The organism is Flavobacterium collinsii, assembly GCF_902804485.1.
Classification (GTDB): domain Bacteria; phylum Bacteroidota; class Bacteroidia; order Flavobacteriales; family Flavobacteriaceae; genus Flavobacterium; species Flavobacterium collinsii.
Genome location: NZ_CADCST010000044.1, coordinates 310 through 57,980, shown reverse-complemented (window position 1 = coordinate 57,980; position 57,671 = coordinate 310). Strand labels below are relative to the sequence as shown.

The following is a 57,671-nucleotide window of genomic DNA, read 5'->3' as shown; positions in this document are numbered from 1 at the left end:
GCTGTTGGTTATTTTGATTCTATGGCTTATGCTGCCCATTTTGGTAGAAAATGTGGTGTACAGACATATCAATAACGGCTTACTCGAAAAGAAGCAGAAGTTTATTGAACATCTAAATCAAAATGAGATTGATGACTTTACGAAGGATTCAGACGATTCGACCGAAACATACTCTCAGTTTTCAACCCTTCACAGTGAGTTTTTGGTGCTTTCTAAGTCTTCTCTGAAACCCGATCAGAAAAAACCGGTTTTTAGTAATGACTACCGGATTATCGAAGGAGAAGAGAATGAGTATCGAATTTTGCAGTATCATTTTACTTATGGAAATCAGGATTACCAGCTCGAAATTGGAAGCAGTCTTGGGGAAGTAAAAGACCTTACTTTTATCATTCGCTTTTTTATCATAATAGTTTTTGTGGTGATATTGCTCATTACTTTTTTGGCTGATACTTTTTATATTGAATATTTACTGAAGCCTTTTTATAAAATTATTGACACTAAAATAAGGCGGGTCAATGAACCTGAGGCTTTTGATCATACCCCTATAAAAGCCAGATCGCGGGATTTCAGGGAACTTGATTTTGTTTTAAATCAAATGATGGACCGTATTGCGGAACTTTTTAAAAAAGAGAAACAGTTTATTTCGAATGTTTCCCACGAACTTCTAACGCCAATTGCGCTGCTTAAAAGTAAGTTTGAGAACTTATTACAAAATGAATCCTTAGATGATAACGCATTCGATAAAATTGCAGGATCGCTGAGAACATTAGACATGCTAAAAAAAATCATCAATAACTTATTGTTGATTTCCAGAATAGAGAACAATCAGTATGAAGCAAACGAGTATATAAATTTTCATGAGATTGTTAATGATCTGCAGGAGGACTTGCAAGATCGAATTGAGGACAGAGAAATTCAGTTTCTGAATACAATGCAGCATCACTATGTCTTTACAGGAAATAAAACGCTATTTCACATTCTTATTTATAACTTGGTTACCAATGCTATAAAATACAATAAATCTCAAGGCAGTATTACCATTACGGATGGTTTTCAGAACCATAATTATTTTATTTCGATAGCAGATTCCGGTGTTGGGATGAGTGATTCTCAAATACAGCATATATTCAACAGGTTTGCCAGAATCAGTTCAGATCAGGAGGGCCAGGGTTTAGGGCTTGCTATTGCAGAAAGTATTGCTTCTTTTCATCATGTCGAAATTAAAGTTACTTCTGAAATAAATAAAGGAACAACCTTTGCATTGTTGTTTCCGGAAACGGTAAAACATAATTAAACGTTAATTTTTTCAGAGGAGCTCAATCTTCATTTAATCTTCATTTTCCGATAATATCTTTGAAGTATAATAAATGAAGATATTAATAATTATAAAAACTAAAATCATGAGAAAATTAGTAATGTTAGCAGTAGCTGTTTTAGGAACAACTGCAATGGTAAGCGCGCAAACAACCCCAGCGAAATCAGCCCCTGTAAAAGAAGCAAAAGCGCCTAAAAAAGACAAAAAAGCGGATAAAAAAGCGAAAAAAGAAGCGGCAGCTAAACCCGAAGCAGCAAAAGCTCAAAAATAAAACAACATAGTTTACTGTGGTAGACCTGTTGTGGATTATAAAAGGTTTTAAAAAATTTGGTAGAAAAAAAGCTGGTAGAGTAATCTGTCAGCTTTTTGTTATTACCAGCGTTAAATTTTTGATAATAAAAAGCTATACAATTTTCATTCTTTGTTACTTTGTTGAAAACTATAAATAATGATCCTTAAGTTTCTAATTCTTTGCGCTCTTCTTCTATTTATTGAGTTCTATTCGTATCAGGCCTTTCGCACTTTGATCAAATTAAGATGGGTGTTGGTGGGGTATCAAATTATAAGTTTACTGCTTTTAATTTTTATCATGTATTCTTTTTCACAGGTTGACCGCTCCGTTGGACAAACGAGACAGTTTATGTTTACGACCGGTTTGATGCTGTTGGTTTATGTGCCAAAAATTGTGCTTACACTAATCATGTTTGGCGAAGATATTTTCAGATTAGGAGCAGGAATAGTAAATTATTTTGTCTACAATTCAAGTGGTTCAGAGGCTATTCCGTCAAGGCGAAAATTTATTAGTCAGATTGGTTTGGGACTGGCAGCAGTTCCTTTTCTTTCTTTAATTTATGGAATTTTTGAAGGGAAATATAATTTTAAAGTAATTAAGCAAACGATCTTTTTTCCGGATCTTCCGGATGCTTTTGATGGGTTTAAAATTACTCAGATATCCGATGTTCATAGTGGAAGTTTTGACAATCCGGATAAGATCAATTATGCAATTGACCTGATTAATGCTCAGGAAGCCGATTTAATTTTATTTACCGGTGATATTGTCAACACACATGCTAAAGAAATGCATCCCTGGCTGGAAACCTTTAAAAGAATAAAGAATTATAAATATGGTAAATTTTCAGTTTTAGGAAACCATGATTATGGTGAATATGTAACCTGGCCTTCTGAAAAAGAAAAAGACGAGAACTTCGAAGAAATTAAGAATCTTTACGGTCAGATCGGATTCGACCTTTTATTAAACGAACACCGATACATTCAAAAAGGCGATGACAAAATTGCATTGATTGGGGTGGAAAACTGGGGGCAGAATTTTAAAAAGGCAGGAGATTTAAACAAAGCCTCTGAGAATGTTACTCAGGACGATTTTAAAGTGGTGATGAGTCATGATCCGACGCATTGGGAGTACGAAATTAAAAATCATCCGAAAAAGTTTCATTTAACACTGTCAGGACATACACATGGCATGCAATTTGGGATAGAAATTCCGGGTTATTTTAAATGGAGCCTGGCACAGTATATCTATAAGCAATGGGCAGGACTGTATGAAAATGCAGGCCGATACGTTTATGTGAATCGTGGATTTGGTTTTCATGCTTATCCGGGGCGTGTAGGTATTATGCCCGAAATAACCGTGATTGAACTAAAAAAAGGGAACAATGTGGCTTAATTCGTTAAAAATGCTACATTTGTATATAATTATCTCTTTTTAAAAGATTAAAAAAGAATTAAATTTTTGGTTTTATGTCAAAATTTGGAGAACTTATAAATGCTCAAGTTCCAGTGTTGATTGATTTTTACACCGATTGGAACGAATCATCTGTATCGATGCATCCTGTAATTAAGGATGTTGCGGCTGCACTTGGCGATAAAGCCAAGGTGATCAAAATTGATGTGGATAAAAATCAGGAATTAGCAGAAGCACTACGTATTAAGGGGCTTCCTACTTTAATGATTTATAAAGAAGGGCAAATGATCTGGAGGCAATCCGGAGAACTTGATGCGAATACGATTATAGGAATTGTCCAGGAACAATTTAATTTATAGAATATTACTTCTTAGCGATATTATTTAGTGAATAATATCAAATGTATACCCATTTTCTTTTAAAAAGTGTAACGTTTTAGGCAGGGCAAATTTTAGATTTGGTGATGCTTTTATACTATCATGGAATACAATTACACTTCCTGACTTTACATTTTTAGTTACGTTTTCAAGACATTTCTCAGGGGTGATACTCTGATCGAAATCGGCGCTTAAAACGTCCCACATGATAATTTTATACCCTAACTTTCGTAAGATTTTAGATTGCGCTTTTTTGATTTTTCCGTAAGGCGGGCGAAAGATAAGATTGCACGTTTTCTCCTTTTCCAGAACGGCAGCACAATGCTGTACATTTTGAATATAATCATCGGTTTGGCTTTTCCAGCCGTTAACGTGGTTCATGGTGTGGTTACCGATGGAATGTCCTTCTGTGATTAATTTTTCGAACAGGGAGAGGTTGGCTTTTATGTTTTTTCCGATGCAGAAAAAAGTGGCTTTTGCGTCGAATTTTTTTAATTCGGATAAAACCCAGTCTGTAATCTCCGGAGTTGGACCATCATCAAAGGTGAGGTATATTTTCTTTTCGTTGTTTGGAATGTCCCAACAATATTTAGAAAACACCTTTTTAATGAATGAATTTGTTTTTACCCAATAAAAGCTCATTTTGTAGTGGTTTACAGATATGTAAAATTAGAAAATGCAGCGCTACTAATCAAGAGGCGCTGCATTTTTTTAATTGCTATATTTTTCGTAACTTATTCTTTTTCTCTTCCAAAGCGTTCGAAAACATTTACATAGGTATTAAATGTTACCTTATGTTTTTCGTAGAAAGCAAGATCGTTGTTTTCTTTCATCACTTGTAATAAGCTTCTGTAGCGTTCGATGTCAGTAATAATGTCAATTGCTAAGTCGGTTTGGTCATTAGGAGTCAGAGTCGCATAATAGTTTAGTTCTTCCTTGTATTTTTGAACCAGTTTGTTAAGCAAATCATGTGCTTTAGCAGTTTCTCCTACTTTGTAATATCCGCCTGCAAAAGGTTCTACTAATGAATAATAGCCAAATTTGTCTACTGGCATTTTTGTCATTGCCAGTTCGATCACTTTTTTAGCTTTATCTATTTTGCCTTCAGTAATAAGCTGATCCATCAAACGGGATAAATTAGTACGGTACGTGATGCTGTTTCTTCTGGTTTCAGGATCGTGATAAATGTTACCATTACTGTTACCCCAGTCCCATTTCATTACAATATTATAAGTTTTGTCAGTATCCATCTGTCCCATATCCATTGGTCCTCCATCTTTTGAAGGTACATTTTTAATAGGAACTAATTTGTAAACCATTCCATCCAGTTGTAAGTAATCTTTTAGCCACAAATAATCTTCATCGTCAAAAGCACCTCCGCTAAAATAAATTGGTCTTTTCCAATTGTTGTTAGCCAAAATGTCTAACATCATTAAACGATTTTTGTATAATGCGCTTCCTTTGATGTCAATATCCATATAAGAAACTATAGAATCGTTGTATTTTGGATTAACGACTTTGTTTTTGATAATGACATTTTTGTCTATAGGAACTCTGATTTTGTTTGTAGGATAAAAATGGATTGTTTGTCCGTTTTGTAAACCTACAGTTGATTTCGGGTTTTTAATAAAATCAATAAAGTCCTTGATATTCCAGCGGGTATCAATTTTTGGGATATGCGCTACATAATCCAATTTGTCACCCACATACTGATCGTGTGTAAAAGAGATTGGCAACGGGTCAGACTCGTATGCTTTTGCTTTCATTTGGTCGATATACCAATCGGTCATGAACAGGCTGGTATTTACGATTTTAACGTCTGTTCTAATGTGCTCGATTTCCTGAGCGTACCACAGTGGGAAGGTGTCATTGTCTCCAATGGTAAATAAAATAGCGTCTTTATCGCAGGAGTATAAATAAGCTTTTGCCATTGCAACAGCAGTATATCTTCCTGATCTATCATGGTCGTCCCAGTTTTGAGAAGCCATTAAAATAGGTGCAGCCAGTAAACTTGTGGCAATAATAACCGGGCCGGCAATTTTGGGTGCAATGTATTTCTGGATGCTTTCATAAAGCGAATAAACGCCAAATCCAATCCAGATGGCAAACACATAAAAAGATCCGACTAATGCATAATCTCTCTCGCGAGGTTCAAAAGGCCTTTCGTTTAAGTATATTTTTAAAGCAATTCCCGTAAATAAAAATAAAGCTAAAAGAACGTAGAAGCTCTTTAAATCTTTATTGGCATGGTACATTAATCCAATAAGTCCCAGGATAAAAGGCAGGAAATAATAAACATTTCTTCCTTTATTGTTTACCACATCCGAGGGTAGATTGTCCTGAGAACCTAAGTGTAAAGAGTCAAGAACTTTGATTCCGCTAATCCAATTCCCGTCAATATTATCGTATTTTCCTTGAACATCACTCTGACGTCCAACGAAATTCCACATCAAATATCTCCAGTACATATATCCGAATTGGTATTCGAACATGAAGCTAAAATTGTCTACAGCAGTTGGTTTCTCGATGATTAGATAATCGCCATAGCTTTTTAAGAATTTTACATAACCTTCGTTGTCAATTTGTTTTTGAGCGTAGGCTTTTCTGAATTCCGAAACTGTTTTTTCAACTTCATTACGTAATTGAGCCGTAGCTTTGTTGTATTCCTCTTCGCTTAACTGGCTGGCATCGATTCCGTATTTTCCTAAATCCTGTTCGTAGTCATAATTTGGGTTAATTCTGAATTGAGGAGGATTTGTAAAATTGATATAGTTTTGAATATGTCCTGTTTCGGTACTCCACATTCTAGGCAGAATCGTTTTTTGATTGTCGTCCGAATTTTGTTGAGCGTTTTTGTAATTATTGGTAATGATGTATTTACCGGTTTTGTAATCTCTTTCGTAGTTAGGTGCTTTGTCTGAATAAGGATTTTTTGCATCAAGACCAGCAAAAACTTCGGTATACTGAGGGCCGTAAAACAGCGGATTTACTCCATACTGTTCACGATTGTAATAAGCTAATACTTCAGCAGCATCAGAAGGTTTATTTTCGTTAATTACAGTGTTGGCGTTAGCGCGAACAGGAAGCATTATCCAGGTAGAGAATCCAATAAATATAAATAGAATACAAAGAATGACAGTATTGTAAAAAATCAATCCTTTTTGTTTGGTGAATTTTAATCCAAAATAGAAGAAAGCGATTAGAATCAGTGTTACAAAAATAGTTCCTGAGTTAAAAGGTAGTCCAAAGCTATTTACCATAAAAACTTCAGTATCTGCAAAGGCTTCCATAGTTAAAGGTAAAAGCAATTTGAAGATAAAAAGTAAAACACCAATTACCACAACATTGGCAATAAGGAAATTTTTGATCGTAACTTTTTCGTAATGTTTGAAGTAATAAAGGAATCCAATGGAAGGAATGGTTAATAAAGCCATAAAGTGAACTCCAAACGAAAGTCCGATAACAAGAGAGATGATTAATAGCCATCTGTTTCCCTTTGGCTGATCCATATCCTGCTCCCAACGTAGACCAAGCCAGAAAAGCAAGGCAATTAATAAGGAGGCCATGGCGTAAACTTCGGCTTCAACGGCATTAAACCAGAAACTGTCAGAAAAAGTATAGGCAAGTGCTCCAACAAATGAACTTCCTAAAATAACAATTGAATTGTTTTGGTCGATTTCGGCAAAACGTCCTACAATTTTTTTCAAAATCATAGAAGAAGACCAAAATAGAAATAGGATTGTAAACGCACTTGAGAAAACCGACATCATATTAACCATTAAGGCGACATGTTGTGCGTCTGTCGCGAACATCGCGAAAAAAGCACCCATCATTTGAAATAAAGGAGCTCCGGGTGGGTGGCCTACTTCCAGTTTAGCTGCGGTGGCGATATACTCTCCGCAATCCCAAAAACTCATAGTAGGTTCAACGGTTAAGGTATAGGTAATTAAAGCGATTGCGAATGCAAACCAACCAACAATAGTATTCCATTTATTGAAATTGAATTGTGCCATATTTAGGTGTTAAAATTTTGTAATTTTTCTATCGTACAAAGAAAATGTTTTTTTGTTTAAAGAAACGAGCATTAACAAAAAAATCTGTAAAAGTATTTGATTGAAGTAAGGTGTTGTTTGTGAAATACTTGTGTAAATGTTATGGATTTTGAAGAAAAAAAAACAACAAAAAATGATTTTTTTTCTTCAAAAAACTTGTGCGAACTAAAAAAAGCTTTAAATTTGCACTCGCTTAACCGCTTTTACTGGTCTATGGTGTAATGGTAACACAACTGTTTTTGGTGCAGTCTTTCTAGGTTCGAGTCCTAGTAGACCAACATAAAGCCTCTCATTTGAGAGGCTTTTTTTATGCCTTGATGTTTCGGTCTGTTTTAAGATGATTCGAAGTTGGGGTTTATAAAAAAATAAGCAGGCTGGATAAGAATAAATCTGGGTTTCTTGTTGTTTTGTATAAAAGATTGATTTCATGAGTTTTGTGTTGGTTTTTGAGGTGAAAAGGAAAGCTGGAGAGCGGAAAAAAGGGGGGTGGTGTGATGCACTAATTTTTAAAGATTGATTTTTTTGTTGAAAAAAGTTTGCGTAAACTAAAAAAAGTTTTAATTTTGCACTCGCTTAATCGCACTGCTGGTCTATGGTGTAATGGTAACACAACTGTTTTTGGTGCAGTCTTTCTAGGTTCGAGTCCTAGTAGACCAACATAAAAAGCCTCTCGTTCGAGAGGCTTTTTTTTATGCTTTAGTTTTTCTGGAAGTGCCAGGTTGAAAATTTGACAGATGGATTCTTTTAGATTTTGAAAGTAAGAACTGGTCTGATCGCGTGATTTACTAATCCTTCGCTAATGCTTCCGTTGAAAAAGTGTGCAAAACCGGTTCTTCCATGTGTGCACATTCCGATGATGTCGGCATTAATGCTGTTGGAAAAGTTAATAATTCCTTTTTCGATATTGGTGTCATTATAGATTTGAGCGGTATAATTGGTTAGGTTGAATTCGGTTACAAAAGTATCTATTGTTTGCTGAACTTCGTGAGTTGGTTTAAAGCTGTTGGGGGTGCAAATGGTTACCAAGTGTATTTTTGAGTCAAAAACTTTAGTGAATTTTAGGAATTTTTCAAAAGGTATTTTGGTTTCTGATGAGAAATCTGAAGCAAAAACAATGTCGGAAGCTCTAAAATTAGTATCGTTTTTTTTGATTACAAGGACTGGGATTTCGGAGTTTCGAACTACTTTTTCAGTATTTGAGCCAATTAAGAGTTCTTCGATGCCGGATGATCCGTGTGATCCCATTATAATCAAATCGATTTCGTATTCTTTGCCTATTTGGGTAATGCCGTGGATGGGTTTGTCTATTTTTACGATTTCTGTAATCTGAATCCCCTCCAGATAAGGTCTTGAAGAGATCTGATCAAGCATTTCGTTGGCTTTTTTCATAAAAAGCATGGTTTCGGGAATACTTGTGCCGCCTAAAATTGCATCGTTCATTTGGCTTGGTAATTCGAGCATGTGTAAGATGATTATTTCGGAATTGTTTTTCTTTGCAATCTGAGAAGCGACTTTTAAAGCGTCTTCTGCATGTTCGGAGAAATCGGTCGGAACCAGGATTCGTTTCATAGTGTTGGGGCTTGAATAGTTAAAATTGGTTGTTTTAATGCATTTATAAAGATAAGAAATATTTTTAGGGCAATCTATTTATTTTGATTTATAAAAAAAACACTATATTTGCACCGTTATTTATTAAAATCTAAATAATGAGGGGACTAAGTGTCCCCTCTTTTTATAAAATTATGACATTTAAAGAAAAAGTAAACGGATTAATTACAGAAGCTCTTCTGGAGAAGCCATCGATCTTTTTGATTGATCTGGTTGTGTCAGACTCTTTTAAGATTAGTGTTGGTTTAGATGGTGATAATGGAGTGGCGCTACAAGATTGTATCGACGTAAGTCGTGCGGTCGAGAATAATCTGGATCGTGAAGAGCAGGATTTTTCGCTTGAAGTAGCCTCTGTTGGAGTAGGGTCACCTTTGAAAATGACAAGACAATACATCAAAAATATTGGTAGAACGTTGATTGTTACTACAAATACTGAAAAAATTGAGGCAGAATTGGTGGAAGCTAACGATGTTTTTATAATTTTGTCTTGGAAAGCAAGAGAACCGAAAAAAGTAGGAAAAGGAAAAGAAACAGTTCAAAAAGAGCAGCAAATACCTTATACAGAAATTAAAGAGGCAATTGTTACAGTAACATTTTAATTAAAGAATTCGCATGGAAAATTTAGCATTAATCGATTCATTCTCAGAGTTTAAAGATAATAAACTTATTGATCGTGTAACGCTTATGGCAATTTTAGAGGACGTGTTTAGAAATGCATTGAAGAAAAAATACGGTTCTGATGATAACTTCGACATCATTATAAATCCTGATAAAGGAGATATGGAGATCTGGAGAAGGAGAGTAATTGTTGCTGATGAAGATCTGGATTTTGAAAACGAAGAGATTACTTTAACTGAAGCAAGAATGATTGAAGCTGATTTTGAAATCGGTGAAGAGGTTTCTGAAGAGGTAAAATTGATTGATTTAGGAAGAAGAGCTATTTTGGCTTTGCGTCAAAACTTAATATCTAAAATTCACGAACACGATAATACGAATCTTTACAAGCAATTTAAAGATATTATCGGTGATATTTATACTGCCGAAGTGCACCACGTACGTCCAAGAGTTGTAATTTTGGTCGATGATGAAGGAAATGAAATTGTGCTTCCAAAAGAAAAACAAATTCCATCTGACTTTTTTCGTAAAGGAGATAATGTTCGTGGAATCATTGAAAGTGTTGAATTAAAAGGTAACAAACCTCAAATTATCATGTCTAGAACTTCTGAGAAGTTTTTGGAGAAATTGTTTGAGCAGGAAATTCCTGAAGTATTCGACGGTTTGATTACAGTGAAAAATGTAGTCCGTATTCCGGGTGAAAAAGCAAAAGTAGCGGTAGATTCTTATGATGACAGAATTGATCCGGTTGGAGCTTGTGTGGGTATGAAAGGATCTCGTATTCACGGAATCGTTCGTGAGTTAGGAAACGAAAACATTGATGTAATTAACTATACAAACAATATTCAATTGTTTATTACAAGAGCCTTGAGTCCTGCTAAAGTTTCGTCTATCAAAATTGATGAAGAAAATAAAAGAGCTGAAGTTTTCTTGAAGTTAGAAGAGGTTTCTAAAGCAATTGGTAGAGGAGGTCACAATATAAAATTAGCAGGTCAGTTAACGGGTTACGAGTTAGATGTTATCAGAGAAGGTGATGTTGCTAGTGGCGAAGACGATGACGTTGAATTAACTGAGTTTTCAGATGAAATTGAAGGCTGGGTTATCGAAGAATTTGCAAAAATTGGTTTAGATACAGCTAGAAGTATCTTAAAGCAAGAAGTAGAAGATTTAGTAAGAAGAACAGATTTAGAAGAGGAAACAATTCTTGATGTTATGAAAATACTAAAAGAAGAGTTTGATAGCTAGTTATCTGCTCTAACAACACAACGAAAAAGGTAATAATAAAAAGGTTATATGTCTGAAGAGAGAGTAATAAGAATAAACAAGGTTTTAAGGGAATTAAATATTTCGTTAGAAAGAGCTGTTGATTATCTAAAAGATAAGGGAATTGCTATTGATGCAAATCCAAATGCAAAAATTTCTGACAGCGAATTTAATATCCTACAAAGCCAATTTGCGGGCGATAAGGGGAATAAGGAAGCTTCTAAAGAGGTAGGAGAAGAGAAGAGAAAAGAGAAAGAAGCATTACGTGTTGAACGTGAGAAAGAAATTGAGGACAAACGCAGACAAGACGAGGAGCGCCAAAAACAACAGGAAGTTATAAAAGCGAGAGCAGTTGTAACAGGACCTGTTCAAGTAGGTAAAATTGATTTAAACCCTAAGAAACCTGCAGTTGTTTCTACTCCTGTTGAGGAACCAGTGAAAGCTGAAGAACCAAAAGTAGTTGTTACTCCAACTCAGCCAGAAAAACCTGTTCAAAAAGAAATCGTACAGCCAGAGCCTGTAGTTGCTCCGGTAGTTTCTGAAGAGAAAAAGGTAGAAAAACCTATTATTACAGAGAAAAAAGAAGTAAAAGTAGAGGCTCCAAAAGTAGCGCAGGAACCTGTTGTTTCAACTGATCCTACGACTGCCGAGGAAACCATTACAACACAATATCAAAAATTATCTGGAACTACTCTTACCGGGCAAACAATTGACTTGTCTCAATTTAACAAGCCTAAAAAGAAGAAAGAAGATCCTAAGATTACTCCTAATAAACCAGGAGCTCCGGGAGCCGGAAATAACGCTAATAAAAATAAGCGTAAAAGAATCGCTCCTAAACCGGGAACTCCGGGTGCACCAAAACCTGCAACAGGTAATGCGCCAGGAACTCCAAATCCTAATAAAATTACACCAAATACTGGTGGTGGAGGTTTTAATGCTAACAGAAGTGCAAGACCTGGTTTTGTAAAAGGAAACCGTCCTGCGATTGTAGCAAAAGTTGAGCCTACTGAAGAGGAAGTAAAAAACCAAATTAGAGAAACTCTTGAAAAACTTCAGGGTAAAGGAGGAAAATCTAAAGCGGCTAAATACAGAAGAGATAAGAGAGAAACGCACCGTCAGAAATCTGATGATGAGCAAAGAGCACTTGACGAAGGAAGTAAAACGATTAAAGTTACCGAGTTTGTTACTGTAGGTGAAATTGCAATCATGATGGATGTGCCGATTACTAAAGTAATTGGAACTTGTATGTCTCTTGGTATTATGGTTACCATGAACCAACGTTTAGATGCTGAAACTTTAACAATTGTAGCTGATGAGTTTGGTTATGAAGTAGAGTTTATCACGGTTGATATCGAAGAAGCTATTGAGGTAGTTGAAGATAAAGAAGAAGACTTGGTAGTTAGAGCGCCAATCGTTACTGTAATGGGTCACGTCGATCACGGTAAAACATCTTTGCTGGATTATATCCGTAAAGAAAATGTTATTGCCGGAGAGTCTGGAGGTATTACACAGCACATTGGAGCATACGGAGTAACTTTAGATAATGGTCAAAAAATTGCATTTTTAGATACACCGGGTCACGAGGCGTTTACTGCGATGCGTGCACGTGGAGCTCAAGTTACCGATATTGCTATTATAGTAGTTGCGGCAGATGATGATATCATGCCACAAACAAAAGAAGCGATTTCTCACGCACAAGCTGCGGGAGTGCCAATTATATTTGCAATCAATAAAATTGATAAACCAAATGCGAACGTTGAGAAAATCAAAGAGCGTTTGGCTAGCATGAATTTACTTGTTGAAGACTGGGGTGGAAAAATTCAATCTCATGATATTTCTGCAAAAGTAGGAACAGGGGTAAAGGAGTTATTGGAAAAAGTATTATTAGAGGCTGAGATTTTAGATTTAAAATCAAACCCTAATAAAGCGGCTCAAGGAACTGTTGTTGAGGCGTTCTTAGATAAAGGAAAAGGGTATGTTTCTACAATTTTAGTTCAACACGGAACTTTAAAAGTTGGAGATTATATGTTGGCTGGTAAGCATCATGGTAAGATTAAAGCTATGCATGACGAACGCGGACATATTGTTAAAGAAGCGGGACCTTCGACTCCGGTATCTGTTTTAGGTCTTGATGGAGCTGCAACTGCCGGTGATAAGTTTAATGTTTTTGAAGACGAAAAAGAAGCGAAACAAATTGCTTCTAAGCGTTCTCAATTAATGCGTGAACAATCAGTACGTACACAACGTCATATTACACTTGATGAAATTGGACGTCGTATTGCTCTTGGGCAATTTAAAGAATTGAACGTGATTCTTAAAGGAGACGTTGATGGATCTGTTGAAGCATTATCAGATTCATTCTCTAAATTGTCTACAGAAGAAATTCAAATTAATATCATTCATAAAGGTGTTGGAGCAATTACTGAAACCGACGTTATGTTGGCTTCTGCTTCAGATGCGATTATTATCGGATTTAACGTTCGTCCTGCAGGAAATGCGAGACAGCTTGCTGATAAAGAAGAAATCGATATCCGTTACTACTCTATTATCTACGCTGCAATCGATGACTTGAAAGATGCAATGGAAGGAATGTTAGCTCCTGAGATGAAAGAAGAAATTTTAGGAACTGCTGAAATTCGTGAGATTTTCAAAATTTCTAAAGTAGGTTCAATCGCTGGTTGTATGGTGATGGATGGTAAAATTATGAGAACTTCTAAAATTAGAGTTATCAGAGAAGGAGTGGTCGTGCATACAGGAGAACTTGTGGCATTGAAACGTTTCAAAGATGATGTTAAAGAAGTTTCTAAAGGATATGATTGTGGTATTCAAATTAAAGGTTACAATGACATTGAAGAAAGAGATGTTATTGAAGCTTACCATGAAGTAGCAATCAAAAAGAAATTGAAATAATATTTGATACTTATATTCTAAAGTCCCAACGAGAGTTGGGGCTTTTTTTATATAGATATTCTTAAGAAAGCATGAAATTTCTGAATTAAATAATATTTCGTTTATTTCAATTTTAATGCTATTTTTGGTTAAAAATATTTGATTATGAGACAATTTATATATGCGGTCGCTCTTTCTTTGAGTTTTTCTACAATCTCTTTTTCGCAGGAAGCAGTTGAAAAGAGTGCGCCACCTGCGGGGAATGCCGTAGTAGGAGATTATTATGGTGCCGATGTTTCTATGGCTTCGGAAACTAAAGCGATCACGGTCGAGAAGTTAAAAAGTGAATTAGAAAAGACTCGTAAAGCTGAAAAAATCTCGGTAAAAGGAGTGGTAATCGATGTGTGTCCAAAAAAAGGCTGCTGGGTTACTGTGAAAACAGAGGATGGTTCTCCGTTTTTTGTAAAAATGAAAGACTATGCTTTTTTTGTGCCAACAGCATTAAAAGGAAAGAGGATTGTACTGGAAGGTACTGCCGAGAAGAAAATTACTTCTGTCGAAGAGTTGAAGCATTATGCTAAAGATGCCAAAAAAACAAAAGCGGAAATAGATGCGATCACCAAGCCAAAAGAAGAAATACGATTTATGGCGGATGGAATTAAAGTGGTCAATTAATATGGCTTTTTGATTTATAATTCGATATTTAGATTTTAAAGTCCCAACGAAAGTTGGGACTTTTTTATTGGGTAAATCTCAAACGGAAATTACAGATTAGGGTGAAGGTGGTCAGGATGAAATTCTAGAGATTGGTTGTTATTGTGTTTGTATTCATAAAATGAAACAGAAAGACAGAATATATATGAGGGTTTTGTTTGGTGGAATTGATTTATTTGTAGGATTGTTTTTTTTTTTTTTTATAATATTGGATGTATCTGTATTGATTGTATGTTTTGTATGAGACTGAAACTATTTCATATTATGACCGGTTTTTGGGGTAGATGATTCAAGTTCGGGAGAGATGTGTGTAAGTTTACAAATGTGGAGGAGATGAGAATGGTGATGCTGGATTTGCTGCACGGCTATCTTTCTGATGAAGTAATACCAAATAGTTTGTTGCTGTTGACTCCGTCTCCTGAACAAGTTTATGATACTTTCAAATTTGATTTGGAGTGCGCCAGAAGAGTATCAAAATCTAAAGATCAGATTCGTTTTTTGCAGGTGGTTAGTGATGCCGCTTTGTCTTTTCCGCATGCGGTCAGATTGTTTGAGATTGTTTTAGGAATTGATATCGATGAGCTGCTTACGCCAAAGTTGTATGTGCTTATGCGTCGGGTGATGACAGATGAGGGGTAGTTGACGTATACGACAAAGAATTTTTACAATCACGAACGGCCTTTTATGGTGAACAAACAAAAAAAACTGCACTCCTTAAAAGGAAGAAGTTTTGTGAATAGTTGTTTTTTTTCCGTCAGGACACGCTGCGGTAGGCTGGGCATTGGCTTTGGTGTTCAGTGAAATCTTTCCATGATAGAGAAGGGGAGATTGTTGAACGTGGACATGATTTTGGCGAAAGCCGGGTGGTTTGTGACGCATATTGGTATAGAGATGTTGTGAAAGGCAAGGAAATGGGAAAGACAACTTTGGATTGTCTTCGTGCCAATGCATCTTTCAATACCGATTTAGAGTTGGCTAGGGAAGAAGTATTCCGGCTTTAGAAACAAGGAAAGCTTAGGGGTAATACTTCTTTCAAAGAGGCTTAATTAACTTGTAGAACGGATGTTTTTGAAGTTGGATAAGGGGTGTAAAAAAAGGCAATTTCGATTGTGAAATTGCCTTTTTTTTGTGCTATTTTGTTTTGAATCGGAGATTACTTCCCGGGCTTTAGAAGAAACACGCTTTTGTATCTCTTTTTGATGTCTGCCAGGTTCTTTTCAGCTTCTATTCGGGTCTTGAAATTGCCTACAATTACTTTATAGTTGGGAGTATTGAAGATTATGGTCCCGTCTATAGTGTTGTATTCTCTTTTGAAATCCGATAACGTTTTCTTTGCTTCTTCGCTTTTACCGCTGAAGATTTGGATTTTGTAAGTATCGTTTGTACTTATTGCTGTGTTAATTTTGCGTTTGTCGTTCAATAATTGCTCGAATTTAGGATCCTGATTTAGTGTTAAATTTTGATCCTGAGCATGAATATTATAAGCTAAAGTGAACATTGTTAGGGTGAAGAAAACTCTTTTTGAAGGGGTTAAAATTCTCATAATGTGATGGTTTTTGAGCAAAAATACTATTTAAAATTAGTATGTGAAAATTTGATATTATTTAGAATTGATATAAATTGATATTTAAGACTATTTTAAGGTTTTGAGAATAACACATAAGTCGTATTTTTGTGCAAGTTTTAAAAGAAGGTATTAGTTTTTCGTTGATTTACTACAGAAAAAATCATACCAAAAATTAGTAGATAATTATTATACTATATGAAAAAGGTGGGTAACCATAATTCGATCTCAAGAAAATTGCTGCTTAGCTTATCGCTAACGCTGCTTTTCTCCCTAACTTCATTTGCTCAAGATCCTGCTGCTCCTGCGGCGCCTGAAGCTGCTGCTCCGGCTGCAACTGCTGGTGGTGATCCGGTAAAAGGGAAAGAACTTTTTAATGCAAATTGCGCTGCATGTCACAAATTAGATGCCAAATCAACAGGTCCTGCTTTACGAGGAGTTGCTGCAAAGCATGACGTAGCCTGGATCTACAAATGGGTTCACAACAGTTCTGACATGATTAAGTCAGGTGATCCTGTAGCAGTAAAACTTTTTGAAGAAAACAACAAGTCAGTAATGACTTCTTTTCCTCAATTATCAACAGGGGATATTGACAATATTCTTGCGTATACTTCTGAAGTAAAAGCTGAACCGGCGGTTGCTGCTGGTGGGGCTGCAACTCCTCCTGGAACAAATGTAGACGGTGGAGGTATTTCTAATAATATTATTTTAGGTGCGCTTGCACTTGTAATGGCTATCTTGGTAGTGATGTTGTTCATGGTGAACAAAGTGTTGACTAAAGTAGCACGTAATAATGGTATTGAAGTTGCTCCTAAAGAAGCTTCAACTCCAATCTGGAAAGCATTTGCCAGAAACCAATTCTTGGTATTGGTGACTGCAATATTCTTGCTATTGGCAAGTGGATATTTCGTTTACGGATATCTAATGCAGGTTGGTGTGGATCAAAACTACGAGCCAATTCAGCCAATTCACTATTCTCATAAGATTCACGCTGGTGATAACGAAATCAATTGTAAATATTGCCACTCTGCTGCTCGTGTGAGTAAAACTGCTGGTATTCCATCTTTGAATGTTTGTATGAACTGTCATAAAAACATCTCTGAAGTTGCTGAAACTACTGCTACTCCTGAGTATAGCAAAGCGTTTTACGATGCTCAAATCCAAAAGTTATATGATGCTGTTGGTTGGGATAAAGCGAAACAAGCTTATACCGGAAAAACACAGCCAGTAAAATGGGTTCGTATTCATAACTTGCCTGATTTTGTTTACTTCAATCACTCTCAACACGTTACTGTTGGAGGTATTGAATGTCAAACTTGTCACGGTCCTGTGGAGGAATTTGAAATCATGAAGCAATACTCTAAGTTAACAATGGGATGGTGTGTTGATTGCCATAGAAAAACTGATGTTAAGATGGAAGGAAATGCTTACTATGATAAAATTCATGCTGAACTTTCTAAAAAATACGGTGTAGAGAAATTGACTGCAGCGCAAATGGGAGGTTTAGAATGCGGTAAATGCCACTATTAATCGAATTATTAAGATTTTAATATTTATATACAATGTCATCAAACAAAAAATACTGGAAAAGTGTTGAAGAACTAGAAAATAGTTCTATTGTTGAGGCGCTTAGAAATAACGAGTTTGTTGAAGAGATTCCTACAGATGAATTCTTAGGGAATGCAGATGCTTTAGCTTCATCTGGAACTTCACGTCGTGACTTTTTAAAGTACGTAGGATTTAGTACTGCGGCAGTTACACTTGCTGCGTGTGAAGGTCCTGTGCACAAGTCTATCCCTTATGTTTTACAACCAGAGCAAATCATTCCTGGTGTTGCAGATTATTATGCAACTACTGTATTTGATGGTTTTGATTTTGCTAATCTTTTGGTAAAAACTCGTGAGGGTCGTCCAATTAAAATTGAAAACAATACAATCGCTGGTGCTAAATTTGCAGCTAATGCGAGAATTCACGCATCTATCTTAGGATTGTATGATAGCGCTCGTTTAAAAGAGCCAAAAGTAGATGGTAAACAAGCTACTTGGTCAGCTGTTGATTTAAAAATTAAATCAAGTTTAGCTGAAGCAAAAGCTAAAAACCAACAAGTTGTATTATTAACGAATACACTTGCAAGTCCATCTACTGAAAAATTAATCGCTGAATTTATTGCTAAAAATCCAAATGCTAAGCATGTTGTTTATGATGCAGTTTCTTCATCTGAGGCTTTAGATGCTTTCCAAGCTGTATATGGTCAAAGAGCTTTAGTTGATTATGATTTTTCAAAATCTAATTTAATTGTATCTGTTGGAGCTGATTTCTTAGGAGACTGGCAAGGTGGTGGGTACGATAGTGGATATGCAAAAGGACGTATTCCACAAAACGGAAAAATGTCACGTCATTTCCAATTCGAATCAAATATGACATTATCCGGAGCAGCTGCTGATAAGCGTGTTCCAATGACTACTGCTGTTCAAAAACAGGCTTTAGTTCAAATATATAACATTATTGCGGGTGCTTCTGTTCCTGTTACTTTAGATGCTGCTTCTAAAGCTGAAGTAGTGAAAGCTGCTCAACAATTAAAAGCTGCCGGATCTAAAGGGGTTCTGGTATCCGGAATCGAAGATAAAAACGCTCAGTTATTAGTTTTAGCTATCAATCAAATTTTGGCGAGTGAAGCTTATACTACTGCAGGAGCAAGACAAATTAGAAAGGGATCGAATGCTGTTGTTTCTCAATTAATTAAAGATCTGAATGCTGGAAGTGTTCATACTTTAATTATGAGTGGAGTTAATCCTGTTTACACTTTAGCTGATTCATCTGCTTTTGCTTCAGGATTGAAAAAAGTGAAAACATCTGTTGCTTTTTCATTAAAAGAAGATGAAACTGCTTCAATTGTTACTGTTGCTGCTCCGGCTCCTCATTATTTAGAGTCTTGGGGTGATGTAGAAATAACAAGCGGAACTTATAGCTTAACGCAACCAACGATTCGCCCTATATTCAATACCAAACAATTTCAGGATGTTTTATTGTCATTAAATGGTGCCGGAGGTACTTTTTATGATTATTTAAAAGCTAATTCTTCAGCATTTACTGCAGGATCTTCTTGGAACAAAGTATTACACGATGGTGTTGCAGTAGTTGGATCTGCTGCATTGTCTGGAGGTGCTGTTGATGCTGCTACCGCTGCAAATGCACTTGCAAAATCTAAAGCAGCTGGTGATTTCGAGTTAGTATTATATACTAAAACGGGATTAGGAGATGGGCAACATGCTAATAACCCTTGGTTACAAGAATTCCCGGATCCAATTACCAGAGTTTCATGGGATAACTATGTTACTGTTTCTAATGCTGATGCTAAGAAATTAGGTTTGTCTAATGAAATCGTTGCTAACGGTGGTTTGAACGGAAGTTATGCTACTATTACTACTGCTGACGGGTTTAAATTAGAAAACGTACCGGTTATTGTTCAGCCAGGACAAGCTGTTGGTACAGTTGGTTTAGCAGTTGGTTACGGTCGTAAAGCAGCTTTAAAAGAAGAAATGCAGGTAGGTTTAAATGCTTACGCTTTATATAAAAATTTCAATAGTGTTCAGTCTGTTTCTATTGCTAAAGCAAATGGAGAGCATGAGTTTGCTTGTGTTCAGGGACAAAAAACATTAATGGGTAGAGGGGATATCATTAAAGAAACTACCCTTGATGTATTTAACAAAGAAAATGCGGAACATTGGAATCCACAGCCAATGGTATCTTTAGATCACCAGGAAGTTAAAGCTACAACAGTAGATTTATGGGAATCATTTGATCGTTCAACAGGACATCACTTTAACCTTTCTATCGACTTAAATGCTTGTACAGGTTGTGGGGCATGTGTTATCGCTTGTCACGCAGAGAACAACGTTCCTGTTGTTGGTAAAGCAGAGGTAAGAAGAAGCCGTGATATGCACTGGTTGCGTATTGACAGGTACTATTCTTCTGAAAGCACTTTTGAAGGTGATAACGAAAGAAAAGAAAATATTGCAGGTTTGTCAAGTTCATTATCTACATTTAATGAAATGGAAAAACCTGGAGACAATCCACAGGTTGCATTCCAACCAGTAATGTGTCAGCACTGTAACCACGCACCGTGTGAAACAGTTTGTCCGGTTGCTGCAACATCTCACGGTCGTCAAGGTCAAAACCACATGGCATACAACAGATGTGTTGGTACTCGTTATTGTGCAAACAACTGTCCATATAAAGTACGTCGTTTCAACTGGTTCTTGTACAACAAAAACAGTGAATTCGATTATCACATGAATGATGATTTAGGTCGTATGGTATTAAACCCAGACGTAAACGTTCGTTCTCGTGGAGTTATGGAAAAATGTTCATTCTGTATTCAAAGTACACAAGCTGTTATTCTTCAGGCAAAACGTGAAGGTAGAGTTGTGGCAAAAGATGAGTTTAACAATGCCTGCGCTTGTTCTGCAGCTTGTTCATCAGGAGCTATGGTGTTTGGAGATGTAAATGATAAAGAAAGCGAAGTTGCTAAGTTAGCAGAAAGCGAAAGAATGTATCATTTATTAGAGCATGTTGGTACAAAACCGAACGTTTTCTATCATGTAAAAGTTAGAAATACTTAGTAAAATTATTAATTAGAAACAATATAAAGGATTATGTCGTCTCACTACGAAGCACCCATTAGAAAACCTTTAGTTATAGGTGATAAATCTTATCACGATGTAACAGTAGATGTAGCTGCACCTGTTGAGGGGCCTGCAAACAAACAATGGTGGATTGTATTTTCAATCGCATTAATAGCCTTCCTTTGGGGGTTAGGTTGTATAATTTACACTGTATCTACAGGTATCGGAACATGGGGATTAAATAAAACAGTTGGTTGGGCCTGGGATATCACGAACTTCGTTTGGTGGGTTGGTATTGGTCACGCCGGAACATTAATTTCTGCGGTATTATTACTTTTCCGTCAGCGTTGGAGAATGGCTATTAACCGTTCTGCTGAAGCGATGACTATCTTCTCAGTAGTTCAGGCAGGTTTATTTCCAATTATTCACATGGGGCGTCCATGGTTGGCATACTGGGTTTTACCTATTCCAAATCAGTTTGGATCTTTATGGGTAAACTTTAACTCGCCATTACTTTGGGACGTATTTGCAATTTCAACGTATCTTTCGGTATCATTGGTTTTCTGGTGGACTGGTTTATTACCTGATTTTGCAATGCTACGTGACAGAGCAATAACACCTTTCAATAAAAGAGTTTATTCTATCCTAAGTTTTGGATGGAGCGGTAGAGCAAAAGACTGGCAACGTTTTGAAGAAGTATCTTTAGTACTTGCAGGTTTAGCTACTCCACTTGTACTTTCTGTACACACTATTGTATCGATGGACTTTGCTACTTCGGTAATTCCGGGATGGCATACTACGATTTTCCCTCCGTACTTCGTTGCAGGAGCGGTATTCTCAGGATTTGCAATGGTAAATACCTTGTTGATCGTAATGAGAAAAGTGTCTAACTTAGAAGCTTATATTACACTACAACATATTGAGTTAATGAATATTGTAATCATGATTACAGGTTCTATCGTAGGGGTAGCGTATATCACTGAGTTATTCGTAGCTTGGTACTCAGGTGTAGAGTATGAGCAATATGCGTTCTTAAACAGAGCTACCGGACCTTACTGGTGGGCATATTGGTCGATGATGACTTGTAACGTTTTCTCTCCACAGTTCATGTGGTTCAAAAAACTAAGAACAAGTATCATGTTCTCCTTTATTATTTCGATTGTAGTAAACATCGGAATGTGGTTTGAAAGATTCGTAATTATTGTTACTTCTTTACATAGAGATTACCTTCCATCTTCTTGGACAATGTTCTCACCAACATTTGTTGATATTGGAATTTTCATCGGAACGATTGGTTTCTTCTTCGTATTGTTTTTATTGTACTCAAGAACATTCCCTGTAATTGCTCAGGCAGAGGTGAAAACAATTTTGAAAGGAACAGGAGATAATTATATTAGAGAAAGAGCAGCAAATAAAGATTCACACCATGAGTAATAAAGTAATATACGCCATTTATAATGACGATGATATTTTGATGGATGCAGTAAAGAAAACCAGAGCTGCTCATCATCATATTGAGGAGGTTTTTACTCCATTCCCAGTTCACGGATTGGATAAAGCGATGGGCTTAGCACCAACAAGATTAGCAATTTGTGCATTTTTATACGGATGTGTTGGTATTTCTGTTGCAACATTCATGATGAGTTATATCATGATTCATGACTGGCCTCAGGATATTGGTGGAAAGCCAAGTTTCAGTTTCATTCAAAATATGCCATCTTTTGTGCCAATTATGTTTGAGATGACTGTATTTTTTGCTGCCCACTTAATGGTTATCACTTTTTATATGAGAAGTAGATTATGGCCATTCAAACAAGCTGAAAATCCTGATGTAAGAACAACAGACGACCATTTCTTAATGGAAGTTGCTGTAAATGATAACGAAGCAGAACTAGTTTCTTTTTTCGAAGGTACAGGAGCTGTTGAAGTTAAAGTAATTGAAAAGAATTAATTGTAGCTATGAAAAGGATATATAAAATAACACTTTTAGTTGGTATAACTATTTTAGTTTCATCTTGCCACAATAATTCGGCACCAAACTATCAGTATTTCCCAAATATGTATGAATCTGTTGCTTACGAGCCATACACAGAAGCAAAAATATTTAAAGGAGGAAAAGAAGGACAACTTCCTGTAGAAGGAACTATCAATAGAGGTTTTGAACCTTACGAATATGAAAATTCAACTGCGGGTTATGAATTAGCGAAAGCCAATTTAAAATCACCTTTGAGTGAAGCAGATAGAAATTCTGGAAAAGGTAAAGAACTTTTCGAAATTTACTGTATCAGCTGCCATGGTGCAACTGGAAACGGTAAAGGTAAATTGGTTGAAAGAGAAAAATTTCTTGGAGTACCTAGCTACAAAGACAGAGTTATCACTGAAGGAAGTATCTTTCACGTTGAAACTTATGGTTTAAACGCAATGGGTTCACATGCAAATCAATTAAGTGCCCACGAACGTTGGTTAGTTGCTGACTATGTTCTAAAACTAAAAAGCCAATTATAATTGTTGAACAAACTGATCGTAATAGATATGTATACATTTTCAAGTAAATTAAAAACTTTTTCTATCATCCTAATGGTTCTTGGCCTATTAGGAATTGGGTATGGTTTTTTAAGTGCGCCTAAAGATATTCAAGAAGTTGAAAAAATACTAGCTGCAGATGCTCATGGTTCTCATGGTGCTGCGCATGGTGAAGCTGCCGAAGCTTCTCATGAAACTGCAGGTCATGAAGCTAAAGAAGCTTCACATGAAGGTGCTGCGCATGCAGAAGCTCCAGCAGTTTCTCATGATACAGCAGTAGCTTCACATGATTCACTTAAAGGTGCTGCGCACGCAGAAACTCCAGCAGTTTCTCATGAAGCTGCAAAAGCTTCACATGATTCACACGAAGGTGGAGAGCATGCGAAAGTTGATGCCGCAGGTGAACATGAAAAACATTTGGAGCATGTATTGCACCAATTGCAAAACAAACCATGGTCGGCACTATATGTTGCTTGTATTTTCTTTTTACTACTTTCTATGGGAGTTTTAGCATTCTATGCTATTCAACAAGTTGCTCAGGCAGGTTGGTCTCCGGTATTGTTTAGAGTAATGCAGGGAATCACAGCTTACTTACCTGCTGGTTCTGTTATATTCTTTATCATTTTAGTACTTTGCGGATTGCATTTTAACCACATCTTTGTATGGTTAGGAGAAGGAGTTACAGATCCAAAACACGCTAACTATGACGCTATCATTGCTGGAAAAGCAGGTTACCTGAACTTTCCATTCTGGATCATCAGAGCAGCAATCTTCTTAATAGGATGGAACTTATACCGTCACTATTCAGCAAAAAACTGTTTGGCTCAGGATGAAGCTAATGATGACCTATACTACAAAAAGAACTTTAAGTTATCTGCAGGATTCTTAGTTTTCTTCATCGTATCTGAGTCTATTATGTCTTGGGACTGGATTATGTCATTTGATCCACACTGGTTCAGTACATTGTTCGGATGGTATGTTTTTGCTTCTTTCTTTGTAAGTGGTATCACTTCAATCGCATTAGTAACAATCTACTTGAAATCTAAAGGATATTTAGAGTATGTAAATACAAGCCACATTCACGATTTAGCTAAATTCATGTTTGGTATCAGTGTTTTCTGGACATACTTATGGTTCTCACAGTTTATGTTGATCTGGTATGCTAATATTCCTGAAGAGGTTACTTACTTTGTAACCAGAATTCAATTATACAACTTACCATTTTTTGGAGCTGTAGTTATGAACTTTGTGTTCCCATTATTAATATTGATCAATACAGACTTCAAACGTCTTAGCTGGGTTATTGTAATGGCCGGTGTAGTGATCTTATTAGGACACTATGTTGATTTCTTTAATATGATTATGCCAGGTACAGTTGGAGATAAATGGTTTATTGGAGTTCCTGAAATTGCCTCTATTCTTTTCTTCTTAGGATTGTTTATTTTTGTAGTGTTTACTGCATTAGCTAAAGCTCCTTTGTTAGCAAAAAGAAATCCTTTCATTGAAGAAAGTAAACATTTTCATTATTAATATTTAAAGAAGTAAACAGATGACAAGTTTGTTGGTAATTATAGTTTTAGTTTTATTAGCAGTTGCTTTGTGGCAATTGACCAAGATATTTGATCTTACTCAGGTAGGATCTTCTTCGGACGATTCTCAGGTTGCATCGGATAATGATAATAATGTTCAGGGATATATCATGTTTGGCTTTTTGGCATTCATTTATATCTTTACGATTTACGGTTTACTAAAATGGGGTGGTTTAGCACTTCATACTCCTGCTTCAGAGCACGGACTTTTAGTAGATAATTTAATGAATATTACTTGGGTTTTAATTTTTGTAGTTCAATTTATTACACAAGGATTATTATACTGGTTCTCTTTTAAAAACAGAGGAAATAAAGATAAAAAAGCTTTATTCTTTGCTGATAGTAATAAATTAGAAGCAATCTGGAGTATTATTCCATCTGTAGTGTTGGCTTGTTTGATCCTTTACGGATTGTACGCTTGGAACAACATTATGTTTGTGGATAAAGACGAAGATGTAATCGAAATCGAATTATACGCACAACAATTTAAATGGACAGCAAGATATGCTGGTCAGGATAATGTTTTAGGAAAAGCAAACGTTCGTTTAATCGAAGGTATCAACACATTAGGAGTTGATATGTCTGACCCTAACGCTCAGGACGATATTATTGTTTCTGAATTGCATATTCCAAAAGGTAAAAAAGTACATTTCAAAATGCGTTCTCAGGACGTATTACACTCAGCTTACATGCCTCACTTTAGAGCGCAAATGAACTGTGTTCCTGGAATGGTTACTGAATTTGCTTTTATTCCAACGTATACAACTTCTGAATACAGAGAATTACCATTTATGGTAGAAAAAGTTGCGCACATCAACAAACTTAGAGCTGAAAAAAGCGTTGAGTTAGTTGCTAAAGGAGGAACAGCTTTAGATCCTTATACATTTGACTATTTATTATTATGTAATAAAATTTGTGGAGCTTCTCACTACAACATGCAAATGAAAGTAGTTGTGGATACTCCGGAAGAGTATAAAAAATGGTTAAGCGAAAAAACTACATTAGCTCAGGATATTAAAGCCGCTGCTGCTGCAGATGCTGAAAAAAAGGCTGGTGAAGAAGCAAAAGCGAGCACTGATAGTACAGCTAAAGATACTGTGAAAGCAGTTATCGATACGGTTAAGGCAGTTGTAGCTAAAGTGGCTATGAAATAATATTATTAAGAAAATTTAAAGTACACATATATGTCAGCAGAAGCGCACGGTCACGATCACGGACACGATCACGAGCACGAACATCATCATAAAGACACGTTCATTACTAAATATATTTTTAGTATTGATCACAAAATGATTGCTAAGCAATATTTAATTACCGGTATCATTATGGGTATTATTGGTATTGCAATGTCTTTGCTTTTCAGAATGCAATTGGCTTGGCCAGAAGAGTCTTTCAAAATCTTTAATGTTTTATTAGGAGATAAATTTGCACCTGATGGTGTAATGGCAAATGATATTTATTTGGCCTTAGTTACAATTCACGGTACCATCATGGTATTCTTTGTACTGACGGCCGGTTTGAGCGGAACCTTTAGTAATTTATTGATTCCACTTCAAATTGGAGCGCGAGATATGGCTTCCGGATTTATGAATATGATTTCATACTGGTTGTTTTTCGTATCTGCTGTAATAATGTTATGTTCATTATTTGTTGAAGCTGGACCAGCATCTGCGGGTTGGACAATTTACCCTCCATTAAGTGCTTTACCTCAAGCAATTCCAGGTTCTGGAACAGGTATGACTTTATGGTTAGTTTCGATGGCTATCTTTATTGCATCTTCTTTAATGGGATCTTTAAACTACATTGTAACAGTAATCAACCTTAGAACTAAAGGAATGTCTATGACAAGACTTCCATTAACAATCTGGACATTTTTCGTAACAGCTATCATTGGTGTTATTTCATTCCCTGTATTGTTGTCTGCTGCTTTATTATTGATCTTTGACAGAAGTTTTGGTACTTCATTCTTCTTATCTGATATCTATATTGCCGGAGAAGTTTTACACTACCAAGGAGGTTCTCCTGTATTGTTCGAACACTTATTCTGGTTTTTAGGACACCCTGAGGTTTATATTGTAATCTTACCTGCAATGGGACTTGTTTCTGAAATTATGGCTACGAATTCTCGTAAACCAATTTTTGGATACAGAGCGATGATCATGTCGGTTCTTGCAATTGCATTTTTATCTACGATTGTTTGGGGTCATCACATGTTTATTTCAGGTATGAATCCTTTCTTAGGATCTGTATTTACCTTCACTACTTTATTGATTGCAATTCCATCTGCTGTAAAAGCGTTCAACTGGATTACAACTTTATGGAAAGGTAACTTACAATTCAACCCTGCAATGTTATTCTCTATCGGAATGGTTTCTACTTTCATTACGGGAGGTTTAACTGGAATTATTTTAGGAGACAGTACTTTAGATATTAACGTTCACGATACTTACTTCGTAATTGCTCACTTTCACTTAGTAATGGGTATCTCTGCACTTTACGGAATGTTTGCTGGTATTTATCACTGGTTCCCAAAAATGTACGGTAGAATGTTGAATAAAAACTTAGGTTACATTCACTTTTGGATAACAGCTGTTTGTGCTTACGGAGTTTTCTTCCCAATGCACTTTATTGGATTAGCTGGTTTACCAAGACGTTACTATACAAACACGAACTTCCCATTATTTGATGATTTACAAAATGTGAATGTTTTGATTACAACATTTGCTCTTGTAGGAGGTGCGTTCCAATTGGTATTCTTATACAACTTCTTTAGTAGTATTTTCTATGGTAAGAAAGCTGTTCAGAATCCATGGAAATCAACAACATTAGAGTGGACTACTCCGGTAGAACATATCCACGGTAACTGGCCAGGTGAAATTCCTCATGTATATCGTTGGCCTTATGACTACAGTAACCCAAATCACGATGTAGATTTTGTACCGCAAAATGTACCAATGAAAGAAGGTGAAGAAGTTTTACACCACTAAAAATATTTTAAAAGACTGTCTGAAAAGACAGTCTTTTTTGTTTATACAAGTTTCTGATAATGAAATTTTCGACCATTTAGTTGATCGATTATAATGCTGCGTTCAACTTTTCAATTGGATAGCTACAGTTTTGAAAGTCTTGTTTTATATGTTCTATGATAGTATGTTCGCATAGTTTCTGATGTGGATGTACCGGTTCTGGATTTTTCATTGGTTAACAGTTTAATCGATCTGGATATATAAAGTGAGAAAAATAGTATTGTAAGGATTTGAGCGATAGATAATTGTCGTATATTTATAGAGAAGTTGGTTTGATTTTTCATAAGTAAATTATCCCCCAATAACATGAAGGTACTACTGATTCCTAATACATTTTTGAGTTTTTTTAAAGACCGAAAAGGAGTTTCTTTTTTACGTGAAAACGATAAGATTATTAGACAGTTTATACTGACCATTTTTTTTATTGGAATTGGAATCTGGTTTATCAAGCATGAGCGATCAGAGTTGCGAGAAGTTAAAGACGCAATTGCAAATGCCAGTTTTTTTTGGGTTTTGTCCGGAGTTGCTCTCGCTTTTATTTATGTATCACTTCAGGGGTTAATGTATTTTGCCTCCTTTAAAGCGGTTCAGAGTGAAATATCTTTTAAGCAGGCCGTGATTTTATTTTTGAAACGAAATTTTGTCAGCGTTTTTTTACCGGCAGGTGGAATTTCTTCTTTGGCCTTTTTTACAAAATCAATTGAAAAGAGTGGAGTAAAACCAACTAAAATTCATTTTGCTTCCATCGTATATGGTTTTGTGGGGATACTTTCGGTTATCATTGTTGCCATTCCGGCTTTGATGTACTCTTTGTTTCAGGGAACTGCCGGATCTGGAGAATGGTATGCGTTGGGAGCTGTCATTGTCTTAAGTTTAAGCATCTTTTTTATTTACGATTCGATTCTGAAAAAGGGGAGCTTATACCGTTTGATCATAAAGTTTCTCCCCTCTGCGGTGGTTTTTCTGGATGATTTACAACAGAACGAAATCATAAAGAAGAATTTTTTGGAGGTTGTCTTTTATTCTGTTCTCATTGAGTTTGTCGGAATAGCTCATTTGTATATTGCAATGATTGCTTTGGGCTTTACACCTTCACTTCCTGCCGCTTTAATGGGCTATATTATTTCGGTTATATTTTTGATCGTTTCCCCCTTTCTCCGTGGGCTTGGTGCTATCGAAATTTCGATGAGTTTTATATTGTTACAATTTGGCTTTGATAGCGTAAGTGCGATAGCTATTACTTTTTTATATCGTTTCTTTGAATTTTGGATTCCATTGTTGGCCGGGGCATTCATTTTTGCATTCAATGCCAATAAATTATTGATGCGTGTTGTGCCTTCTTTTTTGCTTTTTGTTTTGGGATTAGTAAACATAGTATCCGTTTTAACTCCGGCTATCTCAGAACGTTTACACATTTTGAAAAATATTATCCCTGTTTCGGCTATTAAAGCCTCGAATTATTTTGTGATAACGGCTGGCTTATTTATGCTGGTGAATGCTGCTTTTATGCTAAAGGGGCTCCGTAATGCCTGGTGGTCTGCTGTTTTTTTAACCACTATTTCAATCATCGGGCACCTTACCAAAGCGATCGATTATGAAGAAGCTGTAATTGCCCTGATTGTACTCGTTAGTTTAATTATTACCCGAAAAGAATATTATATAAAAAGTAGCTCCCATTTGCAAAGCATTGGACTAAAAACGGTTTTAATTAGCATTGCAGCAGTTTTATTGTATGGGATCCTGGGATTCTATTTTCTGGATAAAAAACATTTTGATATTGACTTTCATTGGCAGGAATCCATAAAATATGCACTGCAAAACTTTTTTTTGATCGGGAGCTCAGATTTGGTACCGCTTGACAGATTTGCAAGACACTTTTTACTATCGATCAACATCTGTGGCTTTTTATCAATTGCATTTCTAGTTTTTGCTTTAATACGGCCTTACACCATAAAAAAAGAAGCGGTTGAAGATGATTTTTTGTTGGCATCCGAGCTTTTGAAACAGTATGGTACTTCTTCTTTGGATTATTTTAAAACCTATGATGATAAAAACATCTTTATCGCTGAAAGTAAAAAATCTTTTCTGGCGTATCGCGTGGCCGATAATTTTGCTGTAGTCTTGGAAAACCCCGTAGCGACATCAGTAGATGAAATCAAACAATGTATAATCGAATTTGATGTTTATTGTTACGAGAACGGCTTAAGAAGCATTTATTATCGGGTACCGGAAGACAACCTAGAATTGTTTGCTTCACTGCACAAAAAAAACTTATTTATCGGACAGGAAGCTGTTGTCGATCTGTCTGTATTTACAATGGAAGGAGGAGCCAAAAAATCATTGCGTAATGCGATCAGTAAAGTCAAAGAGAAAGGCTTTCAAACAACAATTCATACCGCACCCGTAAAAGACGGATTGCTGCAAAAAATAAAAGCAGTAAGTGATGAGTGGCTCTTGAGCACCGGGAGAAGTGAAATTGTTTTTTCGCAAGGCAGATTTGAGTGGGAAGAGCTCAAACAGCAAACCATTATTACAGTAGAGAATGCCGAAGAGAAAATAGTAGCCTTTTTAAATGTCATTCCTGATTTTGCCAAAGGTGAAGGGACTTATGATTTGATTCGCAAAACAAATGATGCCCCAAACGGTATCATAGATTTTATACTTTTGGAACTTTTCGCTTATTTAAAATCTCAGGGCTGCACTTCTGTTAATTTAGGATTGGCGGCAATGAGTGGAATTGAAGATGCAGATACCTTTCCTAAAAAATCTATGAAGTTTGCTTATGAAAGAATAAAATATTTTGCGCACTACAAAGGGTTGCGAGATTTTAAAGAAAAATTCTCTCCCGTATGGTACAACAAATACTTAGTTTATACACATGATTATGATTTATTACAGGCTCCATTAGTTTTAAACAAAGTAGTAAAACCATAAAAGAGAATATGAAATCGAGGAGAATAGGACGGGTAAATTGGATTAGGATCATGGCAATAGTCTGTATTATTACCTGTATTTCTGATTTTATGGTGTTATTTTTATTAGGAAGATATTATCGGGGATATAGTCAGTTACAGAATACTATTAGTACTTTGGGAGCAACAGTGAGTCCGGTTTCAGGAGCAATTTCGATATGGTGGATAGTAATTGGGATCGTATTTATTTTTTTTGGAGTCATTTTTAAAAGGGCGTTTGATGAAGACCGTATAGAAGTAATGATTGCTTCTTTACTAATTATAGTCTACGGGTTAGGAGAGGGGATTGGCTCGGGGTTATTTAAAGCAGACCTAATAGACGGCAAAAAGTCACTTTCATATCTTTTACACAATATTGTTGGTGGTATAGGAATTGTTGCTGCTTTGTTATTGCCTTTAATGATGTGTAAAGTAATTTCAAAAGAGAATAATCCTCGTTTTTATTATTTTTCGTGGATCGTTTTTATCATTGGAAGTATTACCATGTTATTATTTGATATTCATTTCTCTTCGGATACAGGGGCTTTAATAGCTTCGTACAAAGGGTTGTGGCAAAGGCTTTTTTTGCTGAATCTTTATGTTTATTTTATTTCAGTTTCGATCATAATGTATAATAAGAGTACTATAGTTTAAGATTTCGTAATGTTAAAAAATAATTCAAATGAACAAAATCATAACACTTCTTCTATCGTTTTTTATTTTTAGTACTAATGCTTTTGCTTTAACAGCAGACACGATAAGGGTTGGAGCATTTGGTAAAGTCATGATATATAAACCTAAAACAGAACCGATTGCGGTTGTATTGTTTGTGTCAGGGGATGGGGGATGGAATAGTGGTGTTGTTGAAATGGCTAAAAACATTGCCGATCAGGGTGCTGTGGTAGCGGGTATTGATATTCAGCATTATTTTAAGGAAATAAAAAAAGAAAAATCAAAATGCTATTACCCGGCTGGAGATTTTGAAGAGCTTAGTCTGCTACTGCAAAAAAAGATAAAGATGAAACAATATCTAAAGCCAATATTGGCCGGATATTCTTCGGGAGCAACTTTAATTTATGGAATGCTGGCTCAAGCGCCTGCCAATACTTTTAGCGGAGCCATTGCCTTGGGTTTCTGTCCTGATATAGAAACGGACAGGACTTTATGTGATGGTGCGGGACTGACTTCACATGTTTTAAAAGAAGGGAAAGCTTATTTTCTTGAAAAAACAGAAAAATTATCGGCTCCTTTTATCGTGCTTCAGGGAACTACAGATCAGGTTTGTAATTATGCCGACACAAAAAAATATATGGAAGGCATGAAGCAGGGAAAATTAATTACATTGCTCAAAGTGGGACATGGATTTTCTGTTACTAAAAATTGGTTACCACAGTTTATTGATGCGTTCAGGGAAATTTTAAATGCACCAACCTATAGCGAACAGAAATCGCAACAAAATTCTTTACTTAAAGAACAACATTTGACACCTTTGCCTTTTGAAATGCCGTTAACATTGATTCCGACAAAAAATAAAGACGAAGCTTTGCCCATTGCCTTTTTAATTTCAGGGGATGGAGGATGGACAAGTTTTGACCAATCTGTTGGTGAAGCTTTGGCAGAGAAGGGAATCGCAGTAATAGGATTGGATGCCCAGAAGTACTTTTGGAATGCAAAAACTCCTGGCGAGACTTCGAATGCAATAGCTAAAGCTGTTGAACATTATTTACAACAATGGGATAGAAAAACATTTATACTTGCGGGGTATTCCTTTGGAGCTTCTGTAATTCCATTTGCTGCGGGTAATTTTTCAGAAGCATTAAAAGAAAAATTAAAAGGGCTGTATTTATTGTCCCCTGATGTGAAAGCAGATTTTGAAATTCATATTGCAGACATGCTGAGTATGGAAAGTTCAAGTGATACTTATGATGTGATTTCTGAAACAAAAAAAGTTAAATCCTATAATCCGATTTGCTTTTTTGGAGATGAAGAAGATGCTGCAACCCGCAACAAGTTTTCAGAATCGGGGATTAAAACAATTGAGTTGCCAGGCTCACACCATTACAATAATGACTATAATAAAGTTGCAGAAAGTATTCTGAAAGAAATCAAATAAAGTAGGGATTTTAAAAACAAAACAAAACGAGTCCTTTTGTTAAGCAAAAGGATCGCTAAATATTGTTTTTTAAGTTGTTGTTTTTTAAGTGCTTGAAAATAATTTTAAAAAAAAGTATTTTTTGAGGTAACAAATAGTATAGCAGTGCATCAAAAGAGAAACTTTAAAAAATTAAACATTATGAAAACTAAATCAATTTTACTTGTCGTGTTAATGCTTCTTATTTCAAAATCTGTTTTTTCTCAAACTGCCTTTAAGGTCGATGTAAAAGGTAAAGGAGCACCTGTGTTATTATTTCCTGGTTTTGGCTGTACAGGAGAAGTGTGGAATGAAACCGTAGCCGAACTATCTAAAAATTACGAATGCCACATTTTTACTTTTGCAGGATTTGGTAATGTTCCTCCAATTGAAAGCCCATGGTTTTCTACAATAAAGGATCAAATTATTTCCTATGTAAAGACCAAAAAGCTAAAGAAAGCGACATTAATTGGTCACAGTCTGGGAGGGACTTTAAGTTTGTGGCTGGCCTCTGAAGAAACCAATTTGTTCAAAAAAGTGATTATCGTTGATGCCTTACCTGCAAGTGCAGCTTTAATGATTCCCAATTACAAAGGAGAAGTTATTCCGCATGACAATCCGCAAAGCAAAATGATGCTGGCTATGGATCAAAAGACATTCAATGCCATGAATTCTCAGACAACTTCATACATGTGCCTGAACAAAGAAAAGCAAAAAACAATCAACGAGTGGATGAATGTTGCGGACAGAAAAACTTATGTATACGGTTATATTGATATGCTTAATTTAGATTTACGCAAAGAAATAGCCAAAATTAAAATTCCGGTAGTAATTTTAGCAGCAACAAATCCGGATCTTGCTACAGTACAAAAAACGTATACCGCTCAATATGAAAATCTGCCGTCTGTTAAAATTTATTACGCAGCAAACTCAGCTCATTTTGTAATGTATGATCAACCGGAGTGGTTTATGGAAAAAGTAAAATCAGAAATAAAGTAGGGTGATTAAAAGAGAACAATTTAACGAGATATACAACAAACATTACAATAAAGTGTTTCGTTTGTGCAAGGGTTATTTTTGTGGAGATGTTGCATTAGCATCAGATGCAGCTCAGGAAATTTTCATAAAAGTATGGGAAAATTTAGATACATTCCGAAATGAATCGAGTATTAGTACCTGGATTTATAGGATTACAGTAAATACATGTCTTCTCTATTTACGCAAATCTTCTTCCAGGAAAGAAATCAGGGCAGATGTTCTTCCTCAGGTTGCTTCAGAAACCTATTCAAACGAAAAAGAAGAACAACTTCAGCAAATGTATCAATGTATACAAAAGCTTGAAGAGACCAACAAAATGATCATTCTGATGACCTTAGACGGTATAGAATATCCGGAAATATCAGAAGTAATCGGGATAACCGAAGAAACACTTCGGGTTAGAATCCATCGAATTAAAAAAAGTTTAACGCAATGTGTACAAAATGAAAACATTTGAAGAATTACAAAATATTTGGGATCAGCAAGCAGAATCCAATACAAAACCAGCTGCCACTGATATTATTAACAAAGCGGAGGCGCATACAAAAAAAATTAAACGCAACCATTTTTGGACCAGAGCAATTTTGAGTTTAACTTCGATCATACTAATCTCTTATTATATTTGGGTAGGGGCTTATAAGCAAACATTATTTAGTTTTGGATTGGGGATTATGATTACAATGCTCGTATTTCGTATCGTTTTAGAGTGGATTAGTGCAGAAAAATTAGAGCATTTAAAAACAGATGTTCCCTTAATTGAATATAGTAAACAGACACAGCAGTTTTATCAATGGAGAAAAAAAATCCACTATATTTTTACCCCCATAATTTACCTGACCTATATTGCCGGTTTTACATTCCTTTTACCCATTTTTAAAGAAAATTTCTCCAGCGGCTTTTACCTTTATATCGTATGTAGTGGTTTTGGTTTCTTACTGTTGTTCGGGCTATTGATGATAAGAATCATTAAGAAGGAAGTAAAGCTCTTAGACTTCTTAAAAAACATTTCTTAAAAAGAGTATTGGAAATCAAATGGCGGATAACATCGGGTTGTTCGCCATTAATCCGACAAAGGAATGTTATAGAGTATAGAGTATAGAGTATAGAGTATAGAGTATAGAGTATAGAGTATAGAGTATAGAGTATAGAGTATAGAGTATAGAATTTGGAATTTTTTATTTGAAATTTAACTGTTTTACAAACTGATTTCTTTGTCTATCTTTGTAAAATGAATGAAAACTTAGATCCCACCACAAAAGGATACAATCCGGAAGAATTAGATCTTGAAAAAAGATTGCGTCCGCTGTCATTTGATGATTTTGCAGGACAAGATCAGGTTTTAGAGAACCTAAAGATTTTTGTTGCTGCGGCTAATCAGCGTGGTGAAGCACTCGATCATGCCCTTTTTCACGGGCCTCCGGGATTAGGTAAAACTACTTTGGCTAATATCCTGGCCAATGAGCTTGAAGTGGGAATTAAAATTACTTCGGGACCCGTTCTGGATAAACCGGGAGATCTGGCAGGATTGCTTACCAATCTTGACGAAAGAGATGTTCTGTTTATTGATGAGATCCATCGTTTGAGTCCTATTGTCGAAGAATATTTATACTCGGCTATGGAGGATTTCAAAATAGATATTATGATTGAATCCGGTCCGAATGCCAGAACAGTGCAAATCAATCTGAATCCTTTTACTCTGATAGGAGCTACAACGCGTTCGGGATTATTGACGGCTCCAATGCGAGCCCGTTTTGGAATTTCATCTCGTTTACAATATTATACTACTGAACTTTTGACGACAATTGTCGAAAGAAGTTCTTCTATACTTAAAATGCCCATTTCATTAGATGCCGCTATCGAAATAGCCGGCAGAAGCCGTGGGACGCCTCGTATTGCGAATGCATTATTGCGAAGAGTTCGTGATTTTGCACAAATAAAGGGGAATGGAACTATAGACATCGAAATTGCACGTTATGCCCTAAAAGCTCTAAATGTCGATGCGCACGGATTGGATGAAATGGATAATAAAATTCTGTTGACCATCATTAATAAATTTAAAGGAGGACCGGTAGGGCTTTCTACTTTGGCGACCGCTGTCTCTGAGAGCAGTGAAACCATTGAAGAAGTCTACGAACCCTTTTTAATTCAGGAAGGATTCATTATGCGTACGCCACGCGGACGTGAGGTCACAGATAAAGCGTATAAACATTTAGGAAAAATAAACACCAACATTCAGGGCGGATTGTTTTAATCCTGTTAGACATGTCTGAAAATAAAAAATACAAGTACCCGAACAAGCTATCGATCGTTAGGTTCTTTTTGGATGCCGAAGGAGTGCGTAAAAACCCTATTCCTTACCATAAAAGATATTTTGATCAGTTTGGGGATTCCTTTTCACTAAAAATAGGACGGTCTAAGCATTTAATTTTATCACGTGATAATGAGATTGCCCAACATATTTTACAGAAAAATCAGAAGAACTATCACAAATCTAAATTTCAGTCTGTTTACCTTTCAAAATACTTAGGAAAAGGACTTTTGACTGTTGATGGTGAATTCTGGCTGAAACAAAGACGGCTGATTCAGCCTGCATTTCACAAGCAAAAGATGAATCAGTTGGTCATGAACATGAACAAAACGATTGTTTCAGAGCTAAAGGAAATAGTAGAGGAAAAACCCATTGATCTTTTTCCTGTTATGAGCCAGCTGGCATTTAATGTAGTGGCCAAGTCGCTGTTTCATCTCTCGGTTTCTGAAGAAAAATTAAATCGTATAAAATTTATTATTGAAGAAGTTCAGAACTTTTTAATCAAAGAAATTCGGCTTCCGCACAAAGCGTGGTGGTTTTCGATAAGCGGTCAGGTTACAAAACATCTTGAACTGGCTGAAGAGAACAATCGAATTATTCAGGAAATTATCGAGGATCGAAACACTTCAGGAGAAGAAGTAAACGATTTGCTTCAGTTGCTTTTGGAAACCCGTTATGAAGATACTGGTGAAGGAATGTCGGTAAAGCAATTGATAGATGAAATTAAAGTTCTTTTTATTGCCGGACACGAAACCACTGCAAATGCATTAACTTTTACACTGTACCTTTTAGGAAGAAATTTGGAAGTGCAGCAGAAAGTGCTGAATGAAATCCTGGAAATAGAATCGCAAACAGAGAACGTGGTAGAACAATTGCAGCAGATGACTTATCTGAATGCTGTTATAAATGAATCAATGCGTTTGTATCCACCTGCCTGGATTACAGACAGACAAAATGTTGAAGACGATACCATTGGATCGTATCATTTAAAAAAAGGAACTTTAATTGGAGTTTCTTTTTATGAGTTGCATCGAAACCCTAAATATTGGGAAAACCCGGAGGAATTTATTCCGGAACGCTTTCTGGGAGAACAGAAGAAACACTCCATGCAATATTTTTATCCTTTTGGAGCCGGACCAAGAATGTGTATTGGAGCCGGATTTGCGATCTATGAAATGTGCCTTACTGTGGCTCATATTGTAAAAAAATATGTAATTAAATCGGAGACTGATACGGTTCAATTCAATCCGTTAATTACTTTAAAACCTGTTGGAATAGAAGTTTTATTCTCTAAAAGATGACAATCAATTCTAAAGAGACCTATTCAAAATTTATAAAAGCTGAAGCCAAGAGGCTTGGTTTTCTTTCTTGTGGAATATCCAAAGCAGGATTTCTGGAAGAGGAGGCACCGCGTCTTGAAAAATGGTTAAATAACAACCATCATGGGCAAATGGGGTATATGGAAAACTATTTTGACAAACGTTTGGATCCTACTTTGTTAGTAGATGATGCCAAGAGCGTAGTGTCGCTTTTACTAAATTATTATCCAACAGAAACTCAGACCGAAGAAAGCTTTAAAATTTCAAAATATGCTTACGGTCAGGATTATCATTTTGTTATTAAAGAGAAATTAAAGGAATTTTTACACTCGATTCAGGAAAATATTGGCGAAGTATCAGGCCGGGCTTTTGTTGATTCAGCACCCGTTTTAGATCGGGCCTGGGCAGCAAAAAGCGGACTGGGCTGGATTGGTAAAAGCGGAAACCTGCTGACTCAGAAAGTAGGATCTTTTTATTTTATTGCAGAACTTATTCTTGATTTAGAATTGGAATATGATCATGCCACAACAGATCATTGCGGATCTTGTACCGCTTGTATTGATGCTTGTCCAACACAGGCAATAGTTGCTCCTCACGTAGTAGACGGAAGCAAATGTATCTCGTATTACACCATAGAACTCAAAGAAAATATTCCTTTTGAAATGAAAGGCAAATTTGATGAATGGATGTTTGGTTGTGATACCTGTCAGGACGTTTGTCCTTGGAATCGATTCTCAAAACCGCATTCCGAACCTTTATTTAATCCCAATCCTGAACTACTTTCTTTTTCAAAAAAGGATTGGATCGAAATTACCGAAGAAACTTTTCGATTAGTTTTTAAGAATTCCCCTATCAAAAGAACCAAATTTGATGGTTTAAAACGGAATATCATTTTTCTGGAGTAAAACAAAAAAAGGAAATATTTTTTAGCATTTTGACGATTTAAGATGCTTATTGTTAGTTTTTTTGGACAAAAAGCCCATTTTTACGAGATATAGTCATCTGATAATCAGTTAATTAGGTGATATTGTTTTTTTGTTAACTATAACTGTTTCACAATCAAGATGTTTGTGTCCGTGATAAGCTTTTTTTTATTAAATTTGTGTTAACCCCCAAGAGTTTTACTGTCAATACATTGTTTTTAATTCAAAATTTTTAATTTATGAAATTAAATTACTCTGATAGATTACATAAAGGACTAAATAAAGCGCTTTTCTTTTTTTTATTTATACTTCCCGTTTATACTTTTTCGCAAAATTGTACTGTAAATGCAAATGCCGACAGAACAATTTGCCCCGGTGGAGCTACAGCTTTACCTCCGGACCAGTTTTATTTACTGGGAACAGCAAATACAGCACCGGGTACTAATTTTTTGGTAGATCCGGTATGGAGCCAGATCGCAGGACCGGCGGTACAGATAGTCGATCCGAATTTACAGCAAACTTTAGTAACAGGAGCAGTTCCGGGAAATTCTTATACTTTTAGGTTAACCGCCCAATGTGCTGACGGTTCAACAGTATTTGATGATATTGTTATGGTGATTTCACCACTGACCCTTGCAAATGCAGGAACAGATCAAACGTATTGTCAAGGAACTTATGCCTTAAATGCAAATGCAGTTGGAGGAACAGAAACCGGAACCTGGTCAGTTGAAGGAAATAATAATGCCGGAGTTACGGTTAATAGTCCAAATTCTTCAAGCAGTACTATTACAGTCTCAGGAAATAGTTCGGGTTCAACTACTTTAAGATGGACCATAACAAATGGTTCCTGTACCTCAACGGATGATGTCGTTATTTCAAGTCTGGGGGGAAGGATGCCAGTCACTGCGGGAGCTGATATTACACTTTCAAAGTGTTATTCGTCTACCCAAACGGCAACCCTTAATGGAAGTTTTGGAGGGAATACTCCGGGGCAACAACAAGGAACCTGGACAGTTGTTTCCGGACCTAGTATACCTTCTTTTACCAATGCAAATAGGAATAATACATCGGTAACCGGTTTATTAGAAGGAACCTATGTTTTTAGATGGACAGTTGCGGGAATCTGTGCCAATGGGGTAGACGAGATGACAGTGATAGTTCCACCACCAACGGCTGATGTTACTAATGTCAGCGGCTCTACAGCTTATTTTTGCGATGGACGAACTTCAACAATTCTTCAGGGAACTATACCATTATATGTAAATGAAAGTGTACAATGGACGCAAACGGGAGGTCCAACGGCGGTAATTCAAAATCCGACTTCTCCTTCCACGGTGGTCTCAGGAATGACCGCATTAGGGACTTATACTTTTTTATATACATTGACTAATAGTGTAACAAATTGTGTAACAACTGCTAATTACGTTGTTGTTTTAGAAGATATAATTTCGATTTCAGGAGGTCCGAATCAAACCTTGGGATGTGATGAATCTGAGGCTATAATTCCCGTAACTTTTACAGGTAATGGACAAATGAGTTGGCAATTAATAGATGGGCCAGCTGTAAACCCAATTTTGAATCCGCCTTACCCTTCTTTTCCAACATCTCCAGTAAATTTTTCCGGCAATAGCTTTACGATTAGTCAATTGACATTTTCGGGTACGTATGTTGTTCGATTAATTAAAGCTCCAAATCCGGGATCTCAATGTGAAACGATTTACAATACGGTGGTAATAGTAGTTTCAGCGCAACCGACTAATTCAAGTGCAGGAACAATTCAAATTGTTCCCTGTAACTCTACTTCTGCAACATTGGCCGGAAATTTGGTAATTTATGGAAAAGGAACCTGGTCGCAGATTTCCGGTCCAAGTGTCGTGACCTTTTCAGATATTAATAGCTCAACGACTAAAGTGTCTCCTTTAATAAATGGAGGATATAAGTTTAGATGGACCATTTCGGGCGGACCAGATTGTGATGTAACCCAAAGTACTTCTGAAGTATTGGTGTCTAGTGTTGCTCCAACCACTGCTAATGCCGGAAACGATCAGGCGGTTTGTTTTGGAAGTACAATTCAATTGCAGGGAAATGCCATACAAAACAGTGAAAACGGAACTTGGACCGTTTCTCCTAATGCAGGTGTTGTTTTTAGTGATCAGGGAGATCCTAACAGTACAGTAAGCGGATTGGCAGCAAATACAACCTACACCTTTACATGGACAATTGCAAACGGATGTGGTACATCCGCAGATACAGTAGATGTTGTGACCAATAATACGCAAGGCGCAGATGCCGATGCCGGAGCAGATCAATGTTTACCAGCGGGTACTAACACAATCACATTAAACGGTAATAATCCCGTTCCGGGAACTGGTTTATGGACACAAACAGCTGGTAATGCAGCAACAATAACAAATCCAACATTATACAATACAACAGTAACGGGACTAAGTGATGGAGATTATACTTTTAAGTGGACCGTTAGCAATGTGGGTTGCACGGATGGAGAAGATACTGTAGGTATAACTATAGCTCCGACTATTACGGCAGCTCAGGCGGGAATGGATCAAAGCTTGTGTAGTAATAGTACAACAGTAATTGGAAATACACCAGCTTCCGGAGAAAGTGGTTTATGGGAATTGGTTAGCGGAGGAGATGGACCTGTTATTACAAATCCAACTAATCCAACGACTACAATCACAGGACTGACTCCCGGTTCATGGGTTTATAAATGGACGATTTCCAGAGGATTTTGCGCGAGTACTTCAGATACCGTAAAACTCAATATTGATGAAGCGCCTTCACCGGCAATAGCAGGACCGGATCAGACGGTTTGTAATCAAAGTTCGGTTATCCTCGGGGCAACTCCTCCTGTAATCGGTAGAGGGATATGGTCGCTAATTAGTGGCCCAAATTCACCTGTTTTTTCAGATGCAAGATCAGCAACTTCAACTTTATCAGGGCTTATAACGGGAGAATATATTTTAGAATGGGCTACCTATACAGGAATAAACTGTCCAACAAACAGAGATCAGGTGACGATAAAAGTAACAGAAGTTGCAGCAGCCGGTTCTGATTTTGCGACCTGTCTGGAAGGGCCTTTGTTTTTGGTTGGTAATGCTGCCAGTACCGGAACCTGGACTTATGTTTCAGGGGGAGTCGGAGCACCAACAATTACAACAACCAGTAACAATAGTGCTGCAGTAACAAACTTAGTACCGGGTGTATATGTTTTTAGATATACCATCGCAGTACAAGGTCTTTGTCCTGAAAGTTCAGATGATATTCAGGTAACGGTGAACGGTCAGATCGTGACACCTCCTAATGCGGGCCCGGATCAGGAATATTGCGATGCGGGTGCAAATGAAATTCAGCTTGCAGCTTCGGCACTTGATCCAGGAACAACAGGAAAATGGACTAAATTATTTGGTCCAGCAGGAGGATCTTTTGTAAATGATACAGATCCCAACACAATATTTACAAATCCCGGTTATGGATTTTATGTATTTAACTGGACGGTTAGTTCTGGGACCTGTAGTGAATCAGATCAGATCAGAATTGAGAACTCTGAACCACCTTCAACAGCAATGGCAGGTGGAGATAATGTTATTTGCGGATCAGTAACCAATCTTACGGCAATTCCTCCTTTATCAGGTGTGGGAAAATGGACTCAGGTACCCGGCCCCACAATCGCTGTATTTAGTTCTGAAATTTCACCCAACACCACAGTTAGTAATTTAACCCAAACAGGAGGTGTATATGTTTTCAGGTGGACGGTTACCAACGGAGCGTTATGTCCCTCAACTACAGATACTGTTCAAATTACGGTTACGGCAGATTTAACTGTTCCAAAAGCAGGACCCGATCAGACCATTTGTGTATCTGACAGTGCAACTTTAGCAGCTAATGCAATTACTGCAGGAACAGGGCAATGGTCCAAAGTTAGTGGCCCTGCAGGATCTTTTTCTGATGTTACAAGCCCAACTTCTTTATTCACGCCAAGTGCTGGGGGAAGCTATGTATTGCGATGGACAGCGACGAATCTCAGTTGTGTGTTTTTTGATGAGATGACCTTAATTGTTAGTCCGTTACCTTCAACTTCAAATGCAGGAACACCAATTAGCATATGTGAATTCCAAACGCTGACTTTGGCAGCAAACACGCCAATAATCGGAACTGGGTTATGGACACAGGTTTCCGGACCAACAACAGCAGTTTTTACGGCAGCATCCTCGCCAACAACTACTGTTTTAGGGACACAACCAGGGGTATATATCTTTACCTGGACGATCTCAAACGGATTGTGCGCACCAAGTTCCAGTAATGTAACAGTGACTATAAATGCGCTACCACCTTTGGCAGATGCCGGGCCTGATCAGATTATTTGTAATACCGGAACTGTGACCTTGAATGGAAATAATCCTGTAACCGGTATCGGTACCTGGACCTTTGTGACGAATCCGGGAGGGACGGCATTAATTACTAATCCTAATGCTTTCAATACTACTGTAACCAATATATCAGTTGGAATAACGCGATTAAAATGGACAATTAGTAATGGTTCCTGTAACTCTTATGCTGATGAAGTGAATATTGTACGACCATCAGATTTAATCCTTTCGACATTAACAAGTGACACCACAATTTGCCAGGGAGGAACCACAACTTTAACGATAACTCCGACAGGGAGTATAGCTCCTTACACTTATCAATGGCAAACATCTGCAGACGGGGTAACGGGCTGGACGAACATTTCAGGACAAACGAATGCTGCCTTTACAACTAATAGTGCCTTAACAAATGGAGAATATTATTATAGAGTAAATGTTTCAAGTACCTGTACACAGGTTTCAAGTAACGTGGCGAAATTAACGATTATCCCGGATCCTGTTGTGACTCTTCAGCCAACAGGAAGTACAATTTGTTCAGGCGGAACACACACAATGACCGTTGCAGCAACAACTACAAACATAGCAGCGGGGACGATCGTTTATCAATGGCAAAGTTCTGTGAATGGGACTTCGGGTTGGACAAATGTTTCCGATGGAAGCGGAGCCAATACAGCAACTTACACCACAGCAGCACTAACATCCAATTTATATTTTAGAGTACAAATTACACAATCCGGAAGCGGCTGTGAAACTTTTTCAAATTCCGCATTGGTAAATGTTGCAAGAATTACAACACAACCGACAACTCCTGCGGCTGTTTGTGTAGGCGGGATTGTTAGTATCAATATTGCTGCCACATTAGACGGAGGGGCAGGAACGTTAAGTTATCAATGGCAAAGTAACTCAGGTGCCGGTTTTGTAAATGAAACGAATCCAACAGCAACAACTGCCAATTTTACTTCGGATATTTTGAATGCGACCACGCAGTTCAGATGTCTCATAACTTCATCAACAACGAATTGTGTACTAACTTCAAATACAGTTACAGCAACTGTAGTCCCTGATCCTGCAATATCAGTTCAGCCAACCGGAGGAATTGTCTGTTCAGGCGGAGCATTTACGCTGTCAGTTTCAGCAACGGGCGGAACACCCTCTTTAAATTATCAATGGTACAGTAGTTTAGATAACCTAAGTTTTACGTTACTTTCCGGGGCAACTTCAAGTGCTTACACGACTCCGGCGCTCACACAAGATACCTATTACCGAGTAGACGTTTCTGCTGCAGGAAGTGGCTGTGGTCTGGTGTCTTCAAATAGTGTATTGGTGGATGTAATTCCGAATCTTGTGGTGAACCAACAGCCAGTTGGAAATACCATCTGTTCCGGAGCAACGCATACTATGACAGTACTAGCTTCAGGAGATCCTTCAGGTGGAGCTTTGGTGTATCAATGGCAAAGATCTGCAAATGGAACGACAGGTTGGGCAAATACAACAGGTGGAAGCGGTGCAACAACAGCATCTTATACTACCGGAGCATTAGCATCTACTTTTTATTACAGAGTAAGAGTGACACAGGCAGCCAATGGTTGTGAAGTATATTCGGATGCAGTTCCGGTATTTGTAGCAACAATTACAACTCAGCCTGCAACTCCGGCAAATATTTGTGTTGGAGGTATTGTAAGTATCAATATTGCGGCTTCTTTAAACGGAGGTACGGGAACACTTAGTTATCAATGGCAGAGTAATCCGGGTTCAGGTTTTGTGAATGAAACAAATGCAACTGCAACAACCGCTAATTTTACTTCAGATATATTAAATGCTACCACACAATTCAGATGTTTGGTAACATCATCTACTACTAATTGTACCATAACCTCTAATATTGTTACGGCAACAGTGGTTCCCGATCCATCGATTACAGTTCAGCCAGCAGGAACAACAATTTGTTCAGGAGGAAATCATACCTTGTCAGTAACAGGTGCAAATGGAACGCCCTCTTTAACCTATCAGTGGTTTAGCAGTACAAATAATGCTACTTTTACAGCCATTAGCGGTGCAACCTCAGCAACTTATACTACTCCGGCTTTAACCCAGACCACCTATTACAAAGTAGATGTTTCGGCTAGCGGAAGCGGCTGTAATACTATTACTTCCAATGTGGCCACTGTAACCGTTTTATCAGCGATTACAATAATAACACAGCCGGTAGCTAAAACAAATATTTGCAGTGGCTCAAATGCGACTTTAAATGTAGTAGTAGGGGGAGGCTCAGGAAATTATAGTTATCAATGGAAAAACGCTACTCTTTTAGCGGGGCCCTATACTAACATTACAGGAGCAAATTCGGCAAGCTATAGCACTCCAAATTTAACGCAAACTACCTTTTATCAAGTGACAATTTCTGATTCTACTCAGGGTTGTACCCCAGTTGTATCTGGTATTGCTGCAGTTATTATTCCGAGTATTGAAACTCAGCCTGTAAATCCAACTATAGTTTGTGTGGGAGGTACGGTGTCGATTTCAACAGCTGCTTCAGCAAACAACGGTTCTGCTTCCTTTAGTTATCAGTGGCAGCGTTCTGCAGATGGGGTGAGTGGCTGGGCCAATATAACCGGAGAGATCAGAGCGACGAATCCTAATTACATATCAGGACCACTTGCGACCACAACTTATTACCGCTGTGTGATAACGTCATCAAATCCAACTTGTACTCTCATTACAAATGCCGTAGTAGCAACTGTTATTCCGGATCCAACGATATCTACTCAGCCGATTGGTGGAAATATTTGCGAGGGTGGTGTATTCACAATGACATCCGGTGCTCAAAATGGTTCTGGAAACTTCACTTATCAATGGCAAAAATCATTAGATGGTGCAACAGGATGGGCAAATGTAACAGATGGTTCCGGAGCCAATACAACAACTTATACCACAGGTTTTGTAAATGCAGATGCTTTTTACAGATTGCATGTAACTGATTCAGGAATTGGATGTGGGGTTATAAACTCCAATCCTGCAAAAGTTGATGTTTTTGAAATTCCGATAATTAGCACACAGCCGAAAGATGGAGAAGCTTGTATCAACGAAACTCATAATTTTACTGTTGTCGCTACAGGAAATATTCCTGCAAGTCCTTTATTGTATCAATGGCAGACTGCTACTGTTTTGGCCGGGCCTTATACAGATGTTATAGACGGAACGGGGGGGACAACAGCCTCTTACACAACACCCACTTATGCAACAGCAGGAAACAGATATTTTAGAGTTATCATTTCTCAGGCAGAGTCAGGTTGTCGTACAATATCCAATCATGTGATGTTAAAAGTTTTTGATCTACCTGCTGCGCCAGTTGGTTCAGTCACACAACAGCCTTCATGTGCAAATGCTACAGGAACAGTAAGTATTGTAAATCCTGATTTAGGAACTGGTTATGAGTATAGTAGTGACGGAATCACCTTTCAGGCCAGTAACGTTTTTGCAGGTTTAACTTCCGGTGCCGTAACCATTTATGTGAGACGAGTGGGATTAAATACCTGTATTTCATCGGGTACAACCTTTACCATTTTTAACAGAATCTGTGCGGTTCCTGAAAACTTTACAGCGATTTCAGGAGATACAGGAGGAAGTACCGCACCACATTCAATATTAGATAGCGATACTATAAACGGAGTTATTTTAAACCCGTCAGCAGTTAATGTTACTATAAACTCTATTTCAAGTTACTTAACTTATGATTTTAATCCGCTATCCAGGACTATTTCTGTGGCACCCGGTACTCCGCCAGGAGATTATACCTTAACCTATACAATATGTGAGATCGTAAATCCCGGAAATCCGTCAGATCCTGCTAATTTTGTAAATTGTTCTACAACTACCGAAACAATTAGTGTCACTACTGCCGGAATCGATGCCCGAATCGATATCGTTAAATATATTGTAAACGGTTATACCGGTGCGAACAATGTGATCAATGCCTTAACAAATGATACCCTGGGAGGTGCACAGGCTACATTATCTAATGTAACACTCTCTGTAGTCAATCCCGCATTACCGATTAACCCTTTAATAACAGCAGTCCCATTTCTGGATATTACAACCGGAAACGTAAGTGTACCTCCGGGAACGGTAAAAGGCCTGTATGAAATTGAGTATAAGATCTGTGAAATTGGAGCACCTTTAAATTGTGATACGGCACTTATAATAGTTCCGGTTGGAAATGCATTAATTGTTGCGAACGATGATAGAGTCGAAAACATAAATGGTTATTTAGGGCTAATGAATGCTGCGAATGCCCTAACCAATGACACTTTAAACGGAGCACCAATTACAGGTGCAAACTTTAATGAAATAACTATTTCACAAAATCTGGCTGCTACGCCTTTGTATCCTGGTGCCAATGTGCCGGTCTTTAGTACAGCCACAGGAAGCATAAGCATCCCAGCGGGAACTCCTGCCAATACTTACTTTATAACCTACACCATCTGTGAAAAATTAAATCCAACTAATTGTGCGGACGGTAGTATTGCAGTTGTGGTAAAAGCTGCTCCGCTAATTGTAAATGACGATCGCGTAGACAACATAAACGGTTATAATGGAGGTGTAGACGCAATTAATGTTTATACCAATGTTGCCGGTGCTGATACTTTTGACGGACAGGTTATCAATATTAATTTGGCTAATGTACTTACGCCTTCAATTGTAACCCCTGCACAGCCTAAAGCTCCGGGAGCTCCGGTTCCTGTTTTAGATGTTTCAACAGGTTTTGTTACTATTCCTCCAGGAACTCCTGCAGGTCAGTATCAAATTAAATATCAAATATGTGAGGACCTCAATCCTGGTAATTGTGATGATGCTACGGTGATCATTAATGTAGTTGTGCCAATTATAGAAGCTAATGACGACACCGTTTTAAATGTAAACGGGTATGAAGGAGCAGATGATGTTATTAATATTTATGATAATGATTTCCTAAATGGCGGAATGTTGGATCTTCCTGATATTACAACAACTGTTATATCAACCCCGGCTCCTATAAACGGAGGCCCCGTTCCTACACTTGACAGCATTACAGGTTTAGTAGACGTCCCGGCAGGAACACCGGCAGGTGAATATAAATTTGTTTATAAGATCTGTGAGAATTTAAATCCGATGAATTGTGATCAGGCGGTTGTTACTATTGTCGTGGTTCCTGCCCTAATTAATGCCGAAAATGATGCTAATTTTGCTCCAATTAATGGTTTTGTAGGCAGTCCAAATGCTTTGAATGCTTTAGACAACGACACCCTTAATGGCATGGCGGTAAATCCTTCTGAAGTTATCATTACTAATATCATTCCGGCTACACCTATCAATGGAGGTCTGGTTCCAGTATTAAATGGAACTACAGGAAATGTAAGCGTACCTCCGGGAACTGCGGCTGGATTATATTTTATTGGCTATCAGCTGAACGAAAAACTGAATTTGTCCAATAACGATTTTGCCATCATAACCGTTGAGGTTTCGGCTCCGCCAATTGTAGCGAATGATGATACAATTGCGAATGTTAACGGCTATGTAAACACTACGAACGCAATTGATGTTTTATTGAATGATACCCTTAACGGGGTTACAGCTAACGTTTCGAAAGTTACCATTACAGTTGATGTTGCAGCAACACCAATAAACGGGGGACCAATTCCGGTACTGGAACCTTTAACAGGATTTGTAAGTATTCCGGCAGGCACCCCGGCAGGAGATTATGAAATTCAATATCATATTTGCGAAAAGATTAACCCGCTGAATTGTGACAATGCTACTGTTTTCATTACTGTAACAGGACCTCAAATAGATGCGGTGAATGATGCCGTGGCCAACATCAATGGTTTTACAGGAGCAACTAACGCAGTGAATGCCCTCACGAATGATACTTTAAACGGAATGACCGTTATTTCTTCTCAGGTTACCATTAGTAACATAGTTCCGGCGCTACCTATAAATGGAGGAGCTGTTCCGGTTCTAAACCCTTCAAACGGAAATGTAGATGTGCCTCCGGGAACTGCAGCAGGGACTTACATCATTGGATACCGTTTGAGCGAAAACTTAAATCCGGCCAATTTTGATACGGCTACTATAACAATTGATGTTATTGCACCAAGTATTATTGCTAATGCAGACAGCACAGGTAATATTAACGGATATACCGGATCAAATAACGCTGTTAATGCCATTACGAATGACAGATTAAACGGTTCCGATATTCAATTGATTAAAATTGATATTACATCTGTAAGCACTACAACTCCGACGGGATACGTTTTAGGAAACCCAGTTCCGGTATTGAATATCGTTACAGGAAATGTAAATGTACCGCCAGGGACTTCTGCAGGAACTTATGTGATTCATTACCGTATTTGTGAAAAACTAAATCCGTTAAATTGCAGCGAGGCTGATATAACCATAAATGTCATTGCTCCAATTATTGATGCTAATAATGATTTCGCAAGTAATATTAACGGATATAGTGGTGCTAACAATGTTGTAAATGCTTTGAATAATGATACTCTTAACGGAGTTACCGCACAGGCAGCTCAGGTTAACATTACTGTTTTGAGTACAACTCCTCCGGTAACATCAACAAATGGAATTGTTCCGGTATTGAACACCGTTACAGGAAATGTCGATGTACCGGCAGGAACCTCTGCGGGGACTTATTTTATTCAATACGAAATTTGCGAAAAAATAAACCCAAACAATTGTAGTCAGGCAACAATTATAATAATCGTAAATGCACCTTCAATCATCGCTGAAGATGATACCATTACGAATATAAATGGTTTATCGGGAACAAATAATATCCTGAATGCATTTACAAGTAATGATAAATATAATGGTGTTGGGTTAACAGATATCAGTTTAATCATCCCAACAATATTAAGTACGGCAACTTCTATAAACGGAGGTATGGTTCCTGTCTTAGATATAACCACTGGTCTTGTTAGCATTCCGGCAGGAACACCAGCAGGAGCTTATCAGATTAGATATAGAATCTGTGATAAATTAAATCCGTCTAATTGCGATGATGCTGTTATAAATATAGTAGTATCCGTTCCGGTAATTATTGCGAATGATGATACAGCAGTGAATATTAATGGGTACACCGGAGCAAGTAATGTATTGAATGCATACACCAATGACACTTTAAACGGAACAGCGATTCTGCAGACCAATAGCAACAGCACCCTGGTAACTGCAGCAAACTCGATAAATGGAGCAGTAGTTCCTGTTTTAAATGTTTTTACCGGTAATGTTGATGTTCCGGCTGGTACCACTCCGGGAGAATACTCGATTGTATATAAAATCTGTGATAAATTAAATCCGTCCAATTGTGATGAAGCAGTTATAAGAATCACAGTTATCGCAAGTCCGATTGACGCAGTCGATGATAATGTTGCAGGAATCAACGGAGTTATAGGAACGGCGAATGCAATAAACGCTTTGGATAATGATACTTTAAACGGAGTTAAGGTAATTCCTGCTGAGGTAATAATAACCAATATTATTCCTGCAACGGTTATAACCTCAGGTTTAGTGCCTGTTCTGGATCCTGCAACAGGTATCGTTAGTGTTCCGGCAGGAACTTCTGCAGGAACGTATACGATTACCTATACCTTAAGGGAAAAAGCGGTTTTGACCAATTCAGATACTGCTGTAATAACCATAATAGTTGGAGCTTCAACAATTGAAGCAAACGACGATACATTGTCTAATATCAATGGCTATGTCGCAACGAATAATGCAATAGATGTAGTAGCCAATGACAGACTTAACGGAGCGGCTACAAGTATAAGCAAAGTTGAAGTTACAGTAGATGTGGTCGCAGTGCCAATCAATGGCGGTCCGGTACCGTTATTAGAACCTTTAACTGGAATGGTAAGTATTCCGGCACGTACTCCGGCAGGGAATTATCAAATTAAATACCATATTTGCGAAAGATTAAATCCGGCAAATTGTAATGATGCAACCGTATTTGTTAATGTAATTGCAGCACCAATTCTTGCAGTTAATGATACAGCAAATAACGTTAACGGATTAACGGGAGCAACTAATGTAGTCAACTCGGTATCAAATGACTTATTAAACGGAGTTGCTGTGGTATTATCTGAGATTAAAATTAAAGTAATCACAGCTGCGGCTTCCATAAACAGTGGCCCTGTCCCGGCTTTAGATATTCTGACCGGAAATGTGAATGTTCCGGCTGGGACATCAAGTGGGACTTACACAATTCGTTATGAAATTTGTGAGGTTTTAAATCAGACAAATTGCAGTCAGGCCGATATTGTTGTAAATGTAACCTCAGGGCCTATCATTGCCAACGATGATACAGCAACAGGAATAAATGGTTTAGACGGGGTGGCGAATGCAGTTAATGTTTTAACAAATGATTTATTAGATAGTGTTGCGCCGACTTTGGCACAGGTGAAAATAAATGTTGTTTCACCGGCTGATAGTATTAATTCAGCTCCTGTTCCGGTTTTAAATACCGCCACAGGGTTGGTAAGTGTTCCACCGGGCACTTCGGCAGGAATTTATACCATTGTATACGAAATCTGTCAAAGTACAAATACCCTGAATTGCGATCGGGCAGTGATTAAAATTACAGTAGCGCAGCCATCTATTCGATTGGTTAAACAAGGGGTTTTCTCTGATGGTAATGGTGATGGTTATGCACAGCCGGGAGAGCAAATCCGTTATTCTTTCGTAATTACAAATACAGGCACTTTAGATTTGAACAACGTGATTGTAACAGATCCAAAGGCAACAGTTACTGGTACTCCAATTGCAGTATTGGCAGTTGGTCAATCTAATACAACAAGTTTTAAAGGAACTTATGTTTTAACTCAGGCTGATATTAATCGAGGTTATGTTGAAAATCAGGCTTTAGTTAGAGCACAGCCTGTCAGTGGATCGTCAATTCAGGACTTATCAGACAGTAATGACCTTACTTTAATTGGACCTAATGACCCTACAATTACTCCGGTACCACAGCATAAAGAACTGACTTTGATAAAAGGAGGAGAATTAACAGGCAACGGAGGAGTAGGCTCGGTTATCAAATATACCTTTAAAGTTAAGAATACCGGAAATGTGGTAGTTACCAATTTGGCAATAACCGATCCGATGTTAACAGCCACTGCCATAGCTGTTACTCCAAATGTATTGGTTCCGGGTGCAACAGGAACTGCTACGGCATCATATACCGTAACCTTAACAGATGTTGCCAATGGAGAAGTAATCAATTCTGCACTTGTGATTGGAGATGATCCACAAGGAAATCCGGTTATCGATATTTCCGATAGTGATGACCCTGCTTTAACCGGTGATGATGACCCAACGGTTGTAGATTTAGATCTTAAACCTTCTATTGCTCTTATCAAAACAGCCACTTTTAATGATGAGAATAAAAATGGATATGCCGAGATAGGAGAAACGATTACATATCATTTTAGCGTTACCAATACAGGAAATATTTTATTGGTAAATGTTGTGGTCAAAGATCCGAAACCGGGAATAACTATTACTGGTGGTCCGGTGATTTTAAAACACGGAGAAACAAATTCTGATAGTTTTGTCGGAACCTATGTTTTAACAGCTGCTGATATTGAAGCTGGATCTGTAGAAAATCAGGCTGAGGTTACTGCCGTTAGTCCCGACGGAAAAACTGCAAGTGATTTGTCTGATGGTAATTCTATTCTGGGTGATAATCCGACTGTACTACCAATTAATTCTTGTAAAGTCACAATTTACAATGCGGTTTCTCCTAATGGCGATGGTATAAATGATATCTTCAAAATTAAAGGAATTGAATGTTATACTGATGCGTACGTAGAAATTTATGATCGCTGGGGTGTTTTAGTTTATGATGCTTACGGTTATGATAATGCGTCAATTGCCTTTAGAGGAATTTCAGAAGGAAGAGCAACAGTCAATAAACAAAAGGGTCTACCGGTCGGAACTTATTTTTACGTTATTACGTATAAAACATATTTAAATGAACCTGTAAGTTTAACCGGTTATTTATATCTCTCAAGATGATGTAATGTGTTTATTTTTAATAAATTATAATAAAAAAGGGTGCAACGTTGTTGCGCCTTTTTTATTGCGGTTTTGTCATTATATTCTTTAAAAGTGTAATATATACATAATCTGCCTCCTCATTTTTATCAGTTCGTTATCAAATAGTGATTTTTTTTGTAGTCAAAAGAGTATTACGGTCGATAAAAAGTGTTATTCAACGTTAATATGGGTAGTTTGTCGAAAAATGTAGCTGATAGCCAGTTGTTTGCATATTTTCGCGCCTCCAAAACTACTAATTTAACCAATAAGACAATTTGTGTCTTGAACCTAAATACTTATGGTCCAAACGCTACCTTTTTTTGATAAAGCCTTTAAGAAGTATTTTTTAAGACTTCAAAAATCCATTCATATTATTTTATCGTATCTATTCTGTATGCTGAATACTCCAGTTGGTTTTTCAGCATCTGGTATTTCTATTTCTAAAACCCCAGTTGTTTATGTGTAACTTTACTTTTAACAAGTTTAATTTTTTTAAGCAAATCTTTTTTGTTTTGTTTTTTGGGTTAACATCATTACCAGCGTTTTCACAAATTTGTGGAACACCTGGAGGTGACGGACCTGTTACCGTATCAAGTTCTGTAAATACTTATTTCCCTATTTCGGGCAATATAACATTGAATGCAGGAGCTCAATCGATAGTATTAGCTGCAGTACCGGCAACAGATCAGTATTCTAATAATTTTGGGGCAGCCCCAATTTCGGTAGGAGATCTTATTTTGATTATTCAAATGCAGGATGCTACAATAGATTATACCAATACAACCAGCTATGGTTCAGGAACCTCAAACAGTGGTCCTGATAATTTAGGAGGTACAGGATTTACATCTCTTGGAAATACGGGAGTTTTTGAATATGTTATAGCAACTAATAATGTCCCGCTAACTGGCGGGAATTTAACGTTTAAAGGTACTGGTACCAATGGCGGTGTTTTAAACAGTTTTTATAATGCAGATGCTACAACAACAGCAACAACAACAACAAGAGGGAAAAGAACATTTCAAATTGTCAGAGTACCACAATATTCTAATCTAACACTAACTTCTTCTATCACTACGCCGCCTTTTAATGGTGTTGCAGGTGGTGTTATTGCTTTTAATGTTTCCGGAACATTCAATTTTGGGGGTTTTTCTATTGATGGAAATGCTCGTGGTTTTAGAGGAGGTTATAGCCCAAAAGCGGATTCCAACCTTAATGATTCTAAAATTTATGTTGGATTATCCGGTAATAATGCAATTTCAGGAAAGGGAGAAGGAATAGCGGGAACACCTCGTTATATGTGGGACGGATTCAATCAGGTTGATAATTTAGTGGAAGGAATGCCGGGAGGGTCTGCAGGAAGAGGAGCTCCAGCTAATGCCGGAGGTGGAGGTAATGACCACAATTCCGGAGGTGGAGGTGGAGGTAATGGCGGATTTGGAGGCTTAGGTGGTGCAGGCTGGCAAGGTGGAGGAGGTAATGTTCTTCCCCTGACAGGAGGAGGAAGACCGGGTTTCAGATCTTATATTACAGCAACTCCATTTCCAAGACTTGTCATGGGAGGCGGTGGAGGTGCCGGAGATGCCAATAATGCCTCAACTGGAGTAAAAGGTGGAGTAGGTGGTGCCATAATTCTTATTAATGCAGGTACAGTTCAGGGGAACGGTAATATTTATGCCAATGGAGGAAAAGGAGCGCCAGGTACTTTTTCAGGAGCACCGGATGGAGCCGGAGGTGGTGGAGCCGGAGGAACGGTATTATTAAACATCTCAAATAATAGCAATACGACCATCAGAATAGAAGCTGATGGAGGTGCAGGAGGGAATACTGAAAATGATAATAATAATTCACACGGACCTGGTGGTGGTGGTGGTGGTGGAATGATTAGGCATAATCTTACCGGTGCATTTACGTTAACAACCAGTGTATTAGGAGGGGTTTCAGGAAAATCTAATGCAGGTGCCGGAATTACCAATGGTGCCATAGGTGGAACAGCAGGAAGTGTGGCAACTTTTACAGCGCAGGACGTACCACCAAATTTGCAGGTGAACTCAAATTGTTTTCCTATTTTGGATACAAAGGTAAAAGCATTATCGACAGCTTCAGCCTGTAATTCTATTGGAGAGAAGGTTTCTTATGAAATTCAGATCAAAAATACAGGAGTAGGGAATGCTGCGGGAGTTCTTTTAGACTTTCTTTTTCCAACAGGTATTGAATTTGATTCTGCTACAGCAACGTATTCCGCTGAAGCCACAGGGCCTTCGGGAGCATTAACAAATACTGCTACAGCTAATAATCCGCAATTTGGAGGTTTTAATATTGCGCAAAATGGAGTTGTTACAATAACCTTAACAGGAAAAGTAGCGGCGTCTATTGCTGCGGGAACCTATAGTGCCAATGCACAGGCTTTGTATCTTGATCCAACACGTACTACTACTAATTCAAGCAGAAGAATAACACCATTTGTAAATGCCTATGGTTCTGCAAATAAGAACTATGAAGGAGCAAGCCAGGCAAATGTACCCGGAACAAACTTTAAGGGGAGTGGAGAAACGGTAGATGATATCACAATTTTGGCTTTGCCAGCCACTCCAACAGCTACAGTGACGCAATCAAGTTGTCTTACACCAACAGGAACAATAACAGTAAACACTCCTGCCCCAGGGCCGGGAATCAGTTACACCTTAAGAGGAACAAATCCGGTAACGGCACCAGTAAACAATACAAATGGTGTCTTTTCGGGATTAGTGGCAAACAGCTATGTACTGACTACAACAAATGCTCAGGGATGTACTTCGGCACCTACTGCAAGTATGACTATCAATTCAGTTGCGGGAGCACCGACAACTACAGGGGTTTCGATTTGTCAGGGAGGTAGCGGATCATTAACAGCTACTTCTACATGCTCTAATTCGGGTACTATACAGTGGTATACATCGGCTATAAGTTTAACACCAATATTTACAGGTGCATCTTTTAATCCGGTAGGCGTTGCGGGATCAGGTTTAACAAATACAAATACAGCGGGGACCACAACGTATTATGCGGCTTGCTCAGGTATTGGAAGCTGTAGAACAGCAACAAATTTTGTTATCAATGCAATACCAACAATTACCGCAACAACACCAGCTGCAAGATGTGATGCAGGATCGGTAACATTAGGCGCGACAGCTTCGTCAGGAACAATTAACTGGTATGCTGCAGCTACTGGTGGTACATCATTGGCAACCGGAACTAGTTTTGCTACACCAAATTTATCAACAACTACTACTTATTATGTAGATGCAACCGGAAATGGATGTACTACAGGAACGAGAACAGCAGTTGTAGCTACAATAAATACAAGACCAACAATAGATTCAACTACACAAGACTCCAGATGTGGTGCAGGAACATTAACATTAAATGCAACAGCATCAGCAGGAGCGACTATTAACTGGTATGCTGCTTCGACAGGTGGTACATCATTAAAAACAGGAGCGAGTTATACCACACCAAGTTTATCAACTACAACTACTTATTATGTAGAAGCTACTTCACCGGAAGGATGTACTTCGTCATCAAGAATTGCAGTTGCGGCAGTTGTAAATACAGCTTCTACAATTGTATTTACCAGTGGTAGCCAAAACCCGGCAATTTGTAATGGAACAGCTATTCCAAGTACTGTTTATACTTTTGGAGGAAGTGCAACCAATGCTACAGCATCAAACTTACCGGCTGGTTTATCAGTTTCAGTGGATTCCAGTGCAAAAACAATAACCGTTTCAGGAACACCAACAGCAAGTGGTACTTACACTATAACAACCGTTGGACATACAGCACCGTGTACGGCCGCTACAATAAGTGGTACTGTTACGGTAACTACCGCATCAAATGCAGGTACTTTATCGGGTGCTCAAAACATTTGTGTTGGAGGGACTACTACATTCACTACAAACGGAAATTCAAATGGAAGCTGGTCAAGCGGTACTATAGGAGTTGCAACAGTAAATGCTTCAACAGGAGTAATCATTGGGGTTGCAGCAGGAACAGCCACAATATCATATACAGTAACCGGAACAGGAGGTTGTGGAAATGCCACAGCTACCAGAACGGTAACGGTAACAGCAGCACCAAATGCGGGTACTTTATCAGGTACACAAAACATTTGTGTTGCTCAAAAAACAACATTCACTTCCAATGGAGCAAGTGGCGGAAGCTGGTCAAGTAATAATACAACAGTTGCTACAGTAGATGCTTTAACAGGAGAAATTACAGGAGCTGCAGCAGGTACTGCAACAATATCATATACAGTAACCGGAACAGGAGGTTGTGGAAATGCCACAGCTACCAGAACAGTAACGGTAACAGCAGCACCAAATGCAGGTACTTTATCGGGTACACAAAACATTTGTGTTGCTCAAAAAACAACATTCACTTCCAATGGAGCAAGTGGCGGAAGCTGGTCAAGCAATAATACAACAGTTGCTACAGTAGATGCTTTAACAGGAGAAATTACAGGAGCTGCAGCAGGTACTGCAACAATATCATATACAGTAACCGGAACAGGCGGTTGTGGAAATACCACAGCTACCAGAACAGTAACGGTAACAGCAGCACCAAATGCGGGTACTTTATCAGGTACACAAAACATTTGTGTTGCTCAAAAAACAACATTCACTT

32 protein-coding genes and 2 tRNA genes (1 of these 34 running past the window's edge) are annotated in these 57,671 nt (G+C 37.6%); 30 read left to right on the top strand and 4 right to left on the bottom strand.

All coding sequences use genetic code 11. From position 1 onward, the window contains the following. The 4 genes from FLA105534_RS00695 to FLA105534_RS00680 form a co-directional block, all read left to right on the top strand. Nucleotides 1-1,294, top strand: partial view of a sensor histidine kinase gene (locus tag FLA105534_RS00695; RefSeq protein ID WP_246253132.1) — the 3' portion only. Its footprint begins 44 nt before the window's first position; the window shows 1,294 of its 1,338 coding nt (coding positions 45-1,338); its start codon lies beyond the left edge, outside the window; it ends in the stop codon at nt 1,292-1,294. 106 nt (nt 1,295-1,400) lie between these two features. Continuing rightward, nucleotides 1,401-1,586: a hypothetical protein gene (locus FLA105534_RS00690; RefSeq protein WP_173964126.1), complete on the top strand. Its 186-nt coding sequence runs from the start codon at nt 1,401-1,403 to the stop codon at nt 1,584-1,586. Between the two features lie 177 nt (nt 1,587-1,763). Then, nucleotides 1,764-2,999: a metallophosphoesterase gene (locus tag FLA105534_RS00685; protein WP_173964125.1), complete on the top strand. Its 1,236-nt coding sequence runs from the start codon at nt 1,764-1,766 to the stop codon at nt 2,997-2,999. A 74-nt stretch (nt 3,000-3,073) separates the two neighbouring features. Continuing rightward, entirely contained in the window at nt 3,074-3,376 is a 303-nt protein-coding gene (locus FLA105534_RS00680; protein ID WP_068844990.1) for a thioredoxin family protein, read from the top strand. 24 nt (nt 3,377-3,400) lie between these two features. Here FLA105534_RS00680 and FLA105534_RS00675 read toward each other — a convergent pair whose 3' ends face one another. Further along, complete coding sequence (locus tag FLA105534_RS00675) at nt 3,401-4,036, bottom strand: polysaccharide deacetylase family protein (protein ID WP_173964124.1); 636 nt, start codon at nt 4,034-4,036, stop codon at nt 3,401-3,403. Between the two features lie 92 nt (nt 4,037-4,128). Beyond that, nucleotides 4,129-7,407, bottom strand: a complete 3,279-nt coding sequence (locus FLA105534_RS00670) for a glycosyltransferase family 117 protein (protein ID WP_173964123.1) — start codon at nt 7,405-7,407, stop codon at nt 4,129-4,131. Nucleotides 7,408-7,653: 246 nt separating this feature from the next. Here FLA105534_RS00670 and FLA105534_RS00665 point away from each other — a divergent pair. Both FLA105534_RS00665 and FLA105534_RS00660 read left to right on the top strand, forming a co-directional pair. After that, nucleotides 7,654-7,724, top strand: a tRNA-Gln gene (locus tag FLA105534_RS00665). Nucleotides 7,725-8,032: 308 nt separating this feature from the next. Next, nucleotides 8,033-8,103 (top strand) — tRNA-Gln (locus FLA105534_RS00660). Between the two features lie 87 nt (nt 8,104-8,190). Here FLA105534_RS00660 and FLA105534_RS00655 read toward each other — a convergent pair. Continuing rightward, the gene (locus FLA105534_RS00655; RefSeq protein WP_173964122.1) at nt 8,191-9,015 is read right to left on the bottom strand and encodes a universal stress protein; all 825 of its coding nucleotides are present in this window, start codon (nt 9,013-9,015) and stop codon (nt 8,191-8,193) included. A 173-nt stretch (nt 9,016-9,188) separates the two neighbouring features. On the opposite strand from FLA105534_RS00655, the gene rimP reads away from it, so the two are divergent. The 5 genes from rimP (at nt 9,189) to FLA105534_RS00630 (ending at nt 15,174) form a co-directional block, all read left to right on the top strand. Then, nucleotides 9,189-9,653 carry a ribosome assembly cofactor RimP gene (rimP, locus tag FLA105534_RS00650; RefSeq protein ID WP_173964121.1) on the top strand — a complete coding sequence of 155 codons (465 nt, stop codon included), beginning with the start codon at nt 9,189-9,191 and terminating at the stop codon, nt 9,651-9,653. 13 nt (nt 9,654-9,666) lie between these two features. Beyond that, complete coding sequence (gene nusA / locus FLA105534_RS00645; RefSeq protein ID WP_099710734.1) at nt 9,667-10,914, top strand: transcription termination factor NusA; 1,248 nt, start codon at nt 9,667-9,669, stop codon at nt 10,912-10,914. A gap of 48 nt (nt 10,915-10,962) precedes the next feature. After that, nucleotides 10,963-13,842, top strand: coding sequence for a translation initiation factor IF-2 (gene infB, locus FLA105534_RS00640; RefSeq protein WP_173964120.1), 2,880 nt, complete (start codon nt 10,963-10,965; stop codon nt 13,840-13,842). Between the two features lie 144 nt (nt 13,843-13,986). After that, the gene (locus FLA105534_RS00635) at nt 13,987-14,496 is read left to right on the top strand and encodes a DUF4920 domain-containing protein (RefSeq protein ID WP_173964119.1); all 510 of its coding nucleotides are present in this window, start codon (nt 13,987-13,989) and stop codon (nt 14,494-14,496) included. Nucleotides 14,497-14,868: 372 nt separating this feature from the next. Then, a complete protein-coding gene (locus FLA105534_RS00630) occupies nt 14,869-15,174 on the top strand; it encodes a hypothetical protein (protein WP_173964118.1) in 306 nt (101 codons plus the stop codon). A gap of 514 nt (nt 15,175-15,688) precedes the next feature. Here FLA105534_RS00630 and FLA105534_RS00625 read toward each other — a convergent pair. Continuing rightward, nucleotides 15,689-16,078 (bottom strand): SPOR domain-containing protein, encoded by a 390-nt coding sequence (locus FLA105534_RS00625; RefSeq protein ID WP_173964117.1) that lies wholly within the window; start codon nt 16,076-16,078, stop codon nt 15,689-15,691. 219 nt (nt 16,079-16,297) lie between these two features. Here FLA105534_RS00625 and FLA105534_RS00620 point away from each other — a divergent pair, with 219 nt between their 5' ends. From FLA105534_RS00620 to FLA105534_RS00530, 19 genes are all read left to right on the top strand, one after another. Continuing rightward, nucleotides 16,298-17,629, top strand: coding sequence for a c-type cytochrome (locus tag FLA105534_RS00620; protein ID WP_173964116.1), 1,332 nt, complete (start codon nt 16,298-16,300; stop codon nt 17,627-17,629). A 32-nt stretch (nt 17,630-17,661) separates the two neighbouring features. Next, nucleotides 17,662-20,721: a TAT-variant-translocated molybdopterin oxidoreductase gene (locus FLA105534_RS00615; protein ID WP_173964115.1), complete on the top strand. Its 3,060-nt coding sequence runs from the start codon at nt 17,662-17,664 to the stop codon at nt 20,719-20,721. A 33-nt stretch (nt 20,722-20,754) separates the two neighbouring features. Beyond that, nucleotides 20,755-22,158 carry an NrfD/PsrC family molybdoenzyme membrane anchor subunit gene (gene nrfD, locus FLA105534_RS00610; protein WP_173964114.1) on the top strand — a complete coding sequence of 468 codons (1,404 nt, stop codon included), beginning with the start codon at nt 20,755-20,757 and terminating at the stop codon, nt 22,156-22,158. After that, nucleotides 22,151-22,675 carry a DUF3341 domain-containing protein gene (locus FLA105534_RS00605; RefSeq protein WP_017498155.1) on the top strand — a complete coding sequence of 175 codons (525 nt, stop codon included), beginning with the start codon at nt 22,151-22,153 and terminating at the stop codon, nt 22,673-22,675. The genes nrfD and FLA105534_RS00605 overlap by 8 nt, the downstream gene beginning before the upstream one ends. 8 nt (nt 22,676-22,683) lie before the next feature. After that, a complete protein-coding gene (locus FLA105534_RS00600; protein ID WP_173964113.1) occupies nt 22,684-23,229 on the top strand; it encodes a c-type cytochrome in 546 nt (181 codons plus the stop codon). Nucleotides 23,230-23,256: 27 nt separating this feature from the next. Continuing rightward, nucleotides 23,257-24,777: a cation-translocating P-type ATPase gene (locus FLA105534_RS00595; protein ID WP_173964112.1), complete on the top strand. Its 1,521-nt coding sequence runs from the start codon at nt 23,257-23,259 to the stop codon at nt 24,775-24,777. Between the two features lie 19 nt (nt 24,778-24,796). Then, on the top strand, nt 24,797-25,990 hold the full coding sequence (locus FLA105534_RS00590) for a cytochrome c oxidase subunit II (protein WP_173964111.1): 1,194 nt from the start codon (nt 24,797-24,799) through the stop codon (nt 25,988-25,990). 30 nt (nt 25,991-26,020) lie between these two features. Beyond that, entirely contained in the window at nt 26,021-27,823 is a 1,803-nt protein-coding gene (locus FLA105534_RS00585; protein WP_173964110.1) for a cytochrome c oxidase subunit I, read from the top strand. Nucleotides 27,824-28,168: 345 nt separating this feature from the next. Further along, the gene (gene mprF / locus FLA105534_RS00580; protein WP_173964109.1) at nt 28,169-30,796 is read left to right on the top strand and encodes a bifunctional lysylphosphatidylglycerol flippase/synthetase MprF; all 2,628 of its coding nucleotides are present in this window, start codon (nt 28,169-28,171) and stop codon (nt 30,794-30,796) included. Between the two features lie 50 nt (nt 30,797-30,846). Then, complete coding sequence (locus tag FLA105534_RS00575; RefSeq protein ID WP_173964108.1) at nt 30,847-31,467, top strand: DUF998 domain-containing protein; 621 nt, start codon at nt 30,847-30,849, stop codon at nt 31,465-31,467. Between the two features lie 28 nt (nt 31,468-31,495). Beyond that, nucleotides 31,496-32,926: an AcvB/VirJ family lysyl-phosphatidylglycerol hydrolase gene (locus FLA105534_RS00570; RefSeq protein WP_173964107.1), complete on the top strand. Its 1,431-nt coding sequence runs from the start codon at nt 31,496-31,498 to the stop codon at nt 32,924-32,926. Between the two features lie 180 nt (nt 32,927-33,106). Continuing rightward, nucleotides 33,107-33,943, top strand: a complete 837-nt coding sequence (locus tag FLA105534_RS00565) for an alpha/beta fold hydrolase (protein ID WP_173964106.1) — start codon at nt 33,107-33,109, stop codon at nt 33,941-33,943. A 1-nt stretch (nt 33,944) separates the two neighbouring features. Next, nucleotides 33,945-34,439: an RNA polymerase sigma factor gene (locus FLA105534_RS00560; RefSeq protein ID WP_173964105.1), complete on the top strand. Its 495-nt coding sequence runs from the start codon at nt 33,945-33,947 to the stop codon at nt 34,437-34,439. Beyond that, entirely contained in the window at nt 34,426-34,995 is a 570-nt protein-coding gene (locus FLA105534_RS00555) for a hypothetical protein (RefSeq protein ID WP_173964104.1), read from the top strand. Before FLA105534_RS00560 ends, FLA105534_RS00555 begins: the two co-directional genes overlap by 14 nt. A gap of 215 nt (nt 34,996-35,210) precedes the next feature. Further along, nucleotides 35,211-36,233, top strand: a complete 1,023-nt coding sequence (gene ruvB, locus FLA105534_RS00550; protein ID WP_017498167.1) for a Holliday junction branch migration DNA helicase RuvB — start codon at nt 35,211-35,213, stop codon at nt 36,231-36,233. Nucleotides 36,234-36,244: 11 nt separating this feature from the next. Next, the gene (locus FLA105534_RS00545; protein WP_173964103.1) at nt 36,245-37,591 is read left to right on the top strand and encodes a cytochrome P450; all 1,347 of its coding nucleotides are present in this window, start codon (nt 36,245-36,247) and stop codon (nt 37,589-37,591) included. Next, nucleotides 37,588-38,514, top strand: a complete 927-nt coding sequence (queG, locus tag FLA105534_RS00540; protein WP_173964102.1) for a tRNA epoxyqueuosine(34) reductase QueG — start codon at nt 37,588-37,590, stop codon at nt 38,512-38,514. The genes FLA105534_RS00545 and queG overlap by 4 nt, the downstream gene beginning before the upstream one ends. 257 nt (nt 38,515-38,771) lie before the next feature. Further along, a complete protein-coding gene (locus tag FLA105534_RS00535; protein ID WP_173964101.1) occupies nt 38,772-52,991 on the top strand; it encodes a PKD domain-containing protein in 14,220 nt (4,739 codons plus the stop codon). A gap of 533 nt (nt 52,992-53,524) precedes the next feature. After that, the coding region (locus tag FLA105534_RS00530) for a beta strand repeat-containing protein (RefSeq protein WP_173964100.1) at nt 53,525-57,671 on the top strand (4,147 nt) is incomplete at its 3' end.

What these genes read in the sequence shown, in the direction of transcription:
- FLA105534_RS00690 (WP_173964126.1), top strand. Translation starts at nt 1,401, where the DNA reads ATGAGAAAATTAGTAATGTTAGCAGTAGCTGTTTTAGGAACAACTGCA.
- FLA105534_RS00685 (WP_173964125.1), top strand. Translation starts at nt 1,764, where the DNA reads ATGATCCTTAAGTTTCTAATTCTTTGCGCTCTTCTTCTATTTATTGAG.
- FLA105534_RS00680 (WP_068844990.1), top strand. Translation starts at nt 3,074, where the DNA reads ATGTCAAAATTTGGAGAACTTATAAATGCTCAAGTTCCAGTGTTGATT.
- FLA105534_RS00675 (WP_173964124.1), bottom strand. Translation starts at nt 4,036, where the DNA reads ATGAGCTTTTATTGGGTAAAAACAAATTCATTCATTAAAAAGGTGTTT.
- FLA105534_RS00670 (WP_173964123.1), bottom strand. Translation starts at nt 7,407, where the DNA reads ATGGCACAATTCAATTTCAATAAATGGAATACTATTGTTGGTTGGTTT.
- FLA105534_RS00655 (WP_173964122.1), bottom strand. Translation starts at nt 9,015, where the DNA reads ATGAAACGAATCCTGGTTCCGACCGATTTCTCCGAACATGCAGAAGAC.
- rimP (WP_173964121.1), top strand. Translation starts at nt 9,189, where the DNA reads ATGACATTTAAAGAAAAAGTAAACGGATTAATTACAGAAGCTCTTCTG.
- nusA (WP_099710734.1), top strand. Translation starts at nt 9,667, where the DNA reads ATGGAAAATTTAGCATTAATCGATTCATTCTCAGAGTTTAAAGATAAT.
- infB (WP_173964120.1), top strand. Translation starts at nt 10,963, where the DNA reads ATGTCTGAAGAGAGAGTAATAAGAATAAACAAGGTTTTAAGGGAATTA.
- FLA105534_RS00635 (WP_173964119.1), top strand. Translation starts at nt 13,987, where the DNA reads ATGAGACAATTTATATATGCGGTCGCTCTTTCTTTGAGTTTTTCTACA.
- FLA105534_RS00630 (WP_173964118.1), top strand. Translation starts at nt 14,869, where the DNA reads ATGAGAATGGTGATGCTGGATTTGCTGCACGGCTATCTTTCTGATGAA.
- FLA105534_RS00625 (WP_173964117.1), bottom strand. Translation starts at nt 16,078, where the DNA reads ATGAGAATTTTAACCCCTTCAAAAAGAGTTTTCTTCACCCTAACAATG.
- FLA105534_RS00620 (WP_173964116.1), top strand. Translation starts at nt 16,298, where the DNA reads ATGAAAAAGGTGGGTAACCATAATTCGATCTCAAGAAAATTGCTGCTT.
- FLA105534_RS00615 (WP_173964115.1), top strand. Translation starts at nt 17,662, where the DNA reads ATGTCATCAAACAAAAAATACTGGAAAAGTGTTGAAGAACTAGAAAAT.
- nrfD (WP_173964114.1), top strand. Translation starts at nt 20,755, where the DNA reads ATGTCGTCTCACTACGAAGCACCCATTAGAAAACCTTTAGTTATAGGT.
- FLA105534_RS00605 (WP_017498155.1), top strand. Translation starts at nt 22,151, where the DNA reads ATGAGTAATAAAGTAATATACGCCATTTATAATGACGATGATATTTTG.
- FLA105534_RS00600 (WP_173964113.1), top strand. Translation starts at nt 22,684, where the DNA reads ATGAAAAGGATATATAAAATAACACTTTTAGTTGGTATAACTATTTTA.
- FLA105534_RS00595 (WP_173964112.1), top strand. Translation starts at nt 23,257, where the DNA reads ATGTATACATTTTCAAGTAAATTAAAAACTTTTTCTATCATCCTAATG.
- FLA105534_RS00590 (WP_173964111.1), top strand. Translation starts at nt 24,797, where the DNA reads ATGACAAGTTTGTTGGTAATTATAGTTTTAGTTTTATTAGCAGTTGCT.
- FLA105534_RS00585 (WP_173964110.1), top strand. Translation starts at nt 26,021, where the DNA reads ATGTCAGCAGAAGCGCACGGTCACGATCACGGACACGATCACGAGCAC.
- mprF (WP_173964109.1), top strand. Translation starts at nt 28,169, where the DNA reads ATGAAGGTACTACTGATTCCTAATACATTTTTGAGTTTTTTTAAAGAC.
- FLA105534_RS00575 (WP_173964108.1), top strand. Translation starts at nt 30,847, where the DNA reads ATGGCAATAGTCTGTATTATTACCTGTATTTCTGATTTTATGGTGTTA.
- FLA105534_RS00570 (WP_173964107.1), top strand. Translation starts at nt 31,496, where the DNA reads ATGAACAAAATCATAACACTTCTTCTATCGTTTTTTATTTTTAGTACT.
- FLA105534_RS00565 (WP_173964106.1), top strand. Translation starts at nt 33,107, where the DNA reads ATGAAAACTAAATCAATTTTACTTGTCGTGTTAATGCTTCTTATTTCA.
- FLA105534_RS00555 (WP_173964104.1), top strand. Translation starts at nt 34,426, where the DNA reads ATGAAAACATTTGAAGAATTACAAAATATTTGGGATCAGCAAGCAGAA.
- ruvB (WP_017498167.1), top strand. Translation starts at nt 35,211, where the DNA reads ATGAATGAAAACTTAGATCCCACCACAAAAGGATACAATCCGGAAGAA.
- FLA105534_RS00545 (WP_173964103.1), top strand. Translation starts at nt 36,245, where the DNA reads ATGTCTGAAAATAAAAAATACAAGTACCCGAACAAGCTATCGATCGTT.
- queG (WP_173964102.1), top strand. Translation starts at nt 37,588, where the DNA reads ATGACAATCAATTCTAAAGAGACCTATTCAAAATTTATAAAAGCTGAA.
- FLA105534_RS00535 (WP_173964101.1), top strand. Translation starts at nt 38,772, where the DNA reads ATGAAATTAAATTACTCTGATAGATTACATAAAGGACTAAATAAAGCG.